Raw genomic sequence first — 57,671 nt, forward strand, 5'->3', positions numbered from 1 at the left:
GTGTCGACACCCGCGAGAAGGATGGCGTGTTTGCCGCGTTTCTCCAGCAGTGCGGCCTCGGCATTGCCGAGACCGTTACGACCATGTCCAAGGGGCGCCGCTTTCTGAACCGGGAAGACAATGGGCCTTGGGTCTATGGATTGGCCGGCCACGCCTTGAGTTGAATGCAGCACGCTGTCGCCTTCAACCAGCGGTTAGAGGACCAGGTCGATCAGTGCGGGCGTCGATCAACCGGCTTAATGCCGTTGCCGTCACGCGGCCGGAACGGCTGCCGCCTCGAATCTGCTCCGAAGCCCGGATTCGGTCTCCGCTGCCGGCATTGTGAGCGTCCGACGCCCATCCGCCACGCCATCCACGATGACATGGCCGATGCCGCGCGAGCACGGCTCGATGCGCGCGTTGAGATGATAAATGTCCCGCAGCAGATGTGAGGTGATGATGTCCCGCGTTGGCCCGCATGCGACCAGCCGGCTGTCCGCGATGACCATTGTCTGATCGCTGAAGCGCAGGGCCTGATTGAGGTCGTGCAGGGCGATCAGCACGACCATGCCTCGCGCCCTGGCAAGTTCGCGCATGAGACCGAGCACTTCCACCTGCCGCGACAGATCGAGTGCTGATGTCGGTTCGTCCATCAGCAGGACCTCCGGCTCGCGCACCAGCGTCTGTGCCAGGCTGGCGAGTTGCCGCTGGCCGCCGGAAAGCTCGCCAATGTTGCGGAAAGCGATGTCGGCGATGCCGAGCGCCGCAAGGATCTCGTCGATGCGAGCCAGATCATCGTCGCCCACGGACCAGCCCATACCCTGCTTGCGGGCGAGCAACACTGACTCATAGACGGTGAGCACCGCGTTGGCGGACGTTTCCTGTGGCATGTAGCAGATGCCGCTCGTCCCGCGAATGGCCCCCTCGACATGCATTGCTCCCGGTCCGTGCAGGAGGCCGGCGATTCGCCTGAAGAGCGTCGACTTCCCGGCGGCATTCGGACCGATCACGGCCACAATGTCTCCGCCCTCGAACGCTGGCGTCGTCACATCCCGAAGCCGGAGGCTCGTGCCGTAGCGCGCGCCGAGCGCCTCAAGCCGGATCGTCACCATGAGCGCCTCGTGCTGGACAGGATGAGCGAGATGAAGAAGGGAATGCCGATCAGCGAGGTGACGATCCCGATCGGGAAGACCGTCCCCGGGATAAGCGACTTGCTGACGACCGAGCTGGCCGACAGGATGAGCGCGCCCGCGAGGGCCGATGCGGGCAGGAAGAAGCGTTGGTCCTCGCCGATGACCATGCGCGCGATGTGCGGGCCCACGAGGCCGATAAAACCTATGGTGCCGACGAAGGCGACGGGAATGGCGGCGAGGAGGCTCACCAGGATGAGCGTCTCGAGCCGCAGGCGACCGACTTTGACGCCGAAGCTGGCCGCCTTGTCCTCACCGAGCCTCAACGCAGTCAGCGCCCAGGCGCGCCGGGCGAAAATGGGTAAGACTGCGAGGAGAATGAATGTGGTGACCGCAAGCTTAGGCCAGGTGGCCTTGGTGAGGCTGCCCATTGTCCAGAAGACGACCGCCGCCAGCGCTTCCGCCGACGCGAAAAACTGGACGAGCGCGAGCAGGGCGTTGAAGGTGAAAACCAGCGCGATGCCGAGCAGCACGATGGTCTCCGCGCTGACGCCGCGCTTGACGCTCAGCACGTGAATTAGGAAGGCCGCCAGCATCGCCATCACGAAGGCGTTGATCGGCACTACATACTCGACTGCGGCGGGGACAAGCCTCACCGCGAAGGCAAGCGCAAGCGCGGCGCCGAAGCTCGCGGCGGCGGATATGCCGAGCGTGAAGGGGCTCGCCAGCGGGTTGTTGAGGATGGTCTGCATCTGCGCGCCGGCCACGGCGAGCGCCGCCCCTACGACAATCGCCATCAGGGCCACCGGCATGCGGATGTCCCAGAGCACCACGCGCACCTGCTGCGGCACGGTGTCGGGGAACACAAGGGCCCGCACGACCTCACCGAGGTCGTAGCGGGCGGGACCGACCGCAAGGTCGACGCACAGGCTGAAGAGCAGAGCAGCGCCGAGGCCGGCAAGGATCAACTGCCGCCGCCAGACGAGAGCGCGGTAACGCCCTCGTCCATCGGTGCTGTCGAGCGCGGTGCTGACGGCCGCCGATTCAATCGACATCGGTCAGCGAGACCCAGTGGCCGGGCCTGTATGCGATGGGCAGGAATTTCTTGTGCAACTCGCTGAAGGTCACCTCAGGATCAAGGTCGGCGAAAAGATCGGGATGCAGCCACTTCGCCATCTGCTGGACGGCCACGAACTGATAAGGACTGTTGTAGAACTGATGCCAGATGGCATGCACCGCGCCGTCCTCGACGGCCTTCACGCCGGTCAGAGCCGGCCGCTCGGTCAGCGCCTTCAGCTTGCGCACCGCCTCCGCCTCATCACGGCCGGGGCCGACGCCCACCCAGGCACCGCCCGATACATAGGCGTCCCACGAGCCGCCGGTGACGATGATCTGATCCGGGTCGGAGGCGATGATCTGTTCGGGATTGAGTGTGCCGAAGGTGCCGGGGATGATGTCCTTGGCGATGTTGTCACCGCCTGCCATCTCAACGAATTTGCCGAAATTGTCGTCGCCGAAGCTCATGCAGCAATCGTCTGAATAGCCGCCGGCGCGTTCGATGAAGACCTTGGGCCTTTCCGGCTTGGCCTTCTCGATTACGTCGGTAACGCGCGCGATCTCGGCGGCGCGCCAGGTGATGAATTCCTCGGCGCGCTCCTCCTTGCCGAACAGCCTGCCAAACAGGCGCATGCTGGGTTCGGTGTTGGTAAAGGGACGCTCGCGGAAATCGACATAAACCAACGGAATGCCGGCAGCGGTGAGCTTCTCGATATACTTGGCGTCTTCCGTGGCCTGCTTCGACTCGATGTTCATCACGATGACGTCGGGCTTGAGCGATATCGCCTGCTCGACGTCGAAAGTGCCGTCCTTGAAACCGCCGAATGTGGGGATATTCGCCATCCTTGGGAATTGTTCCAGATAGGCGGCGTAGTTGTCCGGATCCGCTTGGCTGAAATCCTCGCGCCAGCCAGCGATGCGCTTGAACGGATCCTCGGTGTCGAGCGCCGCGACGAGATAGACCTGCCGGCCCTCACCCAGGATTACCCTCTCGACAGGCACGTTCACCTTGACCTGGCGGCCCGTGATGTCAGTCACTGCAACCATTTCGGCCCTGGCGGCCAGCGTCATCGACAGAGCGACGATAGCGGCCGCCATCGTCGCTGCTGGGATCTTTCCGAAATTCATCGCGCCCTCTCTTGAAATGGATCAGCCGGAGGTGGCTTATAAAAGATGACTTCAATTCTCAAGAAATATCTTTTAGAGCCATTCCAGACTGGTACGACGACAAGGGGTCTGGAATGGCGGGCGAGCCCAATTATTCGCTGCGGGACGAGATACGCGACTATTGGTCGACGCGCGCCGGAACATTCGACCTTTCGGTGGGGCATGAAATCTTCTCACAGCGGGAACGCCTGGCCTGGCACAGGCTGATACTCAAGCACTTGGGGCGCGGGGATGGGCGTCGCGCTCTCGACCTCGCTTGCGGCACCGGGGTCATATCCCATCTCATGCACGACCTGGGTTATGCCGTGACCGGGCTCGATTGGTCAGAGGCCATGCTTGCCCGCGCGCGTGCAAAGGCGACGCAGAGGGAAAGCGGCATCCGGTTTCTGATCGGTGACGCCGAGCGAACCCTTGAAAAAGCAGAAAGCTACGACGTCCTCGTCACTCGTCATCTCGTCTGGACGTTGGTGGATCCGCGAGCGGCATTCGCCGAATGGTTCTCGCTGCTCAAGCCGGGCGGACGGCTGCTGATTATTGATGGTGATTTCGTCAGTACGACCTGGCTAACCCCTCTGCGACAAGTCCTGGAAAGGGCGGTTGGCCGGACGGTCGGGCCGGTCCACGAACTGGATCAGGTGATGGCGGACCGCCATCGCAGCATCCTGTCACGGCTGCACTTTTCGCGCGGCGCCAAAGCGGACGAGGTCTGCGCGCTTCTGGTTGAGGCTGGCTTTGAGATGCCCGTGGTCGACACCCGGCTCGGCGCAACTCATCGTGCGCAGGCGCGGCACATGAACTTCCTCAGGGCGCTGGAACGCTCGACGCAGCATCGCTACGCGATTTGCGCGACCAAGTCGGCCTGGTAGTTGGGGAATTCTAACGATTTCCACAACCATCTATCGGCGATCGTCGGCTCCCACCCCGCCATTCTGATCTGACATCCGTAGCGCAGACAGAATCCGATTGCTCGCAGCGGCCTCTAAAGACGCGACAGCACAGGGCGAAAGACCACCGCGGAAAGAGACTTAGAAAAGAAGCTGTACGGATTGTCCCTGCGCCGAGAGCAGTTTGACGGCCTTCCGGTCAAACGAGACGAAAGTCTCCCCGCCAAGCCAGCCGCCGTCAAAAGCGATCACGCCGTCCGCGAAATCGCCGCCGGCATCGAGGACTGACAGCCCTGACTCAACTGCCGGCCGGTTGACGACAACATTCGCGGTGTTCAGCAACGCCCGGATCGCCGCGGCAATATTTTCGCGCTCTGTCTGGTACTGCCGGGCCAGAACCCGGGCGAACTCGCACAAGCCTGCAAGCTCACGGCCACGATGTCCGCTTTGGCCAGCAGGTCGACGGCAATGGCGGCCTGCGCGTCATCATCGGCGACATAGGCGCGCAGCAGCACATTCGTGTCGGCCGTCACCCTCATTTCTTGCCGGACCCGGCCGCCGCGCCCGCTTCCGCTATCGCCTCGTTGATCTCCTCGATGCTGAGCACCCGGCCGTTCGTCTTGCCTCTGAGGAAGCCGTGGAGGTCCCGGAACGACCCGTTCGCCCGTGCAGCCCTCAATTCCGCCCGACCGTCGGGCAGCAGATCAAGCTCGATCTTCTCGCCCGGTTTGATGCCCAGATGTTGCAGCACGTCATTGCGGAACGTCACCTGTCCCCTTGTCGTCACTGTCAACGTTGCCATGTTAAACATTCCTGTTCTCGCGATAAGATCATGCAAATCTGCATTATTATCAATGCAGATGGTCGGGGGGCCAAAGCTTGGCGTCCATGCGGCGACTGAATGGCATTGATGCCTTTTAGAAAGCCGTCAGGCATCGTGGATTCGCGCTCGCCCCCTCGTTCGACTGATTCTGATGTTGGCCGAACCGGTTGATCTGCCCCCTGCGACGTCGGAGTTGTACAGGAGCCCTCTTTGCCGAGCAGATACTCTAAGTCGCATTTATTGGCCGTAAGTTGTCAGTCCGCTACGTCAAGGTCGAGCCGGAGATTGAGAAGAACGGAGCCATCGCCGCATAGCGTGTGCCTGCGTGGGTCTGGACGGACCCACTCATGCGCAATATGAATTATCAATGGAGATGAGGCCTGCCGTGGCGATCACATTTTCGCGGTGTCGCTAAGGCAGGTGGCGCTCGTTCAATGCTGCTGCGCCGGGCGGTTGGCCTTCTGGTCTAACGCTGCCCGCAGAAGTGTCGATATCAGGGGATCTGGTCAATGACCGACAACAAGCCAGACGTTACCAAGGATTGGCAAGCGACGCAGGGCCAGAAGTCCTCCGCCACGCGTCTTCGCCTTTTCGCCGCACTCTCGTGGATCGTCGCCATTGGCGGCGAGATCTACGGAATCATGCTGCTTCGCCAGAACAAGTTCGACCAGGCACACCTGCCGCTGGTCATCGGCCTTCTGGTCGGCATCGCGATTTTCGCAATCGCCGGCAACTTGCTGTGGAAGGCGGCCAACAGGCACGATCCGGCCCGTGCATCCGACGCGGCCAGGTTCTTCTTCCAAAACCAGCTCGGCGCAATCATCACGCTGATTGCCTTCCTCCCGCTGGTTTTCTTGATCCTCACCGACAAAAACATGGATCCGCGGACCAAGAAGGTTGCCGGCGGCGTCGGCGCTGCGCTGGCCGTGCTCGCGACGGTCATGGGGATCAGTTTCAACCCCCCGTCGGTCGAACAGTACACCCAGGATATGAACGCATGCGCAGCCCAGATCAAGTCGGGGCAGCCCACCACCGCCTGTTCGCCCGATGTCGCCGCTCAGGCGCAGGCGATCGCGACGGACACCGCCGCGGTAACGGCGGCGACGCGGGACGCGAGCCACCCCGCCGGTCAGGATGTCGTCTACTGGATCGCGCCGGAAGCCGGAGCCGCGAAGTCCGCCGAGCCGCATGTTTTCCACCTCTGCGCAGGCGTGAGTCCGCTGAAGGGCAAGACCGTGAATAGTGGCTCAGTGACGGAGGCCTACGCGCAGAACGCCGTCCGCATCACGAAACAGATCGATATGGAACAGAAGCAGTGCGGGTTCACCCCCACAACCAGCACCAACTGAACCTGCCTGCGCTCGATCGCGTCTATCGGGGCCACAGCGCCAGCCCGGAGAACAATGATGCATAGATGGACGGTGTGTATACCCGTAGAGGGTTAAAGGCCCCTACGATCGGCTTTAGAGGAGACTACGTCGATGACGAACGTGCGCGCCCTTGTCCTCGAACGCCAACACGAACTCAAGCTGCGTGACATCGATCTACCACAGACCGTCGGCCCGGGCGAAGTTCGCATCAAAATCCACACTGTCGGCATCTGCGGCTCCGACGTGCACGACTACACACATGGCCGCATCGGCCCGTTCGTGGTCGAAGCGCCGATGGTCTTGGGCCATGAAGCCGCCGGCACCGTCGTCGGAACGGGTGAAGGCGTCGAGCATCTGAAGGTCGGCGACCGCGTCTGCATGGAGCCGGGTATCCCCGATCCCAATTCGCGGGCGAGCCGGCTCGGCCTCTACAACATCGATCCAGCGGTCAGGTTCTGGGCAACGCCGCCGATCCACGGCGTGCTGACGCCCTATGTCGTCCACCCCGCCAACTACACTTTCAAACTGCCCGACAATGTCAGCTTCGCCGAGGGCGCGATGGTGGAGCCCTTCGCTGTCGGCATGCAGGCGGCGGCCAAAGCGAAGATTGCGCCGGGTGACACCGCGGTGGTGATTGGCGCCGGGCCGATCGGCACGATGGTGGCGATCGCCGCGCTCGCCGGCGGCTGCGCCCGCGCCGTTGTAGCAGATCTCGCCCAACCCAAGCTCGACATTGCCGCCGGCTACCAGGGTGTGATCCCGATCAACGTCCGCGACAAGAACCTGGCGGCGGAGGTCAAGCGCCTGACCGATGGCTGGGGCGCCGACGTGGTGTTTGAATGCTCGGGCTCGTCCAAGGCATGGGAGACCCTGCTCGATCTGCCGCGGCCCGGTGGTACCGTGGTGGTGGTCGGCCTGCCGGTCGCGCCGGTGGCGTTCGACATCGCTACGGCCTCTACCAAGGAAATTCGCATCGAGACGGTATTCCGCTATGCCCACCAATATGACCGGGCGATCGCACTGATGGGATCGGGTCGGGTCGATCTCAAACCATTGATTTCGGCGACCTTCCCCTTCGAAGACTCCATCACCGCATTTGATCGCGCGGTCGAAGCCCGGCCGGCGGACGTAAAGCTTCAGATCCAATTGCCGGATTAAGGCGAGTTCCAAATCCCCCGGGCTGCCCTCCCGATCTCCTGTGCGTTGCGTAGCTTCTTGGGCCGCCAAGGCTGGCTGACGGCAGCCCTGAGCGCTTTTGGTGCTGACACACGGCATTTATCGGCGGCGCTCCCTCCAAAAACAACTCCACACCCGGCGATGACGGGATCCTCTGGGACCACGAGCAAATCCCTTGAGTGCTGAGGGAACCGACACTTGACAAATCGGCGGCCGTCCGACACGCTCTTAACAAAAGGCACAACAAACTTACAAAAGTTCAAGTTGGCACAATCTGGCCGATAGGGAGAAGGCCGATGCATCTCTGTGACCGAGCGGAGATTTGCGCGTGAGCACGATGACCGTGACCCGCGAAACGCCCAGATGGGCCCTGCCCCGGTTCATGACGGCCGAGCATCCTTTCCCCTGGCTCGCGCCGATCACGGTGATGCTTCTCGTTTTCGGCATCTACCCCCTCGCCTATTCAGTTTGGCTGTCGTTTCACAAACGCAATGTCGTCTCCCGGCAACTTGACTTCGCCGGGCTCCACCAATGGACGCGTGCCTTCTCGGATCCGCGCATGTGGCATTCGTTGGAGACCACGCTGATCTACACCTTCGTCGCGCTTGCGGTTCAGCTTGCGCTCGGCATCCTCATCGCGCTTCTGCTTGACACCGATCGCAAAGGTTACGGGGTGCTGCGGGCGCTAATGACACTGCCGCTGGTGGTGCCGCCTGCGGTGACCGGAATGATGTTCCTGCTGATGCAGGACGGCTCTTTCGGCGTCCTGTCGTTCTACCTGTATGCCCTCGACCTGATCTCGCCGGCACAGCCGATCCTGACGCAGCCCGGAACCGCATTGGCGGCGATCCTGCTGGCTGACATATGGCAATGGACGCCGTTCATGGTGCTCATCATCCTGGCAGGGCTTAGGGCGCTGCCGAAGGAACCTTTCGAGGCAGCGGCGATCGACGGCGCCACCGGCATCCAGACGTTCTGGCGGCTCACATTGCCGATGCTGCGCAAGGTGATAGCGGTTGCGGTGCTGATCCGCGGCGTCGATCTCTTTCGCATATACGACTACGTTTACATCATCACCGCTGGCGGGCCAGGCACGGCCACCGAGACGCTTTCATTCTACGCGGGTCGAATCTACTTCACGGGAGACTTCCCCTATGCCGCGACCCTGTCGCTGATTGTGCTCGTCGTCTTGATCGTCGTGTCGAACGTCTTCGTCAGGCTGTTCAAGGTGAGGTTCTGATGGAGCCGTCGCGCGCCCAAGCGATCGCCCGTGACGTGCTCGCCGTCCTGGTGGTGGCGATCTTCATGTTTCCAATCGCGTGGTGGGCCCTGTCGTCCATCAAACCCTATTCGGCGATCTTCGATCGCAGCGGACCGGTTTACACCGGTTTCACGCCAACGCCGGACAACTACCGCGTGACGTTGCTTGGCGTTTCGCGCGTCGACATCGGCATGGAACAGGGCGGCGAAGCGGCCGGGGTCATCAAGGGGGGCGCCAGTTCCTATGATTCCCGCCAGTCGTTGCTCGACAGTGCCATCATAGCCGTCGGATCGACGGCGCTGACGCTGCTGCTGGCAACTCTGGCCGCCTACTGCCTGTCGCGAATGCAGTTCAGCGGCCAGCAGTCCTTTCTGTTCTGGATTCTTTCGCAGCGCTTCATGCCGCCAATCGCGATCGTCATTCCGATCGTTTTCATGTTCCGCGATCTCGGCTTGCGCGATACCTATACGGGGCTCATCCTCGTTCACAGTTTGATCAATCTGCCGCTGGCGGTTTTGCTTTTGAAGTCGTTCTTCGACGATGTTCCGCGCGAGGTCGATGAGGCGGCGCTGATCGACGGCGCAACACGCTGGCAGACGTTCCGGCGCGTGGTCCTTCCCATGGTCAAGGGCGGCATCGCTGCGACGGCTGTGCTGTGTTTCATCTTTTCGTGGACCGAGTTCCTGCTCTCACTGTTCCTGACAACGTCGATCCGCACCGTGCCGGTGAAGATCTCGACCTTTGTCACCTCAACCGCAACCGAGTGGGGCTACATCACAGCGCTCGGCACGTCCGCGATCATACCCAGCTTCATCTTTATCCTGCTGGTTCAACGGCATCTGGTCCGCGGCCTCACCCTCGGGTCCCTGAAGGAGTGAGGCGCAGGCGAGAAGAACGACGACAAAAAACGCAACGGAGGAACGATCATGAGCTTCAGAGAACACGACAAGAAGACATTCGTCGCCGATACCTGCAACGACTTTACGGCGCGCCGAATAACCAAACGCGACTTCATGAGGAAGATGGCGCTCGCCGGTGTCGGCTTTTCTGCCTTTGGATCAGCCATGCTAGGTGGCGGCCGCACCAATCGGGGGATCCTGGGCCTCGGGGTTGAAGAAGCCCGCGCCCAGGACGCCGATATGTTGAAGTGGCTGGCCGATGTCGGCAAACCGTATGCCGGCACCAAAATCCGCTACACTTCGGAAGCGACGCCGCCAACGATCGTCGCCAACCAGCTTGTCGCGGGTGAATTCACCAAGGCCACCGGCATTGAGGTGGAAGTCGAGATCGTGCCGCTGGAGCAGGTTCTCGCCAAGGCGACGCAAGATGTGCAGGGCCAGCTTGGCACCTATGACGTCTACTATCTCGATCAGTCCTGGATGGCGACGTTTGCACAGGATGTCGTCGATCCGCGCGAGTATTATGACCAGAACAAGAACCTGGCGATGCCCAACTTCGACTGGGACGATTTCTCCAAGCCGCTGGTCGACGGCATCGCCATGTACAACGGCAAGCAGTGCGGAATCCCGTTCGATATTCCGATCTTCATCCTGATGTACCGCAAGGATCTTTTCGACAAACACAACATTGCGCTGCCGACAGACCTCGACGCCTACCTCAAGGCCGTGCAGGCGCTCACAGAGGCAGAAAAAAGCAACGGCATCTTCGGCACCGCGTGCCAGGCGAAGTCCGGCCACTATTCGCTCGAATGCGACTGGACCTTCGCGTTGTGGGGCCATGGCGGTTCGATCTTCAACAAAGACAAGAAGTTTGTCGGCAATGACGAGCGCGGCGTGGCCGGGCTGCAATTCTATCAGGAGCTGGTCAAGAACTCGCCGCCCTCTGCGACGACATGGACTTGGGACGGTCAGGGACAGGCACTGACACAGGGTCAGGCCGCGATGGCAATCACCTGGGGCGAAGATTTCCCCGGCTTCGACGCCAACGATTCCAAGGTCAAAGGCCTGTTCGAGGCCCTGCCCGCGCCCAAGGAGGTTCCCGGTCGTCGCGCCGCCGCCGATTGCGGCTTCAACGAAATCCCGGCCGTTGGTCACCAGGGCGGTTCGACGATTTCGCTGTCGCAATATTCCAAGAACAAGGAAGCGGCATGGCTGTTCATGCAGTGGGTCTGCTCGAAGGATGTGATGGCGCGGGTATCGACGCTCGGCGGCGGCGCCTCGCCGATGCGCAATTCTTCCTTCACCGATCCTCGCGTGAAGGCGAAGGCCGTCGTCGGGCCTGGAACGACACGCCACTTCGACGCGATCAAATACACGATCGACAACCAGATGGGATCGGAGCCGGACATGCCGATCTGGGCGGATCTGTCGAACAACGACATTCCGGTTGAGCTCGGCAAATTGCTTACGGGCCAAGACTATGGCGGCAATGCCAAAGCGTGCCTCGATGCCATCGCCGGCATTGTCGACGGCAAAGTCAAGGACGCCGGTCTTTAGCGACTCGTCGTGATTTGGGCGAAGGCGGCTTCCACCGCCCTCGCCCTTTGGCAATGTGGCGGCAATGGTTCCGGATCTCGTCATCGGCATCGATTCCTCGACCTCGGCAACCAAGGCGATCGCCTGGGACCGCAATGGGCTGGCCGTGGCTGAAGGTCGTGCACCGCTTGCAATGTCCAACCCGCGGCCGGGCTATTTCGAGCAGGATCCGGCCGAGTGGTGGGCCTCGACGGTTGCGGCGCTTCGTGCTGTCGCGGCAACAGTTTCGCCGGCACGCATTGCCGCCCTTGCGATTGCCAACCAGCGCGAAAGCTTCGGCCTTTTCGACGAGCAGGGCCAAGCGGTCGGGCCGGCGACGCTCTGGCTCGATGAGCGCGCCCGTGGGAAAGCACGGCGCTTCGGCGAGAGTTTCGGCGCGGCACGCGTCCACGCAATATCCGGCAAGCCTCTGGACGTCATTCCTTGCCTTTACCGCATGATCTGGTTTCGCGAGGAAGAGCCCGAGATTTTTGCCCGCGTGGAGCGAATGGCCGAAGTCCATGGCTATCTGGTCTTTCGCTTGAGCGGCCGGTGGGTGACGTCCACCGCATCCGCCGACCCGATGGGCATACTCGATATGCGAGCTATGGACTGGTCCAACGAAATATTGGACGCCGCGGGCGTGGCGCGGGGAATGATGCCGGACCTGGCGAGGCCCGGCAGCGTTCTGGGCCAACTGACTTCGGAAGCCGCCATACTGACGGGCCTGCGGGAGGGCACGCCGATCGTCGCCGGCGGCGGCGACGGTCAATGCGCCGGAACGGGCGCTGGCGTGTTGCAGCCGCGATGCGCTTACATCAATCTCGGCACGGCGGTCGTCTCCGGCAGCTTTGGCACGGACTACGTCCATGACCAGGCCTTCCGCACCGAGACGGCGGTCGCCGATGATGGCTATATCTACGAGACGTGCCTTCGCGCCGGCACTTTTCTCGTCGACTGGATGGCGCGCGAAATGCTTGGCGTCGATCTGCATGGCGCAAGCGGCCTGGCAGCGCTCGAGGCCGAAGCCGCTGCCAGCCCGATCGGCGCAGGCGGCATAATGCTTCTTCCCTACTGGCAGGGCGTCATGGACCCGCACTGGGACAGTAGGGCCCGTGGTGTGATTGCCGGGCTGTCCGGCTCGAGCAGCCGCGGCGACATCTATCGTGCCGTGCTGGAAGGTATAGCGCTGCATCAGGCCGCGACAAGTCAGCGGGCCGCCGCAGCGGCCGCCCAGACCATCGGCCAATTCATAGCCATCGGCGGAGGAGCGAAATCCGACCTGTGGATGCAGATTCTGGCGGATGCGCTCGATCATCCCATAAAGCGTTCGACGACGGTGGAAGCCTCCTCGCTTGGCGCGGCGATGGCGGCGGCAAAGGGCGTGGGCTGGTTTTCCTCCATCGCCGAAGCGTCGCTCGCAATGGCCAGCGAGCCGGCCAAAACCTTCGAACCGGACGCGAAACGGGCCACGCTCTACGCCGAACTTCTTGCGATCCATGCCGATCTTTGGCCAACGCTTTCAACCTGGAACCAGCGTCTCGCGGCCTTCATGGAGACCGATCATGGCTGAAGCGAGCAACTGGAACGCCTTGATCGAGGACGTTGTCGCAGGACGCTGGACAGATCCCAAGACAGGCGCAGCCGCGGTCCTGCCGTTCCAAACAATCGAATTGCTGGAGACGACGGAGGGCCGCGAGGGGGATCTCGTTGCGCCCCTGGCGCTAGGCAGCCGCATCGCCGTGGTCTCCGACATCAACACCGTCGATGTGATGGGCAGGCGCGTCGCGAAGGCGCTGCGTGCCATCGCCGAAATCGACGAAATCGTGCTGCCTGACGGCCTCGACTGCGATGAGGCAACGATCCAGATGGTCAGGGAGAAGACGCGTCACGCCGAAGGCGTCGTGGCCGTCGGGTCCGGCGTCCTCAACGACAGCTGCAAGCATGCAACCTTCCTCGACCAGCGGCCCTATGCCGTCTTCGGCACGGCGGCCTCGATGAATGGCTATGGCGCCTCGACAGCGTCGGTGACGTTGGCTTCAGGGCTCAAGATCTCGCTGCCCTCGCATGCTCCGCGAGGCATCTTCCTGGACCTTGGCGTGTCGGCTGCAGCACCCAGTTGGCTCAGCGCCGCCGGGCTTGGCGACAGCCTCTGCCGCTCCACCGCCCAGACCGACTGGTGGGCTTCGCATCGGCTGTTCGGCACTTACTATTCCGAGGTGCCTTATCTGCTTCAGGCGGGCGATGAGGAACCGATGCTGGCCCATGCGCCTGGCCTTGCCAGGCACGACATCACCGCCGTCGGACATCTCCAGCGCGTCCTGACGCTGTGCTCGATGGGCGTGTGCTTTGCCGGCGTTTCCCATCCCGGGTCCATGGGGGAGCACCAGATCTCCCATTGGGTCGACATGTTCGCGCAAGCACATCATCCAGGCACCACGCACGGCCAGCAGGTTGGGGTTGCCTCGCTGGTCATGGCGCGTCTGCAAGCGCGGCTGCTGGACATGGAAGAGCCGCCGCAGGCAAAGCCAACCGTCATCGACGAGGCGGCGATGCTGGCCCGCTATGGAGCGCAGCTTGGACCACTTTGCATTGCCGAGATGCGGAAGACAGCACTCGACGCCAGCCAGACGGAAATCTTCAACCGGAAACTCGCGGAAATCTGGCCGGCCCTGCGCCAGGAGGTTCGGCCAATGGCAATGCCGGTTGCCCGCATGGAGGCAGCCCTGAAGGCTGCGGGGGGGCCGGTCACCGGCGCGGAACTAGGCCTGCCGCGCGCGCTTTGGCACGATGCCATTCGCTATTCGCGAGAAATCCGCGGCCGCTGGTCCTTTGTCAATCTGGCCGCCGATGCAGGACTCCTGGAAGAATTTCTGGACAGCCAATGGTGAGAGCGCATCCGATCGCCAATGGCTCGCATGGCGAAAATGAGATCCAACCGGCAAGGGCAATCGAAGGGTAGGAATTTATGGCGTCTGTCACCATCAGCAACATAAAGAAGGACTATGGCGCCCTCTCGATTATCGATGGACTAGATCTCTCGATCGAGGATGGCCAGTTCGTCGTTCTGTTGGGGCCGTCCGGCTGCGGCAAGTCCACGTTGTTGCGCATGATAGCCGGTCTCGAGCCCATCACGTCCGGTGAGATCGCCATAGGCGACAGGGTCGTCAACACGCTTCACCCCAAAGACCGCAACATCGCGATGGTCTTCCAGAATTACGCGCTTTATGCGCACATGACCGTCTTCGACAACATGGCCTTTTCCATGCAGTTGAAGAAGCGCCCCAACGAAGAAATCAAACAGAAGGTCGGGTGGGCGGCATCGATCCTCAACCTGACTCCCTATCTGGAACGGTACCCTCGCCAGCTTTCGGGCGGCCAGCGGCAGCGCGTCGCCATGGGCCGCGCCATCGTGCGGGACCCAACTGTGTTCCTGTTCGACGAGCCGCTGTCCAACCTCGATGCCAAGCTGCGGGTGCAGATGCGCACCGAAATCAAGGAACTCCACCAGCGACTGAAGACCACCACGGTCTATGTCACGCATGACCAGATCGAGGCCATGACCATGGCCGATGTCATCGTCATCATGCGCGACGGCCGTATCGAGCAAATCGGGCGCCCGCTCGATGTCTACGATCACCCGGCAAACCTGTTCGTCGCTTCTTTCATCGGCTCGCCCGCAATGAACATGTTGCATGGCGAGGTGGCATCCGAGCGTGACGCCTGGGTGGTGCGGACCGACGAGCTATCCCTCCCGCTGCCGCCAGGGGCTGCGGTCCGGCCCGGCCAAAGGGTGATCTACGGCATTCGCCCCGAACATCTTCGACCCGTGGCCAACGGGCGCGGCATTCCGGCCAGGATTACGGTTGTCGAGCCGACCGGCCCCGAAATCCACATCTTTGCCAGCATGGGCAACACCGCGATCTGCTCGGTGCTGCATGACCGGATGGAGCTCTCTCCTGGAGCTTTAATCCATCTGGAACCGGCGCCTGAGCGAATCCACCTGTTCGACCAAGGCAGCGGCGAGCGACTGGACAAGGGAAGAAGCTGAATGGCCCAGGTCGTTATCCTCGGCGCCGGCGTCATGGGCTCTGCCATGACGCTTCCGGCCGCTCACGCGGGTAACCGCATCACTCTTGTCGGCACCCATCTCGACGAGGAGATCGTCGGCTTGGTGGCCGGCACAGGTCGTCATCCGCGCCTCAACATCACACTGCCTGATATGGTAGCCGCCAGGTCCTGGACCGAATTCGGGGCAGCGATGAACGATGGACCCGATCTGCTTGTACTCGGCGTCTCGTCGGCCGGCATTCCTTGGGCGATCGAGCGCATTGCAGAAAGCATCAAGTTGCCGGTGCCGATACTGATGATTACGAAAGGACTTGCAGCAAGCGACGAAGGCATCGAAATCCTGCCACATCTGCTTGCCCGCGAGATCGAGCAACGCACCGGCTTGTCTGTCCCGGTGATGGCCGTCGGCGGACCGTGCATTGCCGGCGAACTGGCGGCACAGCGCGACACCTCTGTGATCGTGGCCGGGCACGATCCCGACCAGGTGGCCGCGGCGTACCGCATTCTGCGCGCGCCTTTCTATCATGCGCGATCGTCACCCGATCTCGTCGGCGTCGAGATCTGCGCTGCTTTCAAGAATTTCTACACACTCGCAGTTGGGGCTCCCGTCGGACTGCTGGAGCGCGACGGCAAGGCGCCCAATGGTGCGCTCATGCACAATCTTGCCTCGTCACTTTTCTCGCAGTCCCTCGCGGAGATGGCGATTCTGGTCGATGCTCTGGGCGGAAAAATCGAAACAGTGCTGGGGCTGGCAGGCTCCGGCGATCTTTATGTGACCTGCCAGGCGGGCCGTAACGGTCGCATGGGGCGCCTGCTTGGCCGCGGCCTGCCCTATTCCGTGGCGAAGCGCGAACATATGAGTTCGGACACGGTCGAGGGAGCGCAACTGGCGCTGGACCTTGGTCCGACTTTGAAGAATATGATGGCCCGGGGTGTACTTCCCCATGATCGCCTGCCGCTGACGACCGCCATCATCGACGCGGTTTGTCACGATGCTCCGCTGGTTTTGTCCTTCGACCGCTATCATCGAGGCTAGCGGAGCCGGGGAAACTCGATTGATGCCTCATATCGATGAGCACATGGCTCGGCCGAGCCCGCTCTGGACCCGCTGCCGCGGAGTGGACAGGATGATCTGATGGAGAAACCCGCACGAAAGAAACGCGACGGCCGCCAAGCTGTAACGAGTTCGGTCACGGCTGATCGTGAGGAAGGGCTGCTCGTGCGCGCCGCCTGGCTTGCTTACGTCGGTGACCTCACGCAGGCGCAAATTGCCAAGTCTCTTGGCCTGACCCGCCTTCGCGTCAACCGGATGCTGGCGCACGCGCGCCAGCGGGGGATCGTTCAGATTCGCATCAATTCGAAGGTGGCGAACTGCATCGAGCTGGAGCACCGGCTGCGGGACGCCTATGGTGTCTCGGATCCAATCGTGGTTCCGACACCACCCGATCCTGCGCTGGTGCCACAGGTCATCGCAGCCGCCGCCGGTGAGGCCCTGTCGCTCAGAATCCGCGACGGGATATCGGTGGGCGTGGGATGGGGACGGACGCTCCAGCTTAGTCTGCGGTCAGTGACCGTACGCCCGGTCAAAGGAATGTCGGTCGTTTCCCTGCTTGGTGGGCTCACGCGCGGATCGGCGATCAACATCTATGAGATCGCTTCGCGGCTCGCGGCGCTTTTCGATGCGGAATGCTTCTACATCGCAGCACCGGTGTTCACGGACACTGAGGCCACGCGCGATCTGCTTATGCGCCAGTCCATTCTGGAAGACGCCTTCACCCATGCCCGCGACGTTGACGCCGCTTTCGTTTCGGTGGGCGCGGTGCACAAGGACGCCACCATTTTTCGGATCGGACTGGTAGGCGACGATGATCTCAAATCGCTCCGCGAGGCGGGAGCCGTCGGCGATATTTGCGGCCACTGGATCGGCGCCGACGGACAACTCGTCGATCACCCGCTAAACAATCGCGTAATCGGTCTCGCGCCCGAACATCTGCGCGACATCGACACTGTGATCCTCCCCTCCGGTGGCCTCGACAAGGTTCCGGTGCTGCGCGCCGTGTTGCGTCTGGGAGTCGTCGATGTGCTGATCACCGACGAGAAAACCGCTGAGGCGATCCTTGCGCAAAAGCCGTAGCGCAGACTGATCTCTACCAGCAGAGCGGCTCGCGACTGATCGCTTCTTCGCGTCACAGAACCTCGTGGATTTCCTCGATCGAAGTCTCGCCGATCCGCTTGTCGAGAACGATCTCTCCACGCGCCATGGCCACGACCCGGTCGCAGCATTCGAAAACATGATGCATGTTGTGGCTGATGAAGACGCTGGTGATGTTCTGGGCCTTGAGCGCGCGAACGAAGCCAATCACCTTTCGCGTCTCCTTCACCGAAAGATGATTGGTCGGCTCGTCGAGAATCATGACTTTCGACTTGAAGTGCATGGCCCGGGCGATCGCCACGCCTTGGCGCTGGCCGCCCGACAGTTCGCCGACCAGCGCGTCCGGCGACCTCAGATGCAGATCGACGTCGGCGATCGCCTTGACACTTTCATCACGCATGCGCTTCTGGTCCAGGATGCCGATGCCGAAAACCGAGCCCTTCACCGGCTCGCGTCCGATGAAAACGTTGCGGGCGATGGTCATGGTCGGCACCATCGAATTGTACTGGTAGATCGTCTCGATGCCGCGATCCATGGCGTCGCGCGGATTCGAGAATAGGACCGGTTCACCTTCGATCCTGATCTCGCCGCCATCGGGCTTTTGGGTGCCTGACAGGATGTTGATCAACGTCGATTTGCCGGCGCCATTGTCGCCGACAAGGCCCAGGGCCTCGTCTGGATAAATGTCCAGAGTGACGTTCTTCAAGGCGTGGACGCCGGAATACCATTTCTGGAGTCCCTTGATCGCGATAATGGGTGCCGCCATGATCACGTCTCCACCTTCATTGCCCTGCCCCGCTTTCGCAGCCAGGCATTCACGACGACCGCGAAGATAGTCAGGAAGCCGATTGCCATCTTGAACCAGTTGGCGTCAACCTGGCTCAGCACCAGTCCGTTGTCGATGACGCGAATAAGGGCAGCCCCTATGATGCCGCCGAAGATAGTGCCGATGCCGCCAGCCAGCGAGGCGCCACCGATGACGGCAGCCGACACGGCTTGCAACTCCAGCCCCTCGCCGATCGAGGGCAGCGGCGCGCCGAGCCGCATCACCTGAATGGTGCCGGCAAAGCCGGCGAGCACAGAACAGATCATGAAGCAGGCGACCTTCACCCGGGCCGTCGGGATGCCCATCGATTGCGCGGCAGGCAGAAAGCCGCCGGTGGCGCGCACCCAGTTGCCGAAATTCGTGCGCGACAGAAGGACCGTCGCCAGGATTGCCACGGCGACAAACCAGAAGAACGACATCCGAAAGAGGTCGCCTGGCCCCACATAGATCGTAAACAGCCATTTGGGCAGAGCGTTGGCCGGAATGACAGGAGGGAAGCCACCGGAGATTACCACCGTCAGCGAACGCGCGATGAACAGCATGCCAAGCGTGGTGATGAAGCTTGGTATCGCGAAACGAATCGTTATGAACCCGTTGAAGAAGCCGATCAGGGCGGCGATCGCGAGGCCGGCGGCAAAGGCCGGCGCGAACGGCACGCCGGCCGCCAGCATCACCGCCATCGTCATCGGGGTCAGCGCAAAGACCGAGCCCACGGAAAGATCAAACTCGCCGCATATCATCAGCAGGGTCACGCCGATCGCGACCAGCCCCATTTCAGGCAGCAGCCCAAGCATTCCACGCACGTTCTGTGTGTTCAGAAATACGCCGTTCGAGCGTATCTGAAAGACGAGAAGGAGGAGGAGCAGGAACACGACCGCGGCAAGCTCCGGCTTCTCCAGATAAATCTTCATCAAGCGCTTCATCATTCGCTCCGGCTTGGGATTGTTTGCGCTGGCTTGCCGCATCGGCAAGGGGATGGCGGCAGTCTGTCTTCTACCGCCCTTGACCGGGAGATGCGGTGGCAGGATGAGGGGTGGAGCTAAAACGCCCAAAGGCCACGCGGCCTGCCCCCCACCCTTGCCCCCTCCCGTAAAGAACGAGGAGAGGACGCCGGCTTCGCCGCCTACCGCACGCCTTTTGCGGCCAGTTCCTTGAGCTTCGGCACGTCTTCCTTGACGATGATGCCCTTGCCGGTGTCGATGTCTGCCGGCAGCAAACCGACGTTCTTGGCGAGATAGGATTCCATCACCGGCATGAAGCCCTGCATGTAGGGCTGCTGGTCGACCTGGACCTGGATATAACCCGCTTTCATCTGTTGCAGGACTTCCGAGACGATATCGAAGCCGCCCATCAGCACCTTGCCCGGCTCGACGCCGCGATCGATCAGCACTTGGGCCACGTAGGCATGCCAAAGGCCGGTGTCGAAATACACCGTGGTGTCCGGGTGGGCAGACAGATAGGCGCCAACTCGATCGGCGACGACGGCGCCATCTGTGCCGGTGTCGAGCCGTTCGATGACTACTTCGCGTCCGCCATTCGCGGCCTTGTATTCCTCAAGGAACTTCATGACACCGGTAGCGCGCTGTTCCGACCAGTTCTGACCGGGCGCGGAGACGCCGACGAGCGCCCTGATCTTGCCTTCCTTGGGGAAGAACTCGGACATCTTCTTGCCGAGTTCGTAGCCGGCGGGAATGAAGCCCTGGCCGATGAAGGCCTGGCGGGCATTGCCGGCTGCACCCTCGGTGTCGTCGACGTTGGACGCGATCACCGTGACGCCGGCAGCGCGGGCGTCGGCGATGATCTGGTCGAAAGCATTGTTGTCGACGATCGAGGTGATCAGCGCGTCCGGTTTTGCCGCGAGCGCCGCCTGCATGTTGGCCGATTGTTGCTCGATCGAGCCTTCGGTCTGCGTGAAGACCATCTGGCAATTGGCCTGGATCTTGGCGCAGGCGTCGTCAAACCCCTTCTTCACCGCCTGCCAGAACGGGTTCGACGCCGACGAATGATGCGTGAAGACGATGTTCATCGGCTCCTGTGCGCGCGAGCCGATTGTCGAGCCTCCAGCCAGTACTGCTCCCAAGGCTGCCGAGATAAGTAGCTTCTTCATGGTTCTCCTCCTCCGTAGAAAGCTGCTTCAGGTTCATTTTCAGAGAGTCGATGCGTCAGTCACCCGTCGAAGCGCCGTGAAGGCGCGATCGATCTCCGGGTTCAGTTCCATGCCGAGGCCCGGTCCGGGAGGCACGATGATCATGCCGTTCTTCACCTGCGGCAAAGCGGTCACAAGGTCGCGGTACCAGGTCTTGTAAAAGGCCCTGACACTTTCCTGGACAAGCGCGTTCGGCGCATTCAGCGACAGGTGGGTCGATGCGCCGAGCACCACTGGACCGGTGCAGTCGTGTGGCGCGACCGGCAGGTGCCATGCCTCAGCCATGGCAGCGATCTTGCGCGCCTCCGAGAGCCCGCCGCACCAGCTGATATCGAGCATGATGACACCGGCGGCTCCAGTTTCGAGAAGGTCGCGGAAGGCCCAGCGGGAACCGAGCGTCTCCGAAGCCGATATCGGCGCCAGCGAAGCCTCGGCATAGCGTTTCAGGCTGGACAGGCTGTCCATCCTGATCGGATCTTCGTGCCAGAAGGTCTTGTAGGGGGCAAGCTCGCGAGCGATCTGCATGGCCGGCAGCAGCTGCCACATTGAATGGAATTCAACCATGATGTCCATCTTGTCGCCGACCGCATTGCGGATTTTCTCGAATGGCGCCAGCGCGGAATTCAAGTCGGGCTGCGATATATACTGGCCGCGCGTTTTCTCGGCGGCCATGTCGAACGGCCAGATCTTCATGGCCGTGATGCCTTCCTCCAATAACGAATGCGCCAGTTCGTCGGCGCGGTGAAGGAAGCCGTTCAGATCATCATAGGCGTCGCCGGGCTTATCGAGCCCGTAGTTGGCCGTCGTCTGGCCCGTGGCCTTCTTGATGTATTCGGGTCCGGCACAGGTGTTGTAGGTCCTGATCTCGTGCCTGGTGAACCCGCCGAGGAGCTGTGCGATCGGCTGACCCGTGGCCTTTCCAAACAGATCCCAAAGCGCGATGTCGAAAGCGGAATTGCCCCTGACTTCCGCGCCCGTCGATCGGAAACCGAGATAGCCGACAAGATCGGCGGCGAGCAGGTCGATCTGCAAGGGGTCGCGACCGATCACGCGCGGCGCGACATATTCGTGCAAATAGGTCTCGACGGTCTCGGCCATGAAGAAGGTCTCGCCCAGTCCCACGAGGTCTTCGTCCGTGTGAACCAGGACCCAGAGAAGGTTCGGCCGCTCCTTGAGCCGCAGCGTTTCCAGTTTCGCGATCTTCATTGTGCCCCCGTCCTCAGGCGATGCCGGCCGCCAGCAGGGCCTTGACGCTCTCGTCAAAATGCCTCGCCATCAGGTCGCGAGCAGACTGGGGATCACCGGTCTCGATAGCTTCGGCGAGCTCGATATGGATCTGGATCATCTCCAACTGCTCGGCATCCGAAGGGCGGCTGCGCCAGCCGATCGGCCAGGTCTGGCGCGATACGCGCTCGAACGCGCCTACGATGAGGCTAAAAACCGGATTCTTTGCCGCCTTGGCGATTTCGAGGTGAAAGGCGAGATCGTGCTCCATGACCTGTTCCGGTCGCTGGAAATTCTCGCGCATGGCAAGCGCGTGCGCCCTGATCCTTTCCACTTCGTCGGCGGTTCTGCGCAAAGCCGCCAGCATGGCGGTGCGGGTCTCGATCGTGCGGCGCACGTCGTAGATTTGCTGCACCGTGATCTGCTCGGTGTGGACGCCATGCTCGATCACCAGCGACATGGCGCCATAGTCCAGCTCGGCGACGGTAGCCCGCCTGCCTGCCCTGAGGTCGATAAGCCGCATCGCGGCGAGCGAGCTGAAGGCCTCGCGCACCACAGTACGCGAGACGCTCAATTGCCTCGAAAGCGCGGCCTCGCTGGGCAGCCGGTCGCCTGGTCCGAGTTCATGCGTGCGGATGTGGCGCGTGATCTCGCCGATCGTATTGCTGACCAGGCTCGCTGCGTCGGAATGTTTTGCGGCTACCACCGTGCTCACGCGATCTCCAGTTCAGAAGGCAAACCTGTATGGCAGGTTTTGCAGATGTGTTGATAGTACCTTGAAAAGCTGTATGTCAAGCTCAAGTCATTGCCGGGAGACCGTCGGCATCGTCGCCCGGAGAGCGGTGACCCCACGCTTGCATATCCGCTGCTCTTGATGCGACAGACGGCGGTCGGCCGGGTGCGGCGCGCCTGCATGATCGGACAGGCAATCATCTCGCTTGGGCAGGCTGGACAGTCTCATCGTGAACCCCGGCGGGCGCCCGACCATGCCGTCGGAAAATATCTCAGCGGACTATTCCCTGATATTTCGATCGACGCACCCCATATGGGTGGACAGAGTGTCACTTGAGGATTTGCCTATGCTGATTTCGCGTTGGGGACGGTTTGCAGTTTTGTTCGCCGGATTGTTCCTGGCATTTTCCATGGTCGCTGTGGATCACGCCGATGCGCGCCGTGGCGGCAGCTTCGGCAGTCGCGGCATGCGCACTTTCCAGCCGGTCCCGCCGACCAGAGTCGCGCCGCAACCGGCCGCACCGGTCGAGCGCTCGATGACGCCTAATGCGGCAACGAACAATGCGGCCCGTCAGCCGCAGGCATTCCAGCGCCCAGGCTTCTTCAACGGCCTCGGCGGATCGATGATGCGGGGGCTGCTCCTCGGCGGTTTGATCGGCGTTCTTCTGGGCCATGGGTTCGGCGGCTTGGCCGGCATGTTGGGCCTTTTGCTCCAAGTACTGCTGATCGGCGGCGTGATCATGCTGGCGATCCGCTTTTTCCGCTCGCAATCGGCATACAACACGGCGCCCGCTACGGCCGGTGCCTCGCGGGGCACCGGGACCCTTGGGCGAAACGCAGCAGCTGGGCGCGAGCCGAGCAACGCTACAGCTTTCCCCATTCCAGGCATCGGGTCAGGATTTGGCGGAACGAGCCAAGCCAACGCTTCCGATGAGATCACATTCACGCAAACCGACCTCGACACGTTCCAGCAACGGCTGACGGAAGTTCAGGAGGCATTCGCGCGCGAAGATCATGCTGCTTTGCGCCGGTTGGCGACGCCCGAGATGGTGTCCTATCTGTCCGAGGAACTTGCCGACAATGCCAAAAAGGGCGTCAGGAACGACGTGTCGGACGTCAACCTATTGGAGGCCGATATTGCGGAAAGTTGGCGGGAGGGTGACCTCGACTACGCGACGGCTGCTTTGCGCTATGAGTCTCGCGACGTAACCCGCGATCGCATCAGCGGCAAGATCGTTGAGGGCCAGGCCGATCAGCCGACGGAGACAATCGAACTGTGGACCTTTGCGCGCCAGAACGGCGCTGAGTGGAAGCTCGCCGCGATCCAGCAGCCTGGCTGATGTGCTGGCCTGATCGAATGGCTGCCAGGAGACTGTCCAGTTTTGCCAGCTGCGCACTTGAAGGTCGGTCAGCCGAGGTGAAGCGGCGGGCTCTATCGGCCCAGCGGCAGCTTCGAAGTCGAAAGCAGTTCGGCCTCATCTATCACTCCGGCCATGTAATTTGCAATGATGCGCGACGCGAGCGCTTCATGCTCTATTGGGCTGGATGCAGCGGCTTTCTGGCCGCGTCTTACGGAACCGTTGCCAACGCGATCGTCGGCAATGTCGATGTGCGCTCTACCACCTTCGTCGCGGCGTTCGGTTAGAGCCCACCCTGCCTCATGTTCGAGGTTTGGAAGCGTCGGCACTGCGCGAGCTTCTTTCAAAAAAATGGTAGGGCCCGCCGCCAAGCGCGAAGCCATCGTGCATCTGCAGGCCACAATGGGAGTGTCGGAGCGGCGGGCCTGTTCCTCTGGCGGCCATCGAGGCGTCGTTAGCCGCACTTTCCGCGCACCCCTGTGCGCCGCCACCAATCTCGCGTAGACATGCCTGCCGGCATCCGGCGCTGCGACGTGAGAACCTCATGCGAATCCTGTTGCCTGTGTTCTTCCTCTGCCTGACCAGCCTGTCGCCCGCCCGAGCCGCGTCGGGCGATTGCGGCGATGCCGCCGCCCTGGTGCAGCAGGCCTATCCCAAGGCCCAAAAGAGCGCCGACGGCGCGTCGTTCACGCTTGTACCCCATACGAGCATCGCCTCAACGCTCCCGGAGAGCGATGCGCCATTCGGCCTGGCCTGCAAGATCTGGCCGGCTCATGACGACCTGCTTTTGGTCGCGGTACCGCTGATCGACAGTGCTAACGGCGACCACCTGCATGTCGGCGACATCGAGCTGCTGGTGGTCGATAGAAAGAGCCTGCGGGTGCGCCAGCGCCTGCTCCAGCCTGGACTGATGACCGATGATGCCATCGCGATCCGTAAGGTGGAATTCGACACCGGCCGCTTTGCACTGGCCCCCGAGGTCACCGCCTTCGGCCTGCGCATCGAAATGGCAAACCATTCGCAGGCTACTCCCTTCAGTGAAACCGACCTGCGGCTCTATGCCGTCGCCAGCGATGCGCTGCGCTTGGTGCTCGACGGCCTCGTGGTGGCCGCCTCTGGCGGCGATAGCGATGCCAGTTGCGCCGGATCCTTTCATTCCAGCCAGGTCAGCCTGGCGATGAGTCCGGCGCGCCACCACGGCTATCGAGACATCATTGCGGTCGAGCGGTCGAATACCGACAATCCCTCCCCCGACCAGAATGGCGAATGCCAGTCCCATCCCGGCAAGCCTGTGAAGCGGACCTACCGGCTGCGCTATGACGGCAGCCGCTACGCGGTTCCCGCGGCACTCAAGGTGATGGGGTTGTGACGCCGCCGCATACGTCCCTGCCTTGGTTCGTCAATGTGATCAATTCCAGTTGAAAGGGTATCGACCATTAATTCTCTCGTGATAGGAGGCGCTCAAGGGGGGCTCTTCCCAAAGGAGCTGATGATTTGTGGTGGTCAAGATTCAAAAGGGGTTTTGCAGGAACGTGGGACGACAGACTTGACGGGCTATTCTCCGCAAAGGTCGACTACGCCGGAAAATCCATTCTCGATGTTGGCTGCAATATGGGTGTTGTCGCCTATGAGATATCCAAGCTGAAACCCAGCTCGATCCACGGGATCGACATTGCCAAGCCGCACATCGAGACTGCAAAAATGTTATTGAGCGGCTCCCCGGTGCATGCCCGGTTCGATCGCCTGAATCTTGGCAGCCGGCGCCTCGGCAATATCCTTCTACCGAAATACGATATCGTCCTGCTGCTGGCCGTCTATCAGCACATGCAGCGCAACATCGGCCCAGGCAAGGCGCGAAGGGTGCTTTCCAATATTGTGAGGCGCACCTCAAACGTCGTTGCCCGCGTTCCGCCTGGAACGGATGGCGAATTCATCGAAACGCTTTCTGACGAGGGATTCCAGGTCAAGAGCACTCACACATCGCCCCTTGGTAGTCATGTGCTCGTGCTTGAGAAACCTGCCTTCGGAAATCCGCAGCCATAGAGATTTCGCATCGCCGTGGCAATCTGCCCCACTAACATCCCATGTGCCAGCGGCGGCACAGACCCGCTGCTGGCTGCAACTCAGCTCGTTGGGCGCCGATTCGCCGGGAGAGCATCTCGCGGCTGGACTTCGCGCCAATGCCGTTGACGTTTGAGGTCGCGGCTGCGGTGTTCTCTGCCACTGCCTTGACAGACAGGATGCCCCCGTTGGCGTAGGTGACGAATTTGGCCGCCATGGCGAGAGCATCGCCAGCCTGCGGCCAGCGCACCGCCGGTGTCGAAATTCAGCCATGTGCGCTATCAGCTCGCAGGCGCCCGTCCAGCGCTCTGGCTCAGGGCGCCGGGCGAGTGAACAGGGTTCGGAATAGCTCCTCAGCACGCCGCAGTCCTTCATCTGTCAGAATCACTGACTTCGCCTTGTTTGCCGGATTCGCGATCAGCCCCTTCTGGTGCAAGCGATCCAGAGCATTCCAATCCAACCCCTTCCAGGCGCGCCTCTCTTCATGCAGCGTCAGCCAAAGCAGGCCCATAACGGCATCGTCGATCTTGTCGGTGTCGATCTCCATGCAAGCGGTCTAACACGCGAAAGCGCCGCTGCCACGATCCACACCGTAGGGTTATTCCTCGCGCAACGGTTCGACCGAGAATAAATGTTTCACCGAGGCGTCGCATGCGCGACGGTGTCATTTGGGGGGACGAGCCGGAATGAGATCCGAGTTCATCATGGTGACTAAGCGGCCGTGGCAGCCCTTGCCACTGGCAAATGAAATGCGGATTGGCGAAATCCTCGCCGTCGCTCTGGTTGCGCTGCAGGCGAGCGGCTGACCGTCCAGCGTGCGCGTCATGCTGCCGGCAGCGCGCAGTACCGCGTCACCCCGCCGCGGTGTCCCATTCCATAATGCGACCGAAGCGCGGACACGTTTCGCGGGACGCTTTCTTTTCCGACGTGCTCTCCGACCGAAGTCTCGACCTTGCTAGAGGTGAATTTTTGATCCCTGAGCGGTTATCTCGGAGCGCATTCCGGCCACAACCGACGTTGCGACATCCCTTCACTGATTCACTGTCCGTCTGCGCCAGAATGCGAAATCTGCTGTGAGGGTCGGGGCTCAGCAGCAACCGCTCAAGGTCGGTCCGACGTTGCAGGGCTGACGTGTTTTCATCGAGCCAAGACTGACTCTGGTACCGTGCCGGGAATGAGCTATAGTTCACATACTAAGACGGCCGGGCGCTTGCACAATGGCTGGACTGGGCGAACAGATTGCGCGTCAGCAGCGCACCATGGGACCGCTCCTGGTGGCGGCAGTGGTCATCGGCCTTATCGGTCTGCCCGTCGCAGCCTGGCTCGACCTCCGAGACCTGTCGGAACGGATGCTGCGCAGGCAAGCCAGCGAAATCAGCCGGATCATCGACGAAATGCGCGGATTCTACGGCAGCGACGTCGTGGGACGCGTGCTGCAAGCTAACGGCGCTGTGACTGCGACGCACAACTACCGGGACGTGCCAGGTGCGATCCCTATTCCAGCAACCCTCTCGATCGAACTCGGCAAGCGCATCAGCGCTCATGACGGGTCGGTCAAATATCGGTTCGTCTCGGATCTGCCTTTCAAAGGTCGCGCGCCCCACCAGCTCGATGTTTTCGAGCGGAATGCAATCTTGGCTTTGCGCGCTAACCCGAAGGAGCCGATCATCGAAGTCTCGGGCTCACTGTTTGACCGGCAGGTCCGCGCCGCGGCCCCTGTCATAATGGGACAAGTGTGCGTGACCTGCCATAACTCACACCCGGATAGCCCCAAGACGGACTGGAAGGTAGGGGATGTCCGAGGGATCCAGGAGATATCAGTCAATCAGCCTATCGCTGCGAACATCCTCACTTTCAAGTATCTGCTCGTATATTTCGCCTTCGCGGCGGCGGCGGGCCTGACGTTCATTCTCCTGCAGCGTCGGCAGTCCGCGTTGATTCAGGGCATCAACAAGGAGCTTTCGGAGGCAAACGACTTCCTCGCCGCGATCTCATTGAAGATCGCCAAATACCTTTCGCCTCAAATTTACAAAAGCATCTTCAGCGGCCAGAAGGACGTCACCATCGCGACCGAGCGCAAGAAGCTCACGATCTTTTTCTCCGACGTCAAGGATTTCACCGCGATCGTGGAACGGCTCCAGCCCGAGGACCTGACGCTTCTCCTCAACGAGTACTTCACCGAGATGTCGACGATCGCGCTCAAACACGGCGGCACCGTCGACAAGTTCATCGGCGACGCGCTTCTTGTGTTCTTCGGAGACCCCGAGACGCAAGGCATCGAGGAAGACGCAAGGGCCTGCTTGCGCATGGCTGTCGACATGCAGCGTCGGCTGGAGCAGTTGAACAGGGTGTGGCATGACCGCGGAGTTGAACGGCCCTTCCGAGCTCGCATGGGCATCAACACAGGCTATTGCAATGTCGGGAACTTCGGTTCCGATGATCGGATGGACTACACGATCATTGGAGCCGAGGCGAACTTGGCGGCCCGTCTGCAGTCGATTGCCGAGCCCGGCGGCATCTGCCTCAGCTATGAGACTTACGCGCTCGTGCGCGACCTTGTCCGGGCGCGTCCATTAGCACCGATTGCCATGAAGGGGATCAGCCGGGAGGTTGTACCCTACGAGGTCGAGGGCCTCCTGGGTGAACTCGCACAGCGCCCTCAGGTCATCAGCGAGCACACGACTGGCCTCGACTTGTTCCTCGATGTTGAGGCAATCGACGAGAATGCGGTCGAGCGGGCGAAGAAACGACTTTCGGAGGCGCTCCTGGCCTTATCCATCCGAAGCAAGCCCGCCGCATTTTAGGTTCTTGAGCGTGATCCAATCTGGGACCGTGGCCAGCCACATAAGTCGGGTTCGAAGCCGCCCTCATGCGCCGCCGGTATTGACGCACCCGGCTGGTATCACGAAAAATACGACGAGGCCCGCAAGGACTTGATCATGACTGGTCGTGCCATGCTGCAGACGCCTTTAGCTTGATGTGGTCGCTGACGTCGCCCCCAGGCCGGATGGGGAGCGTTATCGTGGTGTTTACACGCCTCGGTCAGCACCTGAGATCGCGGTCATAAGTCACTGTAACACATTCGCTTTCACACATGGGGCTGGAACTGCGCTTACGTCGCGACAAGTCGTGCGAGAGGAACGCTGACAGGTCTGACGCGTTCCTTTGGTTGCGCAGTCATCGTCTAGCCAGATCCAGCCGCCTTGCCGCTGGCGATAAAATGCGGGTTGGCGAAATCCTCGTCGTCGCTCTGGTTACGCTTGCCGTAGGCGAGCGGCGCACCATCCAGCGTGCGCGTCATTCCGCCGGCAGCGCGTAGCACCGCGTCACCCGCGGCCGTATCCCACTCCATAGTGCGGCCGAAGCGCGGATAGACGTCCGCCTCGGCGCCGGCGACAAGGCAGAATTTCAGCGACGAGCCGACCGAGACGATCTCGGCCGCGCCAAGCGCGCGGATATAGGCGTCGGTCTCCGGCGTGTTGTGGGAGCGGCTGGCAACGACGGTCAGCGGCATCATACCGGCCCTTGCCGAAATCGGTTGGCGATCGACGATCACATAGTTGTCATCAATCTTGATCGTTTCCGCTTTGCCCGGCCGGCCGGAAAAGAAGCGGCCGGTGCAAGGCGCGAAGACAACGCCGATCTCCGGCACGCCATCGCGAACCAGCGCTATGTTGACAGTGAAATCGGTCCTGCGGTTGACGAACTCCTTGGTGCCGTCGAGAGGATCGATCAGGAAGAAGGCGTCACCGAGATCCGGTGCCATGATGCCGGCCGAAGCTTCTTCCTCGGCCACGCACGGAATCTCGGGAAATGCGGCGCGCAGCCCGGCAAGAATAATCTTCTCGCTCTCGCGGTCAGCCTCCGTCACCGGCGAACTGTCCAACTTGCTGTCGACCGCACAGCCGGCACGAAAGACGCGCATCACCTCGCGTCCCGCCGCCAAGGCAAGGTGCTCGAAGACGGCGAGCATTGCTTCGTCGTCAGATACCGCCGCCGCTGTCATATTGGTCTTCGGCAATGTCCCGCTCGTTCAGCCAGTGTTCCAGGGCGTCCACCATCTCCTCGGCCGATCTGCCGAGTGTCTTGAGATGGATTTCGGGCTTTTCCGGCACCTCATAGGGTGAATCGACGCCGGTGAAATTCTTGATCTCGCCGTTCAACGCCCGCGCATAGAGGCCCTTCGGATCGCGCCTGGCACATTCCTCGAAAGGTGTGTCGACAAACACCTCGATGAATTCGCCATCGGCCATCAATTCGCGCGCCATGCGCCGCTCCGCGCTGAACGGCGAAATGAATGACACGATGACGATCAGCCCGGCGTCGGCCATCAGGCGCGCGACTTCGGCAACGCGGCGAATGTTCTCGACACGATCGGCGTCCGTGAAGCCGAGATCGCGGTTGAGTCCGTGACGGACGTTGTCGCCATCCAGAATGTAGGTATGACGGCCGGTGGCGAACAGTTTCTTTTCAAACAGATTGGCGATGGTCGACTTGCCCGAGCCCGAAAGCCCGGTGAACCAGAACACGGCCGGCCGCTGGTTCTTCATATCGGCACGCGCGCGCTTGCCGACATCGAGCGACTGCCAGTGGATGTTTTCGGCGCGGCGCAGCGAATGCAGGATCATGCCGGCACCGACCGTGGCATTGGTGATACGGTCGATCAGAATGAAGGCGCCGGTGGTGCGGTTTTCGGCAAACGGATCGAAGGCGATCGGCGACCGCGTCGAGATGTTGCAGATGCCGACTTCGTTCATTTCAAGCGACTTGGCCGCCTCATGGGCAAAGTCGTTGACGTTGACCCGGTACTTCAGGTCGGTGATGGTGGCACTGGTCTGGTCGGTTTCGGTGCGCAGAATGTAAGAGCGGCCGGGCAGCAGCGCATGTTCGTCGAACCAGACGATGTTTGCGGCGAACTGGTCGGCGACCTGCGGCCGCGCCGCCGGCGATACTAGCATATTGCCGCGCGAGACCTCGACCTCGTCGTCGAGGACAAGGGTGATGGCCTGGCCGGCAATAGCCTGCTGAAGATCGCCGCCATGCGAGACGATGCGCCTGACACGGGAGGACTTGCCGGATTTCGCGACGACCACCTCGTCGCCCGGCGCAACCGATCCGGACGCTATGGTGCCGGCGAAGCCGCGGAAATCGAGGTTGGGACGGTTCACATATTGGACAGGAAACCGGAACGGCAATTCGACCGCGGCCTCGTCGACCGAGACGATTTCGAGATGTTCGATCAGCGTCGGGCCGGAATACCAGTCTGTCCTAACGGAACGGCCCGTAACGTTGTCGCCGTAGCGGGCCGACATCGGGATGGGCACGATCGTCCGGAAACCGAGCTCACGTGAGAACTGCCCGTAATCAGCGACGATCCGTTCAAAAACTGCTTCGTCGAAGCCGACAAGATCGATCTTGTTGACGGCGAGCACAATGTGGCGGATGCCAAGCAGCGAGGCAATGATCGAATGCCGCCTGGTCTGGCGCAGTACGCCCTGGCGGGCATCGATCAGCACGATGGCGAGATCCGCCGTCGATGCACCTGTCGCCATGTTACGCGTGTACTGTTCGTGGCCGGGCGTGTCGGCGACGATGAACTTGCGCATCGGCGTGGCGAAGAAGCGATAGGCGACGTCGATGGTAATGCCTTGCTCGCGCTCGGCCTCGAGGCCGTCGACCAGCAGCGCGAAGTCGACGTCGTCGCCGGTGGTGCCGTGCTTGCGCGAATCGCGCTCGAGTGTGGCTAACTGATCCTCGAAAATCTGCTTGGTATCGGAAAGCAGGCGCCCGATCAGCGTCGACTTGCCGTCGTCGACCGAGCCGCAGGTCAGGAAGCGCAGCAGCGACTTTCGTTCCTGCGCCGCCAGATAGTCGCGGACGCCGTCGGTCGGGGCGAGGCTCTTGGCCATGATGTGGCGCATACTCAGAAATACCCCTCGCGCTTCTTCTTTTCCATCGAGCCGGCTTCGTCGCGGTCGATCAGGCGACCTTGCCGCTCGGACGTGCGCGCGGTGAGCATTTCGCCGACTATCGCCTCCAGAGTGTCGGCGTCCGAGTCGATCGCGCCGGTCAGCGGATAGCAGCCGAGCGTGCGGAACCGCACCATCCGGTTCTCCACTGTTTCGCCGGGCCGCAGCTGCATGCGCTCATCGTCCCTCAGGATAAGCATGCCATCGCGCTCGACCACCGGCCGCTCCTTGGCCAGATACAGCGGCACGATCGGGATGTCTTCCTGGAGAATGTATTGCCAGATGTCGAGCTCGGTCCAGTTCGACAACGGGAACACCCGGATCGATTCACCGGCAGCGATGCGGGTGTTGAAAATCTTCCACATCTCCGGCCGCTGGTTCTTCGGATCCCAGGCATGCTGGGCGTTGCGGAACGAGAAGATGCGCTCCTTGGCGCGCGACTTCTCCTCATCGCGTCGCGCGCCGCCGAAGGCAGCGTCAAACCCGTATTTGTCGAGCGCCTGCCGCAGCGCCACCGTCTTCATCACATGCGTATGCGTGTTGGAGCCATGGTCGAACGGGTTGATGTTGTCGCGCACGCCGTCTTCATTGACATGGACCAGGAGGTCGAAGCCGAGCTTTTGCTGCATCTGGTCGCGAAAGGCGATCATCTCGCGGAATTTCCAGGTCGTGTCGACATGGAGAAAGGGAAAGGGCGGCTTGGCCGGATAGAACGCCTTCATAGCCAGGTGCATGAGCACGGACGAATCCTTGCCGACCGAATACAGCATTACCGGCTTGGCAAAGGCTGCGGCCACCTCGCGAAAAATATGGACGGATTCGGCCTCAAGCCGCTGAAGGTGCGTAAGTGCGATGTTCATGGACTGCGAGCGTTCTTTCGTACCGATCCACGGAAGGGGCAGACTGCACTTCCGGACAATCTATTCGTGCGGGCGTTCTAGCAGATCGTTCCTGTCCAGAACAATGCAAGACAAGCCGGCGGCGGATGGTTCGGGAATGAATTTTCCATACAGCCGATAAATTCGGGAAATTTCTGCTCAGCGAGCGATTGCACTTGGTAGAGGAAGGAAAATGTTGCCTGAGCCTCGGAACCCGAGAGCCAGGAACCGGCTCCCCTCACAGCGGTCCGCCACGTTCTGGCGACACCAGCCGTGGCAACGATGTCGTTAAGACGAAGTGCCGATGGGGACAAGCAACTTGTCACCGTTGTGATCGATCTCCATCATCTCGCTCTTGCGGCTCAAGCGTTCCGCAAATCCTTTGTGGAAGATGATGGCGTTCATATAGGCAAAGGTCATCGCCAGCGCACCGGTTCGCAACGGATAGTCAACCAGCGAGTGAATGAGAAGAAAAGATACCGAGAGGAATGCCGCTTTCTGCAGTGGGTCACGGCGAACCCTAGCCAATGCAGCGAAAAGCAGTACGAAATAACCTGCCATCAGCAGGATAGCCAGAACTCCACCTTCGAAGGCTATTTCAAGATATTCATTATGGGCATGATTGACGTATTGCCTGAAAATCATGCCCTCCCTTTCGTATATCTGATAGGCCTTTTGAAAATTCCCAAATCCGACGCCCGTCGCCCAATTGTCCTTGATCCCCTCTATCGTCGTTCGGGCAAATTCTCCGCGCCCGAACGTCGGATCGATTGCCTCCACGTCGATCTTCGTCCACGCGCCTATTGTGTAGATCGAAAGCCCAACAAAAATAAGCAGAACGCTGAACCCGCTCGCCCTTGAACGAGCTGAGAGGAAGACCACAGACAATACGGTGATCGCCAGCCCGATCAGAACACCGGCACGCGAACCGGCTGCTAAAAGCAGCAGCAAAAGTGTGACCAGTCCAAGCGACCCGGACAAAAGTCGCCCACGGAAGAGACCATGATAAACGACGAAGGGAATCGAGACAAAGAGCAAGGCCGCAAAATGATTCCGGTTCGCAAAAAGCCCGGCATTGATCGTAAAAGGCAACAGCCCGACAATAGCGACGTCGTCGGAGAGCGAATATTGAATCGCTCCCGCCAAACCATTGCAGATAACACCCATGAAGAAAAACGGAAGGAGCGCGCTGACCTGCTCGGCACGCAAACGCAATACGGCCAAAAAAAACGCTGCGGCGGCCAGCAGATAAAGCAGGCATTCGACCGTGCGGCCAACCCCAACGCTGATGAAGCGAAAACGGCTTTCTCCAACCCAGGGATGTCCGAGCAGCAGTTCCGGCCGCAACCCATTGAATATGGCTGCCGGCAATGGGACGATTTGCAAAACCGCCAGCGCCACGGTGAAGACCGGCAGCAACAGAACAGGCCGGGGGATTCTCTGGTCGGCGGTTTGCGAAAAGACGGCCGCCGCCGAAACTATCGCCGCGACCTCGATCAGAGTGTCTGTGTAAAGGCCGCTCGCAGTACCACCACCGATCAGCAGCGATACAAACAAGACCGTGCCGAGGAGATATTTATCCCATTCCGACGGCCGGTCGTTCAAGATGGAAGTCTCTCAACGCTCAATTTGTGCATTATCAAGGTGCCGACATATCGAAATCGCCAGCTCTCGGCAATGGCGGCGGTCTCCAGCCTCAACACTTGCATTCGACATGTGTCCGGACCAACCGAAAAATCTTGGCTCATGATCTGGCGATTGAATGTGCCTTCGGGAATATTGAAGCGCGCGATTTCACTGCCGGGACATCTAATTGACCAGAATAATTCCTTCGGAAGCTTGAGATTTCTCGCTGATGCAACCAGGGAAATCCTATAGGATCCAGGAGGCAGCTCGATATACTGCTGCAGAGCGGAATTCTTCACCGGCGTGTTCAAGAACCGGACTGTCGCCCCGCCCTCACCCTCCACCGCATCCTGGGATGTCGCAAACGTCACCTCCAGGCCGGACTGATCATGGACCTGCCAATCAAACGGCCTGCCGCTGGGGATCGGTTCGAATGTGCTGTTGAAGACGTAGCCGGCTAACTTACGCTCCTGGTCAGACAAGGCGAAAAGAAACAGCCGATACGCTTGTTCAAATTCCCTTTGACGGATGTAACCGTTGATCACAATGGCTAACTCACCCAATTTCGGTCGCGCGTTCGGTCCAGTCAAATCGAGCAGCAGTCGGTTTGCGTAGTCGAGTCCCTTGGGATTATTGGCCAGTGCAACGAAGAGGCTGGGTCTCCAGGGCGTCTCCGCCGTAATAGCCGTCAGCATGGCCTGATATCCGTCGGGATTCGAAAGGATCGCCGGCAGGCCATCGGCGATCGCCGGAAATTGGTCTGGCCATCGTCGCAGCAATATGTCGATTTCGCCGACGGCCTTCGACAAATCGCTCATCTCCGTCGAATGGCCAATAGACCTCTGGAGCGCATGGATTTCCGTTTTGGATAACTTACGAGCCTGGTCGAACAACTCATAGGCTTCGTCTTTCTCGCCTTGTCGATATTTGATCTCGCCGATCAGGCTGTAGAGACGTGCGTCGGCCAAGTTGAAACGAAGCGCATCCTTGGCCTTAGCAAGCAAGGCTTCGAGATCCGGAGTGCCATTCGCATCGCTCAGATCATCGGTAATCTCGCTTATCAGCGCATCGACGTTCAGCGGATCCAGCGCTAGAGAAACGACTGGTGTTTCCGTTTCAAGTAGCCGACTTAGCCCGATCGACGAAGCCGCTAACACTAGAACGGATGCGACGAACCAAACGCTTGAACGCCGGAGATTTTGCATAAGCGGGCTGGTCTGCTCCATCATCCACTTTGCCCTCAATCTTCGCTGTATCCGCCCCATAGTCGTAATACTGGTAGTTCATGTACTTGTAGGCGTAGTTGTAGTCGAACTTGTTTACCGCGAATTTTGACATCGCGGCTCCAACAACGTTGGCACCAGCGGCTCGCATACGCTTCAACGCTGCCTTCGCAGACTTGCGTGTCACCTGATTGGTGGAGATGACCATCAATGTACCCTCGGCAAGCCGGCTGAGGATGGGCGCGTCCGAGAGGCCGACGATCGGCGGCGCGTCGATGATTACAACATCGAAGCGCTTCCCGAGATTGGTGATGATCAGAGCCATCTTCGGTGACGAGAGCAGATCCGCGGGATTTGGCGGAATCGTCCCAGAAGTCAAAACGGTGACGTTTGGATACTTTGTCGCCCTGAAAATGCTCGCCAGATCCTCTTTGCGGACAGTGTTGGTCAGCAAATTGCTCAGGCCGATTGTGTTGTCGAGACCGAACAGGCGATGAAGATTCGGTTTCCGAAGGTCCCCATCGACAATGAGAACCCTTGCACCGAGTGCTGCAAAGTCCTGCCCGAGCTTGAACGATGTCGTCGACTTGCCCTCCGCGGGCTCCGAACTTGTCACCAGCAATGAACGCGGTGCTCCTTCGGCGCCGGAGAACTGCAATGACGTTCGAAGCGAGCGGTAAGCCTCTGAGAGCCCGGATTTCTGATCGGTGATGCTGGCTATGAGTTCGCGGTCGTCGACGAGCGGCAATATGCCGAGCATCGGCAGCCCGAGTTCCTTTTCGATCTGCTCGGGATTGGTGAAGGTGTTGTTCAACAGCTCCATGATGTAAATTATCGTCGCGGTCAGGACAAGGAAAAGAAACAGCGCAATAGCAAGATTGATGCTGAGACGTGGAGAGTATGGGCGATCTGGGAGCGCAGCAAAATCAACGATGGCTGCACTCTGCGTCTTCAATTCCGAGCTGACGCCGACTTCGTTGAGCTTGGAAATAAGACTGTCGTATTGCGACCGGTTTGAATCAACCTCACGCTTCAAGATCGTGTACTTGATGTTCTTATCGTTGAACACGACCTGTTGCTTTTCCATTTCAGCAAGCTTGCTCTTGAGGTCAGCTTCCTTGTTCTGCGCCTCCTGATATTTCAAGCGTAGCGAATCCGTAATGGCCAGAACGCCATTGTTGTAGAGCCGCTGCAACTCTTTGATCTGTGCCTGAAGTTGCTGCATTTCAGGAAAGCCGGGCTTCAAAATACCCAGCTTCTGTTGGTACTGGCTCGTCAAGTCCGCAAGCTTGTCGCTCAGCTTCTGCAGGCCTTCGCTTTCCAAGACCGGCCCGAGGCTTGAGCCGCGGCCTTTATCGATCTGGTCCACCGCCCGTCCTGCATCGAGACGGTCCTGGATTGCTTTCGCAAGTGCCTCGTTCAGAGCCTCGATATTCGAGCCTATCAAGGACTTGTCGTCGCCGGTTACCGTGATGCCGGCATCCTTGGCGTAGGCTACCAGTTCCTCTTCCGATTTCTGGAGCTTCTGCTTCACCTGCAAGACTTGCTCCTGGATGAACTGGCGCGCCAGGTCGGACGTTTCACTGGTCTGGTCGAGGCGCTGATCTATAAAGCTTTGCGCGACCTGATTGGCGACATCGCTTGCGTATTTCGGGTTCTGATCGGCGAAAGTGATCGACAGCAGACTCGTGTTGGTGACCAGATTGACCGTGAGTTCATTCAGAATGCGCTTTATCGCGATCTCTTCACGTTCTTCGGGCGTCTTCTGTTCGATGGAAGGTGACTTGGAGATTCCGAAGGCACGATAAAAGATATTGGAGAGCGAGAAGTTCGGCGTAGGGAAGAGGAAGTCCGGTTTTTCGCTCAGACCCAATTGGAACACGACGCGCTGTGCCAATGCGCGGCTTTTGAGCTTTTCACGCGCGGTGAGAAAGGCCCGTACATCCGCATTTTCAGAAACGACCTCGATGTCCTGGAAGACCTTGGCGGAAGGCACCAGCACTTCCAATTGCGTCGTCGCCTGGTATTTTGGCGTCTGCATCATCGTGACGATGACGCCGGCGACAAGCCCGGCCGCCACCATCATGACGAACAGCCACCGATACTGGACGACGTAGAAGAACAGCTTGAGCGGATTGAATCCCTGTTCCTGCTCCGAATGGTCGCGGCCATAAGGGCTATAGTTGTGCCCACCGTCATAGTAGAGGTCGGCGGACACGGCCTGGCCATGTCCTGGACCTGCAATTTGGTGCTGCCTGTTGCGATCGAGCATGGCGCGAGGTGTTCCTAGATTTCGACTATATTCTGCTCGGCTGCGACCTATAACCCCGGGACCACGGCAATTCGGGCTGCACTTGAGGCTATGCCGAGCGCGTCCTTGAGATTGTTCACCGCTATCTTCGCGCTTGATGCGAAGACGACGACCTTGTCGCCACCGTAGATGCGCGGGTTACGGGCCTTGCCGGCACGAATGGCTTCCACATTGTAATTGGCGACCAGCGTATTCGTGCCGATGTTACGGTAGATGAAGACCTTCTTTGCGTCTCCTATCGGACTGAAATTTCCTGCCAGAGCGATTGCGTCCAGAAGCGAAGAATTGCTCGACACCGGATATATGCCGGCCTTGTTGACCTCTCCGTCAACGGTTATGCGTTGCCCAATCGATTCCTTTACGAAAACCGTCACGTCGGGCGACTGCAGATAATTGGAACCGTAGGCAGTTTCGATTTCCTGCTCTAGTTGGCGAACGGTTTTTCCTGCCGCGGTGACAGTCCCGATAAGCGGAAGCGAAATTTGTCCGCCGGCGTCGACTTGAACGGTTCTGTTTAGATTATCGACCTGGAACACATTGACCTCCAGCACATCGTTCGGAGACAAAGGCTGCTCGCTGCCGTTCTGGGTGTTTTGTGGCGCAGGCAGGTCTTTTACCACCTGCAGAGCGCCACCGCTACCAAGTGGCGTCGACGATGACGTCAATTGCAGCGCATCGACCGAACTCGACGAAGACGGTGTCGTCGACGAGGTACTCGTGCAGGCCGACATTGCTAAAGAAGCGAGCACGACGAATGTAGTGCCCACATGGCTTCTTGCGAAACGAAAAATGCCCATCATCACGCTGTCCCGCCCTTGAACAAGCGACCAAATCCTCCAAAACGGCCACTGTTGGCGGCGTTTGGCTTTTTCGGACGCGCTTTTCCAACCGGCTCGATGGGCCGGTTCGCCAATATTTCGCCTGGACGTTTCAACACCATGTTGCGGGCCTCGTCTTCCCCGCACCGCTTGGCAGCAGCAGTAACCGCCTGCGAAAGCCCAGGACGCCGGCGCGTAGCGCTATGAGTATCCGATGCGATGATATCCACCCTGCCTTCGTCAATCAGCTTTTCCGAATAGTAAAGCGCCGTATGTCCAAAAGCACCAACAATCGAATCCGCGGTAAGCTGGATGAGGCAGCCGACCGCATTCAATCTCTCGATAACGTCGTAATTCGTTTTGATCCAGGTCAAACGCTCCGGATGGGTAAGAATCGGGATAAAGCCGGCATTTATCAGGCGTAGAGCAAGATCCTCCATTCGTGGAGGTAGAACATGATGCGGCGGCTCGAACAGAAAATAGCGGGACCTGTTTAAGGTCGGCACGCTGCCCGCCGCCAATTGGTCCGGAAGATCCGGCGCTATGTGAACGTCTGCACCGACATAGAGAGCAAGTGGTATGGCGGCGTCGCACAGCGCCTGGTGTAACTCTTGAACCGCCCGAACGATGTTCGATGTTCCGTTTTCATATACGCCGGGCGTCACGTGCGGTGTGCAGGCCATGTGGGTCGTTCCGTCGGCCACCGCCAATCGAGCCATTTCCACCGATTCGGCAAGATTGGGTGAGCCGTCGTCGAGGCCAGGCAAGATATGGGAATGCAGATCGATCATGGGCGTTTGTGACTACAACGAAGCAACATGGCGGCGTCATCGCAAAAAACCGCTGATGCGTCACCCGCAGGGCTGCGAGCGACGCGCTTGTCAAGCTCATGCAATAGGATGAATGCCAGGTCCCAGCTACTGGCTGACAGAGTCGTCATCATGCAGGCCGATGATCACCGCCGCACCACCGACATCAGCGCCGCCCAACAGAACTGGAGCAAGGCCAAGCCTTACGCCTGAGGTATCCAGCGCTCCGCTCATGCCGCCTACAACTGGATCTACTTTGATCGTCGCCACAATGTCGAGCCTGCAGTTCACGCCGACACGCCGCAAAACCGAAGACCTCGGCCCGGTCGCGTACAAATGCCCGGATGGACAGGCGCTCCGGTCCTCATCCCGTCATATCCGCCGGCCTCAGACATCCGCACGTCGCCTTAGGCCTAAGCCTCTCCGATCATTACACCAACGTTTAGCCCAAGGCACCCCTGTCAGCAACAACAGGCACGCAGCAGAAGCACTCTGCGCCTCCGCCGCCATTATCCCGCTATCTACAGCCAGCTCAGTTGCTGACGCCGTGACCTTCGTCCGCCGTTGCAGCCAGAACACCAGCCCCAAGAGCCATACCGCCAAAAATGAAGAGCGGCGTGTTGTTGTTTGTGTTAGCATTACCCGTCTGAGCGGTCTTCTCAGAACCGAGCACATTGAGGCAAATCTTGTTCTCGACGCGCGAGATATCGAGCGTCGAATTCGCCGGGACGCTCAGATTACAGCCACCGACCTGAACCGAAGCCGAGCCTTTGGCGCCAACCACGATACGGCTGCCGAAATCAAGCGCGCCGCCCGCTTGCGCCGGGCCATAGCCAGCCACCTGCGAGATCATTACGTCGCCATTGACGTGGCCGAGCGATCCAATCGGATTTGCGCCGTTATAGGCGGTTGCACAGGTGCACGACCCATCCTGCGCGAAAGACGACACCGGGGCGAAGCCGGCCAACACAACAACTCCGGCCAACGCACTTTTCAAAACTAGGTTCATCCGCATCAATCCTTCTGTCCCACGTTACCTGAGGCCCACCCAACCGCTAAGGTACTCAAAAGCGCGTAACAGCTTTCTGCGCCAATTCCAACCCATTTCGCAAATGCGAGATAATTTTTGGTTTCGGTGTGGTTGATTGAACACACCATTAGAATATCGAAATGTATCATCTTTACTGTCGGCCACAATAGAGCGCGTTTGCCAGCGAGCCGATCCGGCGTTCCTTGGGGCGCTGGCGTCAGCTTCGTTTCGACGGCTACGCCACGGGTCCGCAGGAGCTACGAGCCCGGCGCGTAAGACTTGTAGGTCGAGCCCGCCTGCGCGGGCTGCCCTCACAGAATGCCTGCCTCGACGAGCTTTGCAGCCCGATCCGTGCCGTCGGAGATGAGGCACTGCACTACGGCGGCGTCACGGAATTTCGGCGCGACATTGCCGTCGCACGGTGTCCCCAAGCCTACGGATTTGCATGTCAAGGCAAGTCCTTGATAGTCCCGGCGCACGGCCTCGGTGACCATTGCGCGCATTGAGGGGGCTTGGTAATGCGACGCCGCGCAGCACGATCTTGCGATCACCGACCCGCAGATCGTCGATTGATTGGACGGCGAGCTTGCCGTTGAACGATGTGAGCACCTGCAACCGGCTTCGGCGCCGGCGCGCGAATATTCGTTCCCTTGTTGATGACGATGAAAAGAAAGCCGCCCGCAAACGCCAGCGCTATGAACGCAAATACGGCCATCTTCCCGATCGACAATTCCCCACTGCCGATTCAGTTAATCAACGCGCGGCGGTTTTGGTCTTTTCAAACAAGGCAAGCAGTGCTGCCGCATAATCCCGTCGGCGGACCTGTTGCCGGCCTTGCAGCACGGTGACACTGTCGCGGACAACAGTCGGGCGTTGCCCGATTTCAAGGAGATGCTGCGCCAGGATTTCGGCGTTGTCCGGCGGGAAGAAGAGCGCGTCGGGAGCCTGCTCGCGATGCAGCCGGATGTCGGACAGCAACATGGGCGCGCCCAGCGACTTCGCCTCTTCAACGGTGGTCGACCATCCCTCGAAATGGGAGGGGTTTATCAGACAGTCCGTTGCACCTATCAGGGCGACGACGTCGTCATAGGGGATCAATCCGAGGTGTCGAAAATGGCTCTCAACCCTATACGTTTGCGCAAGGCCCATCAGACGCTTGAACAAGGTCGGGTCGCGTGGGTCCGTCGTGCGTCCGGTGAGGACTATCGGCGGCAACGAGCCCAACGCCCCAAGCCGGTCTATATGCCTTAACGCCTCGACGACCAGCCCGTGATTCTTGTGCATCCAAAACTGGTTAGGCAGGAAAAAGAAGCGCTCGGGCAGATCGTGCGCCCGGCGTGCAGCTTCGGTGCGCGTCATGACGGCGCCTGGATCGAGATCGATGGCGAAGCGCACCACGGCGGTCTTGCCGCGCGAGGCCGGGTAGAATGTTTCGCAGTCGGCGAGCGCGTCCTCGCTCGAGAGCATTATCGTGCGATTGCCGGACGTCTGCAGACGGAAGCCGAGATCTCTGCGCCACCAGGCTGGAAGCGGAAAGAGATGCGGCAGGCGACGGTGCTGAAAGTCAGGTATCCAGGAAATGACGGGCAGCGGAAACCGATTGCCGAACCACTGAGCGACCTCAAAGACAACATCGATGTCTTGTGCAACGACAATATCCGCGAATGCGCGATCACTTCCCCCAGCAAGTGCGATCAGCCCTCGCTTGCCAAGCCCGGCGCCCGTGACCCGGTCGTCGACGATAGCCGGCGCGGCCAACATGTGATCAAAGGATGCGCCTGCGCTCGCGTGCTGCTCGGGCGTCAAAAACAGCTTCGCCTGAACCTTACCGCCCAACTCGGAGGCGATGACGCTCAGCATATTGCGCAGATAGGACTCGCCGCCTGACCAGGATCCGCGGCCGATGAGCGTGAAGCCGACGGTGATCAAGGCGCGAAGCGTCGCAGACGGCCGACTGGTTCGGCGAGAATTTCGGCACGATACCAATCGACATAGCCGGCAATGCCCCTGCTGAGCGGCACCTGCAACTGGAGCCCGTCCGGGACGCCGGAGGGATCGGAGATCAAATTGACAGGGTCGCCGGGTCGGGACTCTCCAGAAAACGAGAGGCGATAGTTCCCTCCCCAGGCTTCCAGGACCATCCCGGCAATCGTGCTGACGGACGCGGCGGCGCCCGCACCGCCATTATAGACAGCGAAGCTTGCTGCATTGGCGGGCAAGACGCGATGGATCAATCGCACGACATCCGAGACATGGTGCCAATCGCGCATTTCCGCTCCGGTGCCACCAAGCACAATGTCGGTTTCGCCGGCCGCGAGCCTGCCGCAGAGGTCCCAGAGAAGTTGCTTGCGCAGCCCCTCGCCATAAACGGAGAAAAGCCGGGCTACCGAGACCGGCTGCCCGTATGACGCACAATGTGACCGGCCAAGCTCCTCAACCATGCGTTTGTGGTAGCCGTAGGGGGAGTAGGGATCGAGCGTGGCGTCGACCCTGATCGAGCCGATATGCCCGCCGCCATAGACCGCAGCGGAAGATGCAAGAACGACAGGTGCATCGGGTGCGTGACGGCGCAAGAAATCGAGGACACAAGCCGTGGAGCCGACGCTTTGTTCAAAGTCCTTCAGCGGCTCGGCGATCGACTGGCCAACCGTCGCACCGCCCGCAAGATGATATACGGCCGCCGGGCGACCATATGCGGCCAGAGCAGCGCCCATCGTTTCCGCGGTCACGCCGCCGGAAAAAAAAGCGCCGCCAGTTGCGATGGCGAAGCCAGGCGCTTCGCTTCGGCCGAAGCCGAGGACAAGGTGGCCTTGCTGGGCAAGAAATCGCGACAGATGCAGGCCGATGAAGCCGCCGGCGCCAGTCACCCAGACAGGCTTAGACTCTTTTGATTGCGTCAAGAAGTCAGTCCTTCCCGTGTTTGTGGCAAAGGAAAGAGACCAGGCGCCCAGGCCGACGATCAAGTGATGCCGCGACACTGGCGACTGCACCAAAAGGCACAGGCGAAAGTGCCAAGCGAACAAGCGGGGAAAACGGACCAAAGATCTTGGCGAGCCTCTCGCGAATCTCAGATGGTGTCATCGGGTCATAATTCACGACAGACTGGAACGAGATCAATTCGCGATCGATCATCAGCCCTGCCCCTTCGAGCGCAGCGCGGTAGTCTGCTAGCGTGAAGGCATTCTCCCCGCCGTAGAGATGATGCAACGGATGAGCGCGCAGAAACGGCTCCAGCTGTTCCGGTCCGGAAATCACATGGTCGCGCAACGACAGGAACGTCGCGACATCGCGGGAGAGCCGCGCAACTTCGCTGCAGAAAGCCGGCAGGTCATGGGCATGATGAAGCACCTGCCGTGCGACGACCAAATCATAACCTGCGGCGGACAACGGGATCGCCTCACCGAAGGCTTCGATCACATCGATGTGCGTGCCGGTCTTTTCGGCAAGCGTCCGGATCGCAGCGGCACCTACCAGCGCACTTGGATCGGGCTCGACGGCGGTTACCGACCAGCCTTCGCGCGCCAGGGCATAGGAGAGGATACCGTTGCCAGCGCCGAGGTCGAGGGCACGGCCTGGCTTGCGCGGGATCATGCTGCGGACCTCGTCGAACTCCGCGCTTTCGCGATAGCGCTGTGCGGCCACGACCGGATCGTCGAAATAGGCAGCGCGGGCGAGCTCTTTCATCGAAGGCTCGCTCATGCACCAGCGGACGGCGTCTTCCCAAGTCATGGCCGCTTCAGGCATCGAGAGAAACCATATGCTGGATCATCTCCCTGATTTTCCGGCGACATCTGCGTGAGGTGGCGCGTTCTTGATCACAATGATCTCGCTCTCCCGCCAGATCAGATTGCCCACGACGGCCGCCGCCAAGGCATAGCTCGACGAGTGAGATAGCGCTTCGGTCATAAGCCCGCATGCTTCGCCCTTTCACCGTTCCAGGATAGTTTTCAGCGTCGGTGAGAAGCACGGCTCAAGCCTCTGTCACTTTTGCAGCAACGCGTCGATCACGCTTTGGTCAGGAGGTTGTTCTGAGCGTTCAGCTACGCTACCGTTTCCGGACTCGTCAAGTTCAGATCACGAGAATTCGAACCGAGTGAATTTCGACCACAAAACTCGCTGGCGAAACCGGATACCGAGCGGTGGCGACAATTCGCAAGCCTTCAGCTCGCCGCAATCTCGGGACCTTCCGGGAAAGGTTCGCCGGCAGGAAGCGCGGGCCTAGCCGTTCCGTCGGATGGACCGGTCGACTCAACCGTCGCCATGAGAGCCCCTCAATTGATAACCATAGATGACGAATGAAAGCGCGATTGAAGAGAGGCATTGGCGTCGCATGATTCCCAATGAAAAGTTCTCCCTGTCCCGTCGCCGTCTCGTGACAGGAACCTTGGCGCTTGGTGCCGCGACTGTCTTTGCTGCCGGGTCGACCGCCTCCCCCGTCGGTAATACCGGGTACCCCCGGGCCAGAAACACGACAGCGACCGGCGGCCTTGTCGTCTTCGGCGACGATGGTACGGACGTCGCCGCTTGCGTTCGCACCATGGCCCGGATTGAATCCATGGGAGGTGGCACCCTAATGTTCCGCCGCAGGGCCTATAACTGGTCCTCGACGGACCTGAAAGCGCTGGGCCATCCGGGGATCGCGATACCGGCCAACTGCACCATCGACGGCAACGGATCGATCATCAACATTACCGGATCGGAACATACCTTCTACGTTTTTAGCGCTGTCGACGTCTCCAACGTCTCCGTCGCCGATCTGACCGTCATCGGCAATAGCATGTCGAACGGCTACAACAACGGCGCCTTCATGAAGTTCGCCCTTAGCCCGGCCGCAACGGCCAGCATCGATACGTTCACGATGGACACTGTCGAACTTCAGAATTTTAAGGCGCCGTGGTGGGTCTTCGTCTGCAATGAAAATCCTTCCAGTCTCGAGGTGCGGCATATACGCATCAACGGCGTGCGGGGCATTTCGCGGCCGGGCAACTCGCTCGACCCGGTGAACCGTGGCGCCAATTCAGCCGTCGTCAACATCAGCAGCGTGGCGTCCGAAGCCGCCGATGCAGCCCGGGCGATCGTTCGTGACGCCATCGTCACCGGCTTCTACGCCGAAGCGACGCACATCAAGCAAGGCATCATCTTCGACAACAATGTCCACGACAGCGAGATCCGCAGCGCCGTCGTCCACAATGCCGGACTGATGGGAGGCCATGACGACACCGGCTGCTACGCGCTGCAGATCTATGGCGCCAACAACCGCAACATACACGTCACGGATCCCGTTCTGATATCGCCGCGTGACAATGGCATCTACGCGGCCAACGGCTCCGGCCTGGTCATCCAGAACGCGGCGGTGCGCGGACAGACCAGCACCGCCGACTGGACATTACCCAAGGCCGGGATCTCAATAAACAGCGTCCGAAACGTCGTGATTTCAGGCGGAACGTTCAACAACAACGTGACGGACCTCTATCTCGGAATCCGCGGCAGTGGGGCCAATGTCCGTGTCGAGGGCGTGCAATGCGCCGGGGCGTCCAAGGCTGGTATCTTGTTGCAAGGCGCTAGCGCTGAGGTCGGCGGAGTGACTATCACCGGGGCGCGGGTCGCCGCTGATGCGACGGCGCATGCACTCCTTTCCCCAAACGACACTATTCACTGCGTCAACGACGTGCATATCGCCGATTGTAACTTCGCCACCAAATCCCTCACCGCTGTGGCTGTGTCCGCCTCACCCACGCCGGCTCGAAACTGGAGTTTCAGCAACGTGATTTGCACATCGCGTGGGACACCGTTCCAGGCCACTCAATTTGGCGGGCGGATGACGATCCAGCGTATGCGGCTGGTGCTGTTGGATGGCGGTACGGAGGGGTACAGTGCTTTCCGCTGCTTCGGCGCCGGCGCTATGATCGTGGACGGCTTGACCATCGCCGACCAAAAAGTCGGCAGCACGATGGACACGCGGGGTTTTATTGGATCGTTGACGAACATCCACGCTGAGAATTCCCACACCCACCCCGTCGCAGCCTCGGTGGGGACCGTCCGGCCGACATTCCGGGGCTTTCCAGGCGCCCGCATTCAGAATCTAGCGCCGGGTGCGGGAGGGCACCGAGAATGGCAGTGGCAGCACGGAGGATGGGTAGAGACGGGGTGAGCGAACATGTTCCCCTACTACCTATAGCAATCTGTCAGCAAGCCTCCTTGTCCTTCTGCCATGTGAGGCCGTACGAGTAGAACGATGGGGTTGCTCGTGCGCCGGTCAGCCGACCAGGGAACGCCAGCCAGGTCACCAGAAAAACAAGCCTCGCCAAGGGGATAAGAGCCTGGCCTTCATCAGGAAAGTCGGGACGGCATGGCGTGATCCCGATAGGCCACCCCCTGCTTGCGTGACGCGTGAGGCTGCGGCACGCCATAGGCTATCATCATAACCATAATCAGACCGCCGCCGGTAATGAGACTGGTGAAAAGGGACGAGTTCCCCAAGGACATAATAAACGGGATGGAGACGGTCGCCGCAAACGGCAGGCGGTCTGGCGTCACGACCTTGTTCGCAAAGCTGAGAAGGACGCCGAGGACGGCGCCCATCATGACCACACCCGCCATACCATAAGCTGCTACTCCGTCCGTGGCCCAGAAATTGGCGTTGGCATTGAATCCGGTTCCTCCAACAAGACTGGAGCCAACGACATATCCAAGCGGCGCCTTGTAGGGATAGTCAACGATCATGTTGATGATGTTGACATGCGACCAGTACGTCAGCGGACTGCGGGAAAACACATCCGCATACACGCCCGTCATCGCACCTTGAATGCCGAGAGTCCGCATATAAATCAAGGCGACGGCATCCAAGGCGGCCCCCACGGGCTTGTAATCGGTAGCGACAAGAATCGCAAATGCGGACGACGTCAGCGCGGCAAAGCCGAATGCAAGACGAGATGTTGAAATCTCACCTTTTCTGAGCACGAAAAAGTAAAAGCCGAACGTCACGAGCAGGATCACCAGCATCATCTTTCCGGCGAAGGCCATGAAGACTACGATCTGTCCTGCAAGCCCGATCGCTATCGCCCATCGCCGCGTTCGGTCGAACAGCCCGATCGCCAGCAGATAGGGGTTCATCGCATTCGACAACCACCCCGTCAGATAGAGTGCTAGTGTACTAGCCTGCACGGAGCCAAACTTGGCGCGCTGGTCGTAGATTTCGTCCATGCCGGAGAATGACATCATTCCCCTGTAAGTCGCGATATAGAAAGCAATGGCAGCCAGATAGAACGCGAGGAAGAAAAAGAAAAAAGTGGTTACCGAAACCTGACGAATGAGAGAATACGACTTGAAATGGAGTACCTTCGGGATATAGAGCACCAGGAAAAATGACGCAGCCACTGAAACAATCAACCATGAGGCGTCAAATGACGTATATCCTTGCCTTGCAACGATGAGAATCGAGGGGATAAAAATCGTCAGATATAGCATCCAGCAAAAAAAATCAGAATACCTCTTAATTGAAATCGGAAGAATTAAAGAAAATGCAGCTATTATGCAATAAGCAAGAACGGCATCATTTGCGCTGTAGACATAGCTAAATCCGAGATAAAAGAAACTGACAGATGCCCAATCGATATAGACATCCACAAACATGATGACGTAGACAGCCACCCAGAGCGGGACGAACATCCGCGCGTAGCTAATATTCTCCGATCTCAGGTATTCCAATTGCCCCGTCCTTATCGAGCTGATATGCGGCGTAGGTCCCGTATCGTCCAAGCCTTACCGCCGCCAAAAAGGTGCGTCCATAGCTAATTCGCCCTCCCGCCCCTCCTTCCTGGCGCTCGACCTGCTGCGCGGGGCATCGGCGCTGGTCGTCATGATGGCACATCTGCGGGGCTATTCGCTGCCCGCCTACGGCGCGCTGCCGGCCTCCGACCAGGGTCTGATCACTGCTTTGTTTTACGCCGTCACTCGTCCCGGACATCCGGCGGTGATGGTGTTTTTCGTGCTGAGCGGATTTCTCGTCGGCGGGCAAGTCATCCGCCATGTGCGGGACGGACGCTTCGATCTCCAGCGCTATGCCGTCGATCGGGCGACCCGGATATTCCTTCCGCTAATACCAGCCCTGTTGCTGACGGCCCTTGTCGCAATCAGCGTTGGCTCCGCCTTTCCGATCCAGGACGTTGTCGCGCATATCGCCGGCCTCAACGGCATCGTCGTCCCCACCGTACGGGCTAACGCACCGTTGTGGAGCCTTGCCTACGAGATCTGGTTCTATGTGCTGATGGGCTGTGCCGGATACGCGTTTTCGCGACGCTCTCTGCCCGCCTGGTCGTTCTTCGGGCTGGGCGCCGCCGCCTTGGTCTTCAGCGTCCTCGAAGCTCAATACTTGCTGTTTTGGCTGCTTGGAGCGCTCGTGGCCGCCTACCCGCCGCGATCATTGTGGGTCGCATATACCGGGGTAGTAGCCTTCATAGGCGGGATTTTTGTTTCGCAAATGATGTCGGATGGCGGGCCTTGGGCCGGATACGCAACAGGCCCGGCCGATGCGATCATGTGCGCCGGGCTCGCCGCACTCCTTCCGGCCCTCTGTCACGAGCAGGCGAATCGCATCCTCGAGCCCGCGGCGTGGCCGATCCGAAGCTTGAGCGCGATGTCCTACTCGCTCTACATCTTTCACTATCCGGTGCTCGTCTACCTGACCGCCAACTACATGCCCGCGGCACCAGGGTTGGGTGATGGAGCCATCACATCACTGGTCGTCAAGGGTGCCGTCTGCTTCGCAGTGTGTTTGGTTTTCTATCTGCTCTTCGAGCGAAGGACGGTCGCTTTCCGCAACCGGATCAACGGAACGGTTTCGGCCTAGCGTCAAAGCCTGTATCGGAGCTTGTCGACGCCCGAGAGAAACAGATTTCGCATCATTGCCGCCCACTCCGCCGACGGCCAAGATCGCAATGGATATGTGTGGGGCGCGCTGCTACAGGCCTACAGACGGTTCGGCGATCGAACCATCGCTATACCAGCTCGAGAAACCGCTCAAATTGGCGTTTCTTGCTGTACTCTTCACGAATTGCGCGATGCCCGGCCCAGCCGATCGCGTCCCAGCTTCCATCGTTCAACTGCCGTTCGATTCTTTCCGATGCGTCCTGCGGCTGCTCGTAGACGGCCATAGTTTCTCCGTCGCGCATGGGTGCTGGATAACTGCCGGAGTCGGAAACCAATAGAGCTCCGGCCCCCATGGTTTCGAAACAACGCATATTGCCACGGTCTGGGCCTGCCATGTCGATCGAGGCATTGACCACGACCTTGGCTCGTCCAAGCTGTTCGTACATTGCGCGCCCGAACACGGGAGGCGCACTGACGTTGCGGATCGCGGGCGGGCGGCGCACCGCTTTCAGAGGACCGAACCAGCCAAGCGGCGTCTCCGCAAGCGGCGTATACCGTGACAGATCCAAATGGAAAACAACGCGGCGGCGGCCGGCAAGACGTGCAACCGCTTCCAGTATCTGCCTTCTGCGTTGGTGATGGCGGCTGTAGCCGCCGAAGAAAAGAACATCGATGTCCCTGTTCCGATTCTCGGCCACACTGTCGAGTTCCGGATCGTGAGCTGGAATAAAGTGAGCCGTCGTGGCGCCCTGCTCTTCCCAGAGCTGCCGCATCGACGGAAAATTGCAAAGCACGAGATCATAGCCGGAAAAGTCAATCTTGCCTGGCGCGGCGCGCCAGGCAATCTTGCGTTTCACGTGCCCAGGCAAGCGGCTCACAAAAGCGGCATCGTAGCGGAATGGATCGAGATTGTAGAAGACATCCGTCTTGTGATGCTCGATCTGGGCAAGAAGGATGTCGGCCAGCGGCGTATCGTTGCCCAGGCCGTTTTCGCGTGCCCACGCCCGCTGCAGCGATTCGTCGTCGCCATTGGTAAAGAACGCCTCCGGACTGTGCTCAAGAATCGGCAACAGAATATGTGCCGCGCCGTAGCGATCGTTCAGAAACACGCCCCTCTGCTGCTCGAAGCTGCTGATCCCCGCCACGAGGCCAGTAAGGCGGGGCCTATAGCTTGAGGCAATCCCAGAATTCTGAAAAAGTCGCATGATTCCGTTCTTGCTATTGCGTGGGTTTTGTAGCGCTGATGACGAAGCCGGAACAGAAAATGCGCCAGTTCAGCAATGCGCAGAGATTCTCGAACAGAGCGACGGAAAGGTACGCGGGCAAGAAGAAGGCAAAATAGTCGCTGGCACGGTAGAACGACTTGGCGTCCACCTGCTCGAATCCCTGACTGCGAAACAGTTTTGTCATGTCCGAAGGGGAGCAATGGTCGAAAAACGCCGGATAGCCCGTAACGCCGACTGCCGCTGGCCTGAGGTATGGGATCAGCCATCTCTGCATAACGGGTCCGACGATCCGCAATGCCACCGAATAGGGATGCCACTTCGACGGGACATAGTGGTGCATTACGCCGCCCGGCCGGAGCGCCAAAAACATCGAGCGCGCCGCCGCCCTGTTGTCGGGTACGTGCTCCATCAAGGTGATCGAAATGAGCATGTCCGCTTCGACATCAACGGGCTGCTCGATCGACTGGACGACAAATTGGTCGTAGATGCGATAGCAGTCCGGTTTTTCCTCGATGTCGAGACCGATATAGGTGAAACTGGTACTTCGCTCCAGAAGCGGCCTGTCGATACCGCCGACCTCGAGGATGGCCGACGGCTTTAGGCGCGCAACATCCTCGGCAATGCGCCGCTCAAGCTCCGCCTTGTAAGACGGCGCACCGAAAACTCTGGGAAAGCGGCGTTCGAGCCATGCTGCGGCGTCCCTGTTCCAACCAATAAACGACCTGAGAATCACCGCACCCCTTGTCTGCAAACCGGTAAAGACCGGACATCGAAAATCATAGTGCTGTTACGGCTTGCAATGGCTACGTTAGTTCGCCTTGCTTTTCTCGTCGCATGAAGTGGTCCTTCACGTGATTCACGAAGGCGTCAGGAAGGGACGCATTATCGCGGAAACTCGTTTCGCGGGTTGGATCGTCATTTACCACGACAATCGCTTGGTTTGGGTAGGTGATCCGCGGAACCTGCCCAAAAAAAGCAGCCCACAGGTTGAAGTTCGAGCCGGCTCCGATGATCGCACTTGCCTGAGCCATTTCCAGCATGTGCGTTACCGACTCCGCGTCATTCGCCCTGAGCACGTCCGGGAGACGAAGGAGTGGCACAAGCTCGGTATCGTCCCCATCGGAAAAGACACGGGCTGGCATGCTCGTGCCCAAGGCCTCACGAAGAGCAACAAGGCTGTCGCAGTACCAGTCGATCGGAAGCCGTTGATTATGGGTCTTGGCCTCCACTCGATTCACGTCGAAACGGGAGAAGTCGCCAAGGCGGACATGGACAGCCACGAAGGGCGCGGCCGACGCTTCCGGCAGGTACTTTTTGCGGGTAATCCTGCGAAAGGCGTCGTAGAGCACGCGCCCATGGCCGCGGACTTCATGGAAATGTTTTTCGAAGTTTGACGCCACGGTGTTCTTGAAGACAACGACTGTGTTTCTGCCGTCAAATGCCATTGACGCAGCTGTATCCGAGGGAATCTTGCGTGCCACTGCGAGAAGCACGGTGCGCCACGGCTCGCCCACATAGCCGTGATTGGTGAAAAGCTTGAAATATTCGCGCCGGTCCCGCTCACGGCGCAAATAGGGACCTATGCGCGGGCGGAACCAGCGCGGTCCGAGCATCTGTGCATCGTTGTTTCGACACCATGTCTCACAACGCGCCCAGGCGAGCATGCTGTGACCAAGACCGAAACGGCCGATATCTGGATAGCCATAGAGATGTGCCATGAGCGTCTGCCTTCTCAGCGCCAAAACTCAGTCGATGTCCGGCAGACGGCGCCGAACCGATGGTTGAATTGCTCAGCGAAGACGGGGCTCACCCTCATTGTGTCGTTTTTCCGTTCTCTGTTGCCTGCAAGCTGACCATTCTCGTCGCACGATCAGCCAACACAAGGTGAATGGCATAGGTTACAGCGGTGGCAAGCGCGTACCAGACCATGACAGTGGTTGGATTGTCGACCCCTACCCAGCCGAGTCCGCCGAAGACACACAAGGTGAAAAGAAACCGGCATATTTCCCAAGTGAATTGAAGCGACTGGCGGTCAATAACGACAAGCGTCATGGTCAACGCCGTGGCGACGAAGCGCACATACGCGATTGGAAATCCAATCACACAGAGTTTGCCGGCCATGGTCCAATCCGCCCCGAAGACTAGCGGAACGAGGCTTGGCGAAAGTATCATCCCGAGCACTGTCGGCAACAGACCGATGGCAAGAAGCTGAAAGAGCGAACGTCGAAACGCCCTGTTCAAGCCCTGCTTGTCGGTACGATAGAGTGTTGACAACTCGCCAGTGAAGACCTGCGAAACGGCCACCGCGATGACGCCAACCGGCATCAAGATAAATCGCTCCAGGAGGGCGTACTGCCCCGCGACTTTCAGGTCGAACAGCGCAACAAAGGCGAATGGCGCGACCGCAGCGCTAAGAGATGACAAAAGTGTTCCCGGAAAAGTGAGGAGGCCAAATTTCTGGAAACGAATGGCCGTAAACCTCATCTCGGAAAAAGAGATTCGAGAAATCAGAGTTCGCCAGAGTTTGCCGCTCCCAAAGAGGACGGTGATTGCCCCGAAGGCTCTACCGAACACATCGGCAAGAACGAGACCAACTCCAATGAAAGGAAGAAAGGCAAATCCAAGCGCGCCAAATGAGAACCCCACCGATTGCAAGATCTTAGACCGTGCGCTTAGACCATAGTTACGCTCGCGGATTGGCAAGAAGGTGAGCATTTGGTAGATCCCCGCTACGGCCATCGCGACGGGTAAGAAGAAGATAATGCCGTGCAGAGATGGCAGGGCACCCGGGATCAACAAATTGGCAACGCCGGCAAGAAGAAGGGTCGTCATGCTGGTCAAGATGCAGAGCCGAAATGTCAATTTTAACAGATTTTCAAAAACCCTTCCCGGTCGCGCGCTCAAAATTGCAACCTCGTAGCGAAATGCGACAAACATAACCGCCACATTCAGTATCGAAATATAGATCTGATATCGGCCGAACGCTTCAGCATCATAGAGCCGCGTCAGGGCAGGAAGAGCAGCAACGGCAATGGCCTGCGCAATCACTGACCCCGACAGCACGGTCAGGATGCTTCGAAACATGCCAAATCGCCAATTGTAAAAATCGAGACAATTTTCCCCTGACACAAAACATGGCCGGCAAACGGCCGAACGGTCGCGGAGAGAAAATTTCCTAGGCCAGGCCGTTCCGTAACGAGGTTCAGGACATAAACTCCGATCGGCTTATTCTTGCGATTATCCATCGGTGGGGTTCTGCGCCTTGTGGATGTCGTTGGTTGGTTCGCGCACGGCCACGGTGTATCGCGAAACTCGGTGATCGCAAGTCTCGATGCATATACATCTCGGGGCGCACCCGCTAGGCACCCCGCGCCCATGGTGTTCAATGAGCTACAACGCCTCGACGACTCGCCACCGAGATTGCAGCCACCTAAGCGAGACTATCGTTGCCAGAGTGCGGCTTCGAGAAAAATTGTCCGAGTTTGCGCATTGGCTTTGCAACAAGCGCGTAGTCAAGAGGACCCGATCCGAGCCAGCGGCGGCGTGCCCGCAGCGCTTCCAGATTGTGCCCGATATGCGAGGCAAGGCTTCGCGTGCTGGCCCCGCCTACCATCATATCCACAAGCACGTGGCTAGTCGCAGCGATTCGGAAACCGTGGAGTTCAACGGCTCTCAACATCCAATCATAATCCGATGCCACTTTGAGGCTGAGGTCGAATGCACCTACCGCGTCCGCAACCCGTCGCTTGACGTAGAACGTTGGATGGGCCGGCATCCATCCGGTTCGAAAACCCTTGGTGGGTCGGGCCGCGGCACGCCAACGGCGTACCACGCGCTTGGTCAGATGGTCTTCGACAAAATCCAGGTCGCCATGCACGATGTCGGCCTGTTCGAGCCCTGCCGAGATCCGTCCCAGCGCGGTACTATCGTGGAAGCAATCGTCTGAATTCAGCACTCCAACCGCATCTCCGGTATAGAGGCGCAGCCCCTTGTTGAGCGCATCATACATCCCGCTGTCGGGCTCGCTGACCAGTCGGATCTGGTCCTGTGGGTACGATTGGACTATCCGCAGCGTATCGTCCGATGAATGGCCGTCGATGATCACCAGTTCTTTGTCGTAATGATTCTGGACTAGGAAGCTGTCAATCGTATGCCTGATCGTCGCCGCGGAGTTCCAACAGACGGTCAAGACCGAGATTTTCATATCAACCCGGTCCGACGCCACTTACTGTGCCGCAACGCGAATGCGATCCTCATCGAGGCGCCGATGTTCGGATTCCCGTCTTACCGTTTCGAGGTCGGACTGGACCATTTCCTGGACCATTGTCGCCAGCGACGTTGTTGCCTTCCACCCGAGAACGCGCTCCGCCTTCGAGGCGTCGCCGATCAGAAGTTCTACTTCGGTGGGTCTGAAATAGCGCGGGTCCACCTCGACCAGAATGGCGCCGGATTTCGCATCGATGCCTTTTTCATCTATGCCGGAACCAACCCATTGGATCTCGGTCCCAACCTCATTGAATGCAAGCTCGACGAAGCGACGGACCGAGTTCTTCACGCCGGTTGCAAGGACATAGTCGTCGGGTACGTCGTTCTGAAGAATTCTCCACATACCCTCGACATAGTCGCGGGCATGCCCCCAATCCCGCTCCGCTGACAGATTGCCGAGATAGAGTTTGTCTTGAAGGCCGAGGCTGATCGCGGCAGCTGCGCGCGTGATCTTGCGGGTGACGAAGGTCTCGCCGCGCATCGGGCTCTCGTGGTTGAAAAGGATGCCGTTGGAAGCATGGATGTTGTAGGCTTCGCGGTAATTCACTGTGATCCAGTAGGCATAGATCTTGGCAGCCGCATAGGGCGAGCGGGGATAAAAAGGCGTCGTCTCCCGTTGCGGGATCTCCTGCACCTTGCCGTAGAGCTCGGACGTCGATGCTTGATAGAAACGCGTCTTTTTTGTCAGGCCAAGCAGCCGGATCGCCTCGAGCAGACGCAACGTGCCGATCGCGTCGGCATTCGCCGTGTATTCCGCGGTCTCGAAGCTCACCTGGACATGCGATTGTGCGGCGAGATTATAAATCTCGTCTGGCTGCACTTCCTGGACGATGCGGATGAGGTTGGTGGCGTCGGTCATATCGCCGTAGTGCAGCGACAGCCTTACGTCCTTTTCGTGGGGATCCTGGTAGAGATTGTCGATGCGACCGGTGTTGAACGACGACGACCGCCGCTTGATACCATGGACATTGTAGCCCTTTGCCAAAAGAAGTTCCGCCAGATAGGCGCCATCCTGGCCGGTGATGCCGGTAATGAGTGCGGTTTTCCTAGTCATTGTGCTTCTCCGGGGTCGGTAAGACGATATTCTCAACGCTGATCAGCATAGCTTTGGACATTACAAAATACCCACTTCAAAAACTGAAGATGTGAGGCTTGCGAGCGGCGGCTTGGTTACGTCGACTACTGATCTTTGTCGCCTTGTCAACGTGCGCCAAAGCCCGTCAGCATGGTTCGGATGGTACGAAACACGATCAGCACGTCGAGCCAAGGGGAGAAATTCTTGATATAGTAGAAGTCGTAGTGAAGCTTTTCCAAGACATCGTCAACAGCCGCGACGTGGCCTTGGTTGACTTGCGCCCATCCGGTAATGCCAGGCCGCACGATGTGCCGGTATCGATAGAATGGCAGCTCCGCCTCGTACCACTTCGAGAGCACGAGCGCTTCCGGCCGCGGACCGATCCAGCTCATCTCGCCGCGCAAGATGTTGAAGGCCTGCGGCAACTCGTCGATCCTGGATTTTCTCAAGAACTGCCCCAAACGGGTGATGCGTGCGTCGCCGGCCTTCGTAATGGCCGCTTCCTTCTCGTCGACAGCTATGTCGCCGAGCTTCATCGTTCGAAACTTGTAGACCTCATAGGGATGGCCTCTATAGCCCATTCGCTTCTGTCTAAATAGCGCCGGTCCAGGCGAATCGATCTTTACAGCGATCGCCACGAACAACAGCAATGGCGAGAAAACAACAAGTACCAACAATGCAGAGGCCCAGTCTATCGCCTGCTTTATTTTCAGGTAAGCCTGGTTTGGATTCAAGGAGCCTAGAGTATTTTCAGAAAGATGCTCGATCTCCACCCTGCCTGTGAGCGACTCGCTTATTTGCTTGACATGATAGACCGGCGTTCCCGAGAGCGCGCTATCGGCAATATACCGCTCCCATTCATCTGAAAGGTCGGCTCGAAGATCGGCCACCACGCCGCTTGCGTACTCGACGACCGTGTCAGGTGAATGAATTTTGTGCCAGCTAACGCCTGGTATGCTCTCCAGCCTGTTGACGTCTCCGCCGGGAATTATCGCCAGTCGGTGTGCGTCGAGCCGCCGGGTGGCCAAGCTCAAACCAAAATACCACAATGTCGATTGAATGAAGCTCGCCGCCGCCTGGAACCGGCTGTAATCGAACCTGAAGAAGAAGATCGTCGCGAACACCAGGCCGTAGGTCAGGGCGAAGGTTGGCAGGATGTAGCCAGCCGCTGCAACGCCCGGAAAATTGCCGATGCGCTTGTAAAAGAAATAACCGGTCGTGTGAGCAATAAATGCCGCAAAGATCGTGACCTGCAGGTTCGGTGTCCGAATCACCTCCTGATCGACTGACAGGCGGATCAGCGCCGGCAGCAAAATCGCGAATGTCAATCCGCCAAGCAGCTGAAAGCGCATCCGGAGCAGCAGATGTCGTTTGCTGGGTAAATGGATGGTGGTGGCGATCAATTTGAATCCCGCGAATCAACCCGGACGTTCACCTGACAACAAGCCGCTCTCGGCCGACGCTCGAATAGGCTATGCCTTCCCTAACGACGTCCTCGCCGCGGTAGACGTTTCGCAGGTCGACCATCACCGGCATCGCCATGAGTGCACGGAGCCGCTTGAGATCCAATGACCGAAACGCATTCCACTCGGTGACGATGACGATTGCGTGCGCGCCGTCGGCCACCGCGTAGGCGCTTTCCCCGAATTCAATGCCCTCGATCATTTTGCGCGCCTGCTCCA

51 protein-coding genes and 2 pseudogenes (2 of these 53 running past the window's edge) are annotated in these 57,671 nt (G+C 59.7%); 20 read left to right on the plus strand and 33 right to left on the minus strand.

Features of this window, described 5'->3' with window-relative positions; all coding sequences use genetic code 11:
• Positions 1 to 164 carry the 3' portion of a GNAT family N-acetyltransferase gene (locus NKJ12_RS05110; protein WP_352646234.1) on the plus strand. Its footprint begins 715 nt before the window's first position, so 164 of the gene's 879 nt are visible here — the last part of the coding sequence; the start codon falls outside the window, past its left edge; the stop codon is at positions 162 to 164.
• An 87-nt stretch (positions 165 to 251) separates the two neighbouring features.
• Here NKJ12_RS05110 and NKJ12_RS05115 read toward each other — a convergent pair whose 3' ends face one another.
• From NKJ12_RS05115 to NKJ12_RS05125, 3 genes are read right to left on the minus strand one after another with little or no spacing between them, the layout of a single operon-like run.
• A complete protein-coding gene (locus tag NKJ12_RS05115; protein ID WP_352701472.1) occupies positions 252 to 1,091 on the minus strand; it encodes an ABC transporter ATP-binding protein in 840 nt (279 codons plus the stop codon).
• Positions 1,085 to 2,164 (minus strand): FecCD family ABC transporter permease, encoded by a 1,080-nt coding sequence (locus NKJ12_RS05120; protein ID WP_352646232.1) that lies wholly within the window; start codon positions 2,162 to 2,164, stop codon positions 1,085 to 1,087. The genes NKJ12_RS05115 and NKJ12_RS05120 overlap by 7 nt, the downstream gene beginning before the upstream one ends.
• Positions 2,154 to 3,263 carry an ABC transporter substrate-binding protein gene (locus tag NKJ12_RS05125; RefSeq protein WP_352702051.1) on the minus strand — a complete coding sequence of 370 codons (1,110 nt, stop codon included), beginning with the start codon at positions 3,261 to 3,263 and terminating at the stop codon, positions 2,154 to 2,156. The genes NKJ12_RS05120 and NKJ12_RS05125 overlap by 11 nt, the downstream gene beginning before the upstream one ends.
• Positions 3,264 to 3,406: 143 nt before the next feature.
• Here NKJ12_RS05125 and NKJ12_RS05130 point away from each other — a divergent pair, with 143 nt between their 5' ends.
• Positions 3,407 to 4,198: a class I SAM-dependent methyltransferase gene (locus tag NKJ12_RS05130; RefSeq protein WP_352701473.1), complete on the plus strand. Its 792-nt coding sequence runs from the start codon at positions 3,407 to 3,409 to the stop codon at positions 4,196 to 4,198.
• Positions 4,199 to 4,357: 159 nt separating this feature from the next.
• Here NKJ12_RS05130 and NKJ12_RS05135 read toward each other — a convergent pair.
• Positions 4,358 to 4,755 (minus strand): annotated as a pseudogene (locus tag NKJ12_RS05135) (type II toxin-antitoxin system VapC family toxin).
• Positions 4,752 to 5,018, minus strand: coding sequence for an AbrB/MazE/SpoVT family DNA-binding domain-containing protein (locus NKJ12_RS05140; RefSeq protein ID WP_352701474.1), 267 nt, complete (start codon positions 5,016 to 5,018; stop codon positions 4,752 to 4,754). The pseudogene NKJ12_RS05135 and the gene NKJ12_RS05140 overlap by 4 nt, the downstream one beginning before the upstream one ends.
• 530 nt (positions 5,019 to 5,548) lie before the next feature.
• Between NKJ12_RS05140 and NKJ12_RS05145 the strand changes: the two genes are divergently transcribed.
• The 10 genes from NKJ12_RS05145 to NKJ12_RS05190 all read left to right on the plus strand — a co-directional run bounded on the left by NKJ12_RS05145 (position 5,549) and on the right by NKJ12_RS05190 (position 17,525).
• A complete protein-coding gene (locus NKJ12_RS05145) occupies positions 5,549 to 6,388 on the plus strand; it encodes a hypothetical protein (RefSeq protein WP_352701475.1) in 840 nt (279 codons plus the stop codon).
• Positions 6,389 to 6,520: 132 nt separating this feature from the next.
• Entirely contained in the window at positions 6,521 to 7,567 is a 1,047-nt protein-coding gene (locus NKJ12_RS05150; protein ID WP_352701476.1) for an NAD(P)-dependent alcohol dehydrogenase, read from the plus strand.
• Positions 7,568 to 7,922: 355 nt separating this feature from the next.
• Entirely contained in the window at positions 7,923 to 8,825 is a 903-nt protein-coding gene (locus NKJ12_RS05155) for a carbohydrate ABC transporter permease (protein WP_352702053.1), read from the plus strand.
• Positions 8,825 to 9,724, plus strand: a complete 900-nt coding sequence (locus NKJ12_RS05160) for a carbohydrate ABC transporter permease (protein WP_352701477.1) — start codon at positions 8,825 to 8,827, stop codon at positions 9,722 to 9,724. Before NKJ12_RS05155 ends, NKJ12_RS05160 begins: the two co-directional genes overlap by 1 nt.
• A gap of 48 nt (positions 9,725 to 9,772) precedes the next feature.
• Complete coding sequence (locus NKJ12_RS05165; RefSeq protein ID WP_352701478.1) at positions 9,773 to 11,302, plus strand: ABC transporter substrate-binding protein; 1,530 nt, start codon at positions 9,773 to 9,775, stop codon at positions 11,300 to 11,302.
• Between the two features lie 64 nt (positions 11,303 to 11,366).
• Positions 11,367 to 12,893 (plus strand): xylulokinase, encoded by a 1,527-nt coding sequence (locus NKJ12_RS05170; protein WP_352701479.1) that lies wholly within the window; start codon positions 11,367 to 11,369, stop codon positions 12,891 to 12,893.
• Positions 12,886 to 14,211 carry an iron-containing alcohol dehydrogenase gene (locus NKJ12_RS05175; RefSeq protein ID WP_352701480.1) on the plus strand — a complete coding sequence of 442 codons (1,326 nt, stop codon included), beginning with the start codon at positions 12,886 to 12,888 and terminating at the stop codon, positions 14,209 to 14,211. Before NKJ12_RS05170 ends, NKJ12_RS05175 begins: the two co-directional genes overlap by 8 nt.
• A 77-nt stretch (positions 14,212 to 14,288) precedes the next feature.
• Positions 14,289 to 15,371 (plus strand): ABC transporter ATP-binding protein, encoded by a 1,083-nt coding sequence (locus tag NKJ12_RS05180; protein ID WP_352701481.1) that lies wholly within the window; start codon positions 14,289 to 14,291, stop codon positions 15,369 to 15,371.
• The gene (locus NKJ12_RS05185) at positions 15,372 to 16,427 is read left to right on the plus strand and encodes a hypothetical protein (RefSeq protein WP_352701482.1); all 1,056 of its coding nucleotides are present in this window, start codon (positions 15,372 to 15,374) and stop codon (positions 16,425 to 16,427) included.
• A 99-nt stretch (positions 16,428 to 16,526) separates the two neighbouring features.
• A complete protein-coding gene (locus NKJ12_RS05190; RefSeq protein ID WP_352507685.1) occupies positions 16,527 to 17,525 on the plus strand; it encodes a sugar-binding transcriptional regulator in 999 nt (332 codons plus the stop codon).
• A 52-nt stretch (positions 17,526 to 17,577) separates the two neighbouring features.
• Here the strand turns inward: NKJ12_RS05190 and NKJ12_RS05195 are convergent, their stop codons facing one another.
• The 5 genes from NKJ12_RS05195 to NKJ12_RS05215 all read right to left on the minus strand — a co-directional run bounded on the left by NKJ12_RS05195 (position 17,578) and on the right by NKJ12_RS05215 (position 22,454).
• Positions 17,578 to 18,309: an ATP-binding cassette domain-containing protein gene (locus NKJ12_RS05195; protein WP_352701483.1), complete on the minus strand. Its 732-nt coding sequence runs from the start codon at positions 18,307 to 18,309 to the stop codon at positions 17,578 to 17,580.
• 2 nt (positions 18,310 to 18,311) lie between these two features.
• Complete coding sequence (locus NKJ12_RS05200) at positions 18,312 to 19,292, minus strand: ABC transporter permease (protein WP_023678771.1); 981 nt, start codon at positions 19,290 to 19,292, stop codon at positions 18,312 to 18,314.
• A 200-nt stretch (positions 19,293 to 19,492) separates the two neighbouring features.
• Positions 19,493 to 20,476, minus strand: coding sequence for a sugar ABC transporter substrate-binding protein (locus NKJ12_RS05205; RefSeq protein ID WP_352701484.1), 984 nt, complete (start codon positions 20,474 to 20,476; stop codon positions 19,493 to 19,495).
• 39 nt (positions 20,477 to 20,515) lie between these two features.
• Positions 20,516 to 21,721 (minus strand): mandelate racemase/muconate lactonizing enzyme family protein, encoded by a 1,206-nt coding sequence (locus NKJ12_RS05210; protein WP_352701485.1) that lies wholly within the window; start codon positions 21,719 to 21,721, stop codon positions 20,516 to 20,518.
• Positions 21,722 to 21,734: 13 nt separating this feature from the next.
• Positions 21,735 to 22,454 carry a FadR/GntR family transcriptional regulator gene (locus NKJ12_RS05215; protein WP_502895628.1) on the minus strand — a complete coding sequence of 240 codons (720 nt, stop codon included), beginning with the start codon at positions 22,452 to 22,454 and terminating at the stop codon, positions 21,735 to 21,737.
• Between the two features lie 364 nt (positions 22,455 to 22,818).
• Here NKJ12_RS05215 and NKJ12_RS05220 point away from each other — a divergent pair, with 364 nt between their 5' ends.
• The 4 genes and pseudogenes from NKJ12_RS05220 to NKJ12_RS05235 all read left to right on the plus strand — a co-directional run bounded on the left by NKJ12_RS05220 (position 22,819) and on the right by NKJ12_RS05235 (position 25,872).
• A complete protein-coding gene (locus NKJ12_RS05220) occupies positions 22,819 to 23,811 on the plus strand; it encodes a Tim44 domain-containing protein (protein WP_502905692.1) in 993 nt (330 codons plus the stop codon).
• A gap of 331 nt (positions 23,812 to 24,142) precedes the next feature.
• Positions 24,143 to 24,258 (plus strand): annotated as a pseudogene (locus NKJ12_RS05225) (IS3 family transposase); the annotation flags it as partial.
• A 115-nt stretch (positions 24,259 to 24,373) separates the two neighbouring features.
• Positions 24,374 to 25,198 carry a PA3715 family protein gene (locus NKJ12_RS05230; RefSeq protein ID WP_352701486.1) on the plus strand — a complete coding sequence of 275 codons (825 nt, stop codon included), beginning with the start codon at positions 24,374 to 24,376 and terminating at the stop codon, positions 25,196 to 25,198.
• Positions 25,199 to 25,323: 125 nt separating this feature from the next.
• Positions 25,324 to 25,872, plus strand: coding sequence for a class I SAM-dependent methyltransferase (locus NKJ12_RS05235; RefSeq protein ID WP_156948240.1), 549 nt, complete (start codon positions 25,324 to 25,326; stop codon positions 25,870 to 25,872).
• A gap of 31 nt (positions 25,873 to 25,903) precedes the next feature.
• On the opposite strand, the gene NKJ12_RS05240 is transcribed toward NKJ12_RS05235, so the two are convergent.
• On the minus strand, positions 25,904 to 26,107 hold the full coding sequence (locus tag NKJ12_RS05240; protein ID WP_352701487.1) for a hypothetical protein: 204 nt from the start codon (positions 26,105 to 26,107) through the stop codon (positions 25,904 to 25,906).
• A gap of 96 nt (positions 26,108 to 26,203) precedes the next feature.
• Positions 26,204 to 26,437 carry a DUF6429 family protein gene (locus NKJ12_RS05245; protein WP_352701488.1) on the minus strand — a complete coding sequence of 78 codons (234 nt, stop codon included), beginning with the start codon at positions 26,435 to 26,437 and terminating at the stop codon, positions 26,204 to 26,206.
• 670 nt (positions 26,438 to 27,107) lie between these two features.
• On the opposite strand from NKJ12_RS05245, the gene NKJ12_RS05250 reads away from it, so the two are divergent.
• Positions 27,108 to 28,694 (plus strand): adenylate/guanylate cyclase domain-containing protein, encoded by a 1,587-nt coding sequence (locus tag NKJ12_RS05250; RefSeq protein WP_352701489.1) that lies wholly within the window; start codon positions 27,108 to 27,110, stop codon positions 28,692 to 28,694.
• A 380-nt stretch (positions 28,695 to 29,074) separates the two neighbouring features.
• On the opposite strand, the gene cysQ is transcribed toward NKJ12_RS05250, so the two are convergent.
• From cysQ to NKJ12_RS05290, 8 genes are all read right to left on the minus strand, one after another.
• The gene (cysQ, locus tag NKJ12_RS05255; protein ID WP_352702058.1) at positions 29,075 to 29,863 is read right to left on the minus strand and encodes a 3'(2'),5'-bisphosphate nucleotidase CysQ; all 789 of its coding nucleotides are present in this window, start codon (positions 29,861 to 29,863) and stop codon (positions 29,075 to 29,077) included.
• Positions 29,864 to 29,873: 10 nt separating this feature from the next.
• Positions 29,874 to 31,811 carry a sulfate adenylyltransferase subunit CysN gene (cysN, locus tag NKJ12_RS05260; protein ID WP_352701490.1) on the minus strand — a complete coding sequence of 646 codons (1,938 nt, stop codon included), beginning with the start codon at positions 31,809 to 31,811 and terminating at the stop codon, positions 29,874 to 29,876.
• 2 nt (positions 31,812 to 31,813) lie between these two features.
• The gene (cysD, locus tag NKJ12_RS05265) at positions 31,814 to 32,719 is read right to left on the minus strand and encodes a sulfate adenylyltransferase subunit CysD (protein ID WP_352701491.1); all 906 of its coding nucleotides are present in this window, start codon (positions 32,717 to 32,719) and stop codon (positions 31,814 to 31,816) included.
• A gap of 306 nt (positions 32,720 to 33,025) precedes the next feature.
• Complete coding sequence (locus NKJ12_RS05270) at positions 33,026 to 34,342, minus strand: O-antigen ligase family protein (protein WP_352701492.1); 1,317 nt, start codon at positions 34,340 to 34,342, stop codon at positions 33,026 to 33,028.
• Positions 34,339 to 35,592, minus strand: a complete 1,254-nt coding sequence (locus NKJ12_RS05275) for a tetratricopeptide repeat protein (protein WP_352701493.1) — start codon at positions 35,590 to 35,592, stop codon at positions 34,339 to 34,341. Before NKJ12_RS05275 ends, NKJ12_RS05270 begins: the two co-directional genes overlap by 4 nt.
• Complete coding sequence (locus NKJ12_RS05280) at positions 35,480 to 37,858, minus strand: GumC family protein (RefSeq protein WP_352701494.1); 2,379 nt, start codon at positions 37,856 to 37,858, stop codon at positions 35,480 to 35,482. The genes NKJ12_RS05275 and NKJ12_RS05280 overlap by 113 nt, the downstream gene beginning before the upstream one ends.
• Before the next feature lie 47 nt (positions 37,859 to 37,905).
• Positions 37,906 to 38,697 (minus strand): polysaccharide biosynthesis/export family protein, encoded by a 792-nt coding sequence (locus NKJ12_RS05285; protein WP_352701495.1) that lies wholly within the window; start codon positions 38,695 to 38,697, stop codon positions 37,906 to 37,908.
• Positions 38,697 to 39,506: a tyrosine-protein phosphatase gene (locus NKJ12_RS05290; protein WP_352701496.1), complete on the minus strand. Its 810-nt coding sequence runs from the start codon at positions 39,504 to 39,506 to the stop codon at positions 38,697 to 38,699. Before NKJ12_RS05290 ends, NKJ12_RS05285 begins: the two co-directional genes overlap by 1 nt.
• 108 nt (positions 39,507 to 39,614) lie before the next feature.
• Here NKJ12_RS05290 and NKJ12_RS05295 point away from each other — a divergent pair, with 108 nt between their 5' ends.
• Positions 39,615 to 39,737: a hypothetical protein gene (locus NKJ12_RS05295; protein ID WP_352646172.1), complete on the plus strand. Its 123-nt coding sequence runs from the start codon at positions 39,615 to 39,617 to the stop codon at positions 39,735 to 39,737.
• Between the two features lie 319 nt (positions 39,738 to 40,056).
• Here NKJ12_RS05295 and NKJ12_RS05300 read toward each other — a convergent pair whose 3' ends face one another.
• The 4 genes from NKJ12_RS05300 to NKJ12_RS05315 form a co-directional block, all read right to left on the minus strand.
• Positions 40,057 to 40,533 (minus strand): hypothetical protein, encoded by a 477-nt coding sequence (locus tag NKJ12_RS05300; RefSeq protein WP_352701497.1) that lies wholly within the window; start codon positions 40,531 to 40,533, stop codon positions 40,057 to 40,059.
• Positions 40,534 to 41,307: 774 nt separating this feature from the next.
• Positions 41,308 to 42,483, minus strand: a complete 1,176-nt coding sequence (locus tag NKJ12_RS05305; protein ID WP_352701498.1) for a glycosyltransferase family 4 protein — start codon at positions 42,481 to 42,483, stop codon at positions 41,308 to 41,310.
• Positions 42,480 to 43,454: an NAD-dependent epimerase/dehydratase family protein gene (locus NKJ12_RS05310; protein ID WP_352701499.1), complete on the minus strand. Its 975-nt coding sequence runs from the start codon at positions 43,452 to 43,454 to the stop codon at positions 42,480 to 42,482. The genes NKJ12_RS05305 and NKJ12_RS05310 overlap by 4 nt, the downstream gene beginning before the upstream one ends.
• Before the next feature lie 4 nt (positions 43,455 to 43,458).
• Positions 43,459 to 44,283, minus strand: a complete 825-nt coding sequence (locus NKJ12_RS05315) for a class I SAM-dependent methyltransferase (protein ID WP_352701500.1) — start codon at positions 44,281 to 44,283, stop codon at positions 43,459 to 43,461.
• 559 nt (positions 44,284 to 44,842) lie between these two features.
• On the opposite strand from NKJ12_RS05315, the gene NKJ12_RS05320 reads away from it, so the two are divergent.
• Positions 44,843 to 46,705, plus strand: coding sequence for a right-handed parallel beta-helix repeat-containing protein (locus tag NKJ12_RS05320; RefSeq protein WP_352701501.1), 1,863 nt, complete (start codon positions 44,843 to 44,845; stop codon positions 46,703 to 46,705).
• A gap of 179 nt (positions 46,706 to 46,884) precedes the next feature.
• On the opposite strand, the gene NKJ12_RS05325 is transcribed toward NKJ12_RS05320, so the two are convergent.
• Positions 46,885 to 48,261, minus strand: coding sequence for a hypothetical protein (locus tag NKJ12_RS05325; RefSeq protein WP_352701502.1), 1,377 nt, complete (start codon positions 48,259 to 48,261; stop codon positions 46,885 to 46,887).
• 121 nt (positions 48,262 to 48,382) lie between these two features.
• Here NKJ12_RS05325 and NKJ12_RS05330 point away from each other — a divergent pair, with 121 nt between their 5' ends.
• Positions 48,383 to 49,402, plus strand: a complete 1,020-nt coding sequence (locus NKJ12_RS05330; RefSeq protein ID WP_352702060.1) for an acyltransferase family protein — start codon at positions 48,383 to 48,385, stop codon at positions 49,400 to 49,402.
• Between the two features lie 148 nt (positions 49,403 to 49,550).
• Here NKJ12_RS05330 and NKJ12_RS05335 read toward each other — a convergent pair whose 3' ends face one another.
• The 8 genes from NKJ12_RS05335 to NKJ12_RS05370 form a co-directional block, all read right to left on the minus strand.
• Complete coding sequence (locus tag NKJ12_RS05335) at positions 49,551 to 50,531, minus strand: glycosyltransferase family protein (RefSeq protein ID WP_352646156.1); 981 nt, start codon at positions 50,529 to 50,531, stop codon at positions 49,551 to 49,553.
• A gap of 109 nt (positions 50,532 to 50,640) precedes the next feature.
• A complete protein-coding gene (locus NKJ12_RS05340) occupies positions 50,641 to 51,381 on the minus strand; it encodes a methyltransferase domain-containing protein (protein WP_352646154.1) in 741 nt (246 codons plus the stop codon).
• 70 nt (positions 51,382 to 51,451) lie between these two features.
• A complete protein-coding gene (locus NKJ12_RS05345; protein WP_352701503.1) occupies positions 51,452 to 52,366 on the minus strand; it encodes a hypothetical protein in 915 nt (304 codons plus the stop codon).
• Between the two features lie 94 nt (positions 52,367 to 52,460).
• Positions 52,461 to 53,732: a lipopolysaccharide biosynthesis protein gene (locus tag NKJ12_RS05350; protein ID WP_352701504.1), complete on the minus strand. Its 1,272-nt coding sequence runs from the start codon at positions 53,730 to 53,732 to the stop codon at positions 52,461 to 52,463.
• Positions 53,733 to 54,078: 346 nt separating this feature from the next.
• Positions 54,079 to 54,852, minus strand: coding sequence for a glycosyltransferase family 2 protein (locus NKJ12_RS05355; protein ID WP_352701505.1), 774 nt, complete (start codon positions 54,850 to 54,852; stop codon positions 54,079 to 54,081).
• Positions 54,853 to 54,873: 21 nt separating this feature from the next.
• Positions 54,874 to 55,968, minus strand: a complete 1,095-nt coding sequence (gene gmd, locus NKJ12_RS05360; RefSeq protein ID WP_352701506.1) for a GDP-mannose 4,6-dehydratase — start codon at positions 55,966 to 55,968, stop codon at positions 54,874 to 54,876.
• 146 nt (positions 55,969 to 56,114) lie between these two features.
• Positions 56,115 to 57,392, minus strand: coding sequence for a sugar transferase (locus NKJ12_RS05365; RefSeq protein WP_352701507.1), 1,278 nt, complete (start codon positions 57,390 to 57,392; stop codon positions 56,115 to 56,117).
• Positions 57,393 to 57,420: 28 nt separating this feature from the next.
• On the minus strand, positions 57,421 to 57,671 hold the 3' portion of the coding sequence (locus NKJ12_RS05370; RefSeq protein ID WP_352701508.1) for a UDP-glucose dehydrogenase family protein. 1,069 nt of this gene lie beyond the right edge of the window; 251 of the gene's 1,320 nt are visible here — the last part of the coding sequence; the start codon falls outside the window, past its right edge; its stop codon occupies positions 57,421 to 57,423.

It is taken from the genome of Mesorhizobium sp. M0195, from assembly GCF_040322115.1.
Classification (GTDB): Bacteria; Pseudomonadota; Alphaproteobacteria; order Rhizobiales; family Rhizobiaceae; genus Mesorhizobium.

Excerpts from the sequence above, each read along its gene's own strand:
- NKJ12_RS05115 (WP_352701472.1), bottom strand. The coding sequence starts at position 1,091 with ATGGTGACGATCCGGCTTGAGGCGCTCGGCGCGCGCTACGGCACGAGC.
- NKJ12_RS05120 (WP_352646232.1), bottom strand. The coding sequence starts at position 2,164 with ATGTCGATTGAATCGGCGGCCGTCAGCACCGCGCTCGACAGCACCGAT.
- NKJ12_RS05125 (WP_352702051.1), bottom strand. The coding sequence starts at position 3,263 with ATGGCGGCCGCTATCGTCGCTCTGTCGATGACGCTGGCCGCCAGGGCC.
- NKJ12_RS05130 (WP_352701473.1), top strand. The coding sequence starts at position 3,407 with ATGGCGGGCGAGCCCAATTATTCGCTGCGGGACGAGATACGCGACTAT.
- NKJ12_RS05140 (WP_352701474.1), bottom strand. The coding sequence starts at position 5,018 with ATGGCAACGTTGACAGTGACGACAAGGGGACAGGTGACGTTCCGCAAT.
- NKJ12_RS05145 (WP_352701475.1), top strand. The coding sequence starts at position 5,549 with ATGACCGACAACAAGCCAGACGTTACCAAGGATTGGCAAGCGACGCAG.
- NKJ12_RS05150 (WP_352701476.1), top strand. The coding sequence starts at position 6,521 with ATGACGAACGTGCGCGCCCTTGTCCTCGAACGCCAACACGAACTCAAG.
- NKJ12_RS05155 (WP_352702053.1), top strand. The coding sequence starts at position 7,923 with ATGACCGTGACCCGCGAAACGCCCAGATGGGCCCTGCCCCGGTTCATG.
- NKJ12_RS05160 (WP_352701477.1), top strand. The coding sequence starts at position 8,825 with ATGGAGCCGTCGCGCGCCCAAGCGATCGCCCGTGACGTGCTCGCCGTC.
- NKJ12_RS05165 (WP_352701478.1), top strand. The coding sequence starts at position 9,773 with ATGAGCTTCAGAGAACACGACAAGAAGACATTCGTCGCCGATACCTGC.
- NKJ12_RS05170 (WP_352701479.1), top strand. The coding sequence starts at position 11,367 with ATGGTTCCGGATCTCGTCATCGGCATCGATTCCTCGACCTCGGCAACC.
- NKJ12_RS05175 (WP_352701480.1), top strand. The coding sequence starts at position 12,886 with ATGGCTGAAGCGAGCAACTGGAACGCCTTGATCGAGGACGTTGTCGCA.
- NKJ12_RS05180 (WP_352701481.1), top strand. The coding sequence starts at position 14,289 with ATGGCGTCTGTCACCATCAGCAACATAAAGAAGGACTATGGCGCCCTC.
- NKJ12_RS05185 (WP_352701482.1), top strand. The coding sequence starts at position 15,372 with ATGGCCCAGGTCGTTATCCTCGGCGCCGGCGTCATGGGCTCTGCCATG.
- NKJ12_RS05190 (WP_352507685.1), top strand. The coding sequence starts at position 16,527 with ATGGAGAAACCCGCACGAAAGAAACGCGACGGCCGCCAAGCTGTAACG.
- NKJ12_RS05195 (WP_352701483.1), bottom strand. The coding sequence starts at position 18,309 with ATGGCGGCACCCATTATCGCGATCAAGGGACTCCAGAAATGGTATTCC.
- NKJ12_RS05200 (WP_023678771.1), bottom strand. The coding sequence starts at position 19,292 with ATGAAGCGCTTGATGAAGATTTATCTGGAGAAGCCGGAGCTTGCCGCG.
- NKJ12_RS05205 (WP_352701484.1), bottom strand. The coding sequence starts at position 20,476 with ATGAAGAAGCTACTTATCTCGGCAGCCTTGGGAGCAGTACTGGCTGGA.
- NKJ12_RS05210 (WP_352701485.1), bottom strand. The coding sequence starts at position 21,721 with ATGAAGATCGCGAAACTGGAAACGCTGCGGCTCAAGGAGCGGCCGAAC.
- NKJ12_RS05220 (WP_502905692.1), top strand. The coding sequence starts at position 22,819 with ATGCTGATTTCGCGTTGGGGACGGTTTGCAGTTTTGTTCGCCGGATTG.
- NKJ12_RS05230 (WP_352701486.1), top strand. The coding sequence starts at position 24,374 with ATGCGAATCCTGTTGCCTGTGTTCTTCCTCTGCCTGACCAGCCTGTCG.
- NKJ12_RS05240 (WP_352701487.1), bottom strand. The coding sequence starts at position 26,107 with ATGGCGGCCAAATTCGTCACCTACGCCAACGGGGGCATCCTGTCTGTC.
- NKJ12_RS05245 (WP_352701488.1), bottom strand. The coding sequence starts at position 26,437 with ATGGAGATCGACACCGACAAGATCGACGATGCCGTTATGGGCCTGCTT.
- NKJ12_RS05250 (WP_352701489.1), top strand. The coding sequence starts at position 27,108 with ATGGCTGGACTGGGCGAACAGATTGCGCGTCAGCAGCGCACCATGGGA.
- cysQ (WP_352702058.1), bottom strand. The coding sequence starts at position 29,863 with ATGCTCGCCGTCTTCGAGCACCTTGCCTTGGCGGCGGGACGCGAGGTG.
- cysN (WP_352701490.1), bottom strand. The coding sequence starts at position 31,811 with ATGCGCCACATCATGGCCAAGAGCCTCGCCCCGACCGACGGCGTCCGC.
- cysD (WP_352701491.1), bottom strand. The coding sequence starts at position 32,719 with ATGAACATCGCACTTACGCACCTTCAGCGGCTTGAGGCCGAATCCGTC.
- NKJ12_RS05275 (WP_352701493.1), bottom strand. The coding sequence starts at position 35,592 with ATGATGGAGCAGACCAGCCCGCTTATGCAAAATCTCCGGCGTTCAAGC.
- NKJ12_RS05280 (WP_352701494.1), bottom strand. The coding sequence starts at position 37,858 with ATGCTCGATCGCAACAGGCAGCACCAAATTGCAGGTCCAGGACATGGC.
- NKJ12_RS05285 (WP_352701495.1), bottom strand. The coding sequence starts at position 38,697 with ATGATGGGCATTTTTCGTTTCGCAAGAAGCCATGTGGGCACTACATTC.
- NKJ12_RS05290 (WP_352701496.1), bottom strand. The coding sequence starts at position 39,506 with ATGATCGATCTGCATTCCCATATCTTGCCTGGCCTCGACGACGGCTCA.
- NKJ12_RS05295 (WP_352646172.1), top strand. The coding sequence starts at position 39,615 with ATGAATGCCAGGTCCCAGCTACTGGCTGACAGAGTCGTCATCATGCAG.
- NKJ12_RS05300 (WP_352701497.1), bottom strand. The coding sequence starts at position 40,533 with ATGAACCTAGTTTTGAAAAGTGCGTTGGCCGGAGTTGTTGTGTTGGCC.
- NKJ12_RS05315 (WP_352701500.1), bottom strand. The coding sequence starts at position 44,283 with ATGACTTGGGAAGACGCCGTCCGCTGGTGCATGAGCGAGCCTTCGATG.
- NKJ12_RS05320 (WP_352701501.1), top strand. The coding sequence starts at position 44,843 with ATGACGAATGAAAGCGCGATTGAAGAGAGGCATTGGCGTCGCATGATT.
- NKJ12_RS05345 (WP_352701503.1), bottom strand. The coding sequence starts at position 52,366 with ATGGCACATCTCTATGGCTATCCAGATATCGGCCGTTTCGGTCTTGGT.
- NKJ12_RS05350 (WP_352701504.1), bottom strand. The coding sequence starts at position 53,732 with ATGTTTCGAAGCATCCTGACCGTGCTGTCGGGGTCAGTGATTGCGCAG.
- NKJ12_RS05355 (WP_352701505.1), bottom strand. The coding sequence starts at position 54,852 with ATGAAAATCTCGGTCTTGACCGTCTGTTGGAACTCCGCGGCGACGATC.
- gmd (WP_352701506.1), bottom strand. The coding sequence starts at position 55,968 with ATGACTAGGAAAACCGCACTCATTACCGGCATCACCGGCCAGGATGGC.